Origin of the sequence: Thalassobacillus pellis, assembly GCF_016908295.1 — a bacterium.
GTDB lineage: Bacteria > Bacillota > Bacilli > Bacillales > Halobacillaceae > Thalassobacillus > Thalassobacillus pellis.
In genome coordinates this window covers 918,947-963,153 of record NZ_JAFBDO010000002.1, presented here as the reverse complement: position 1 = coordinate 963,153, position 44,207 = coordinate 918,947, and the positions used below count along the sequence as shown (strand labels likewise).

The 44,207-nt window shown below is 40.4% G+C and carries 47 protein-coding genes and 4 riboswitches; of the genes, 38 read left to right on the top strand and 9 right to left on the bottom strand.

Annotated elements, in window-relative coordinates:
- Positions 1–195: 195 nt before the first annotated feature.
- The gene (gene metE / locus JOC33_RS10575) at positions 196–2,505 is read right to left on the bottom strand and encodes a 5-methyltetrahydropteroyltriglutamate--homocysteine S-methyltransferase (protein ID WP_205092434.1); all 2,310 of its coding nucleotides are present in this window, start codon (positions 2,503–2,505) and stop codon (positions 196–198) included.
- A 138-nt stretch (positions 2,506–2,643) separates the two neighbouring features.
- Positions 2,644–2,839: riboswitch (cobalamin riboswitch) on the bottom strand.
- 53 nt (positions 2,840–2,892) lie between these two features.
- Positions 2,893–3,001, bottom strand: a riboswitch (SAM riboswitch).
- 188 nt (positions 3,002–3,189) lie between these two features.
- Between metE and JOC33_RS10570 the strand changes: the two genes are divergently transcribed.
- The 3 genes from JOC33_RS10570 (at position 3,190) to JOC33_RS10560 (ending at position 6,124) form a co-directional block, all read left to right on the top strand.
- Positions 3,190–4,656 (top strand): protein adenylyltransferase SelO, encoded by a 1,467-nt coding sequence (locus JOC33_RS10570; protein WP_205092433.1) that lies wholly within the window; start codon positions 3,190–3,192, stop codon positions 4,654–4,656.
- Between the two features lie 360 nt (positions 4,657–5,016).
- Positions 5,017–5,805: a nuclease-related domain-containing protein gene (locus tag JOC33_RS10565; protein ID WP_205092432.1), complete on the top strand. Its 789-nt coding sequence runs from the start codon at positions 5,017–5,019 to the stop codon at positions 5,803–5,805.
- Positions 5,806–5,896: 91 nt separating this feature from the next.
- Positions 5,897–6,124, top strand: a complete 228-nt coding sequence (locus JOC33_RS10560) for a hypothetical protein (RefSeq protein ID WP_205092431.1) — start codon at positions 5,897–5,899, stop codon at positions 6,122–6,124.
- 643 nt (positions 6,125–6,767) lie between these two features.
- Here JOC33_RS10560 and JOC33_RS10555 read toward each other — a convergent pair.
- Both JOC33_RS10555 and JOC33_RS10550 read right to left on the bottom strand, forming a co-directional pair.
- Entirely contained in the window at positions 6,768–7,955 is a 1,188-nt protein-coding gene (locus JOC33_RS10555; RefSeq protein ID WP_205092430.1) for a polysaccharide deacetylase family protein, read from the bottom strand.
- A gap of 165 nt (positions 7,956–8,120) precedes the next feature.
- Positions 8,121–8,954: an SDR family oxidoreductase gene (locus JOC33_RS10550; RefSeq protein ID WP_205092429.1), complete on the bottom strand. Its 834-nt coding sequence runs from the start codon at positions 8,952–8,954 to the stop codon at positions 8,121–8,123.
- Positions 8,955–9,067: 113 nt separating this feature from the next.
- Here JOC33_RS10550 and JOC33_RS10545 point away from each other — a divergent pair, with 113 nt between their 5' ends.
- The 15 genes from JOC33_RS10545 (at position 9,068) to JOC33_RS10475 (ending at position 22,845) form a co-directional block, all read left to right on the top strand.
- Positions 9,068–10,036 (top strand): helix-turn-helix transcriptional regulator, encoded by a 969-nt coding sequence (locus JOC33_RS10545; RefSeq protein WP_205092428.1) that lies wholly within the window; start codon positions 9,068–9,070, stop codon positions 10,034–10,036.
- A gap of 75 nt (positions 10,037–10,111) precedes the next feature.
- Positions 10,112–10,672, top strand: a complete 561-nt coding sequence (locus JOC33_RS10540) for a DJ-1/PfpI family protein (protein ID WP_205092427.1) — start codon at positions 10,112–10,114, stop codon at positions 10,670–10,672.
- 257 nt (positions 10,673–10,929) lie between these two features.
- Positions 10,930–12,024 carry an NAD(P)-dependent alcohol dehydrogenase gene (locus JOC33_RS10535; RefSeq protein WP_239534088.1) on the top strand — a complete coding sequence of 365 codons (1,095 nt, stop codon included), beginning with the start codon at positions 10,930–10,932 and terminating at the stop codon, positions 12,022–12,024.
- A 267-nt stretch (positions 12,025–12,291) separates the two neighbouring features.
- Positions 12,292–12,711 (top strand): excalibur calcium-binding domain-containing protein, encoded by a 420-nt coding sequence (locus tag JOC33_RS10530; protein WP_205092426.1) that lies wholly within the window; start codon positions 12,292–12,294, stop codon positions 12,709–12,711.
- 45 nt (positions 12,712–12,756) lie between these two features.
- Positions 12,757–13,383, top strand: a complete 627-nt coding sequence (locus JOC33_RS10525; protein WP_205092425.1) for a class D sortase — start codon at positions 12,757–12,759, stop codon at positions 13,381–13,383.
- A 199-nt stretch (positions 13,384–13,582) separates the two neighbouring features.
- Complete coding sequence (locus JOC33_RS10520; RefSeq protein ID WP_205092424.1) at positions 13,583–14,353, top strand: thermonuclease family protein; 771 nt, start codon at positions 13,583–13,585, stop codon at positions 14,351–14,353.
- Positions 14,354–14,557: 204 nt separating this feature from the next.
- Positions 14,558–16,222, top strand: a complete 1,665-nt coding sequence (locus tag JOC33_RS10515; protein WP_205092423.1) for an AAA family ATPase — start codon at positions 14,558–14,560, stop codon at positions 16,220–16,222.
- A 17-nt stretch (positions 16,223–16,239) separates the two neighbouring features.
- Entirely contained in the window at positions 16,240–16,683 is a 444-nt protein-coding gene (locus JOC33_RS10510; protein ID WP_205092422.1) for a hypothetical protein, read from the top strand.
- Between the two features lie 11 nt (positions 16,684–16,694).
- Positions 16,695–16,910, top strand: a complete 216-nt coding sequence (locus JOC33_RS10505; protein WP_205092421.1) for a DUF2997 domain-containing protein — start codon at positions 16,695–16,697, stop codon at positions 16,908–16,910.
- Positions 16,910–17,626, top strand: a complete 717-nt coding sequence (locus JOC33_RS10500) for a ComEA family DNA-binding protein (RefSeq protein ID WP_205092420.1) — start codon at positions 16,910–16,912, stop codon at positions 17,624–17,626. Before JOC33_RS10505 ends, JOC33_RS10500 begins: the two co-directional genes overlap by 1 nt.
- Complete coding sequence (locus JOC33_RS10495; RefSeq protein ID WP_205092419.1) at positions 17,626–18,252, top strand: 4Fe-4S single cluster domain-containing protein; 627 nt, start codon at positions 17,626–17,628, stop codon at positions 18,250–18,252. The genes JOC33_RS10500 and JOC33_RS10495 overlap by 1 nt, the downstream gene beginning before the upstream one ends.
- Before the next feature lie 365 nt (positions 18,253–18,617).
- Complete coding sequence (locus JOC33_RS10490; RefSeq protein WP_205092418.1) at positions 18,618–19,529, top strand: ABC transporter ATP-binding protein; 912 nt, start codon at positions 18,618–18,620, stop codon at positions 19,527–19,529.
- A complete protein-coding gene (locus tag JOC33_RS10485) occupies positions 19,526–20,266 on the top strand; it encodes an ABC transporter permease (protein WP_205092417.1) in 741 nt (246 codons plus the stop codon). The genes JOC33_RS10490 and JOC33_RS10485 overlap by 4 nt, the downstream gene beginning before the upstream one ends.
- 98 nt (positions 20,267–20,364) lie before the next feature.
- Positions 20,365–20,925: a CotY/CotZ family spore coat protein gene (locus JOC33_RS10480; RefSeq protein WP_205092416.1), complete on the top strand. Its 561-nt coding sequence runs from the start codon at positions 20,365–20,367 to the stop codon at positions 20,923–20,925.
- Between the two features lie 246 nt (positions 20,926–21,171).
- Positions 21,172–22,845 (top strand): FMN-binding glutamate synthase family protein, encoded by a 1,674-nt coding sequence (locus tag JOC33_RS10475; protein ID WP_205092415.1) that lies wholly within the window; start codon positions 21,172–21,174, stop codon positions 22,843–22,845.
- Here JOC33_RS10475 and JOC33_RS10470 read toward each other — a convergent pair.
- A complete protein-coding gene (locus JOC33_RS10470; RefSeq protein ID WP_205092414.1) occupies positions 22,793–23,566 on the bottom strand; it encodes a helix-turn-helix domain-containing protein in 774 nt (257 codons plus the stop codon). The genes JOC33_RS10475 and JOC33_RS10470 overlap by 53 nt on opposite strands.
- Positions 23,567–23,788: 222 nt before the next feature.
- Between JOC33_RS10470 and JOC33_RS10465 the strand changes: the two genes are divergently transcribed.
- The 9 genes from JOC33_RS10465 (at position 23,789) to JOC33_RS10425 (ending at position 30,515) form a co-directional block, all read left to right on the top strand.
- A complete protein-coding gene (locus JOC33_RS10465; RefSeq protein WP_205092413.1) occupies positions 23,789–23,947 on the top strand; it encodes a hypothetical protein in 159 nt (52 codons plus the stop codon).
- Between the two features lie 225 nt (positions 23,948–24,172).
- Positions 24,173–24,655: a DUF2975 domain-containing protein gene (locus JOC33_RS10460; RefSeq protein ID WP_205092412.1), complete on the top strand. Its 483-nt coding sequence runs from the start codon at positions 24,173–24,175 to the stop codon at positions 24,653–24,655.
- Positions 24,656–24,661: 6 nt separating this feature from the next.
- On the top strand, positions 24,662–24,877 hold the full coding sequence (locus JOC33_RS10455) for a helix-turn-helix domain-containing protein (protein WP_205092513.1): 216 nt from the start codon (positions 24,662–24,664) through the stop codon (positions 24,875–24,877).
- Positions 24,878–24,904: 27 nt separating this feature from the next.
- Complete coding sequence (locus tag JOC33_RS10450) at positions 24,905–26,152, top strand: DUF4153 domain-containing protein (protein WP_205092411.1); 1,248 nt, start codon at positions 24,905–24,907, stop codon at positions 26,150–26,152.
- A 151-nt stretch (positions 26,153–26,303) separates the two neighbouring features.
- Positions 26,304–26,861, top strand: coding sequence for a PadR family transcriptional regulator (locus tag JOC33_RS10445; RefSeq protein ID WP_205092410.1), 558 nt, complete (start codon positions 26,304–26,306; stop codon positions 26,859–26,861).
- Between the two features lie 2 nt (positions 26,862–26,863).
- Entirely contained in the window at positions 26,864–27,346 is a 483-nt protein-coding gene (locus tag JOC33_RS10440) for a DUF4188 domain-containing protein (protein WP_205092512.1), read from the top strand.
- Between the two features lie 164 nt (positions 27,347–27,510).
- Positions 27,511–28,599, top strand: coding sequence for an NAD(P)-binding protein (locus JOC33_RS10435; protein WP_205092409.1), 1,089 nt, complete (start codon positions 27,511–27,513; stop codon positions 28,597–28,599).
- Between the two features lie 655 nt (positions 28,600–29,254).
- Positions 29,255–29,728, top strand: coding sequence for a GNAT family N-acetyltransferase (locus JOC33_RS10430; RefSeq protein ID WP_205092408.1), 474 nt, complete (start codon positions 29,255–29,257; stop codon positions 29,726–29,728).
- A gap of 478 nt (positions 29,729–30,206) precedes the next feature.
- A complete protein-coding gene (locus JOC33_RS10425; protein WP_205092407.1) occupies positions 30,207–30,515 on the top strand; it encodes a hypothetical protein in 309 nt (102 codons plus the stop codon).
- A gap of 3 nt (positions 30,516–30,518) precedes the next feature.
- On the opposite strand, the gene JOC33_RS10420 is transcribed toward JOC33_RS10425, so the two are convergent.
- Entirely contained in the window at positions 30,519–30,761 is a 243-nt protein-coding gene (locus tag JOC33_RS10420; protein WP_205092406.1) for a methyltransferase domain-containing protein, read from the bottom strand.
- A 165-nt stretch (positions 30,762–30,926) separates the two neighbouring features.
- Here JOC33_RS10420 and JOC33_RS10415 point away from each other — a divergent pair, with 165 nt between their 5' ends.
- From JOC33_RS10415 to JOC33_RS10375, 9 genes are all read left to right on the top strand, one after another.
- On the top strand, positions 30,927–31,544 hold the full coding sequence (locus JOC33_RS10415; RefSeq protein ID WP_205092405.1) for a chloramphenicol phosphotransferase CPT family protein: 618 nt from the start codon (positions 30,927–30,929) through the stop codon (positions 31,542–31,544).
- 96 nt (positions 31,545–31,640) lie between these two features.
- Positions 31,641–32,105 (top strand): VanZ family protein, encoded by a 465-nt coding sequence (locus JOC33_RS10410; protein WP_205092404.1) that lies wholly within the window; start codon positions 31,641–31,643, stop codon positions 32,103–32,105.
- A gap of 166 nt (positions 32,106–32,271) precedes the next feature.
- Positions 32,272–33,201 carry a nucleoside hydrolase gene (locus tag JOC33_RS10405; protein WP_205092403.1) on the top strand — a complete coding sequence of 310 codons (930 nt, stop codon included), beginning with the start codon at positions 32,272–32,274 and terminating at the stop codon, positions 33,199–33,201.
- A gap of 42 nt (positions 33,202–33,243) precedes the next feature.
- Complete coding sequence (locus tag JOC33_RS10400) at positions 33,244–34,158, top strand: DoxX-like family protein (RefSeq protein ID WP_205092402.1); 915 nt, start codon at positions 33,244–33,246, stop codon at positions 34,156–34,158.
- Positions 34,155–34,766, top strand: a complete 612-nt coding sequence (locus tag JOC33_RS10395; protein ID WP_205092401.1) for a DUF4166 domain-containing protein — start codon at positions 34,155–34,157, stop codon at positions 34,764–34,766. The genes JOC33_RS10400 and JOC33_RS10395 overlap by 4 nt, the downstream gene beginning before the upstream one ends.
- A gap of 402 nt (positions 34,767–35,168) precedes the next feature.
- A complete protein-coding gene (locus JOC33_RS10390) occupies positions 35,169–35,336 on the top strand; it encodes a hypothetical protein (protein ID WP_205092400.1) in 168 nt (55 codons plus the stop codon).
- Between the two features lie 535 nt (positions 35,337–35,871).
- A complete protein-coding gene (locus tag JOC33_RS10385) occupies positions 35,872–36,426 on the top strand; it encodes a GNAT family N-acetyltransferase (RefSeq protein WP_205092511.1) in 555 nt (184 codons plus the stop codon).
- A 198-nt stretch (positions 36,427–36,624) separates the two neighbouring features.
- Positions 36,625–37,176 (top strand): GNAT family N-acetyltransferase, encoded by a 552-nt coding sequence (locus JOC33_RS10380; protein ID WP_205092399.1) that lies wholly within the window; start codon positions 36,625–36,627, stop codon positions 37,174–37,176.
- A gap of 134 nt (positions 37,177–37,310) precedes the next feature.
- Positions 37,311–37,784 carry a DUF3995 domain-containing protein gene (locus tag JOC33_RS10375; RefSeq protein WP_205092398.1) on the top strand — a complete coding sequence of 158 codons (474 nt, stop codon included), beginning with the start codon at positions 37,311–37,313 and terminating at the stop codon, positions 37,782–37,784.
- A 75-nt stretch (positions 37,785–37,859) separates the two neighbouring features.
- Here the strand turns inward: JOC33_RS10375 and JOC33_RS10370 are convergent, their stop codons facing one another.
- The 3 genes from JOC33_RS10370 to JOC33_RS10360 all read right to left on the bottom strand — a co-directional run bounded on the left by JOC33_RS10370 (position 37,860) and on the right by JOC33_RS10360 (position 39,738).
- Positions 37,860–38,771: a VOC family protein gene (locus JOC33_RS10370; protein WP_205092510.1), complete on the bottom strand. Its 912-nt coding sequence runs from the start codon at positions 38,769–38,771 to the stop codon at positions 37,860–37,862.
- Between the two features lie 36 nt (positions 38,772–38,807).
- Entirely contained in the window at positions 38,808–39,326 is a 519-nt protein-coding gene (locus tag JOC33_RS10365; protein ID WP_205092397.1) for an SRPBCC domain-containing protein, read from the bottom strand.
- Between the two features lie 94 nt (positions 39,327–39,420).
- Complete coding sequence (locus JOC33_RS10360) at positions 39,421–39,738, bottom strand: ArsR/SmtB family transcription factor (protein ID WP_205092396.1); 318 nt, start codon at positions 39,736–39,738, stop codon at positions 39,421–39,423.
- Between the two features lie 473 nt (positions 39,739–40,211).
- A riboswitch (purine riboswitch) is annotated at positions 40,212–40,313 on the top strand.
- A gap of 182 nt (positions 40,314–40,495) precedes the next feature.
- On the opposite strand from JOC33_RS10360, the gene JOC33_RS10355 reads away from it, so the two are divergent.
- Complete coding sequence (locus tag JOC33_RS10355) at positions 40,496–41,365, top strand: 5'-methylthioadenosine/S-adenosylhomocysteine nucleosidase (RefSeq protein WP_205092509.1); 870 nt, start codon at positions 40,496–40,498, stop codon at positions 41,363–41,365.
- Between the two features lie 138 nt (positions 41,366–41,503).
- Complete coding sequence (locus JOC33_RS10350) at positions 41,504–42,361, top strand: endonuclease/exonuclease/phosphatase family protein (RefSeq protein ID WP_205092395.1); 858 nt, start codon at positions 41,504–41,506, stop codon at positions 42,359–42,361.
- Between the two features lie 277 nt (positions 42,362–42,638).
- Here the strand turns inward: JOC33_RS10350 and JOC33_RS10345 are convergent, their stop codons facing one another.
- Positions 42,639–43,553, bottom strand: a complete 915-nt coding sequence (locus tag JOC33_RS10345) for a thermonuclease family protein (RefSeq protein ID WP_205092394.1) — start codon at positions 43,551–43,553, stop codon at positions 42,639–42,641.
- Between the two features lie 351 nt (positions 43,554–43,904).
- Positions 43,905–44,037: riboswitch (TPP riboswitch) on the top strand.
- Positions 44,038–44,207 lie beyond the last annotated feature (170 nt).

The window sequence follows — 44,207 nt, the reverse complement described above, 5'->3', positions numbered from 1 at the left end:
TCTCTGTGGCAAAGACCGCCACGGCGAGGTTCGTCTTAAGCTTGTCGGGGGTGAGCAAGGCGCTTCCGCTTTTGTTTCATCCAGCTCCAGCGCCTACCCCCTCGAGGTCTTAAGCCAACCCTCTCTGTGGCAAAGACCGCCACGGCGAGGTTCGTCTTAAGCTTGTCGGGGGTGAGCAACGCGCTTCCGCTTTTGTTATTTCTGAAATTGGTTCACTTCTTTTTTGATCTGTTCCCGTATATGTTGGGTTGCTGTTACCATATTTGCAAGTGATTCTGTTGTCTCGCTTATCCCTCTTGTTTTTAGGCCGCAATCAGGGTTGACCCAGAACTGGCGCGGATCAAGCACTTTTAATGCGCGTTCGATATTCCGCTCCATCTCTTCTACTGGAGGTATCCGCGGACTATGGATATCATAGACACCGAGACCGATTCCTTTCTCGTAGGAATTCTTCTCGAAATCAGCAATTATTTCTCCATGACTCCTGGCAGCTTCAATGGAGATGACATCGGCATCCAGCTGATCAATAGCCTCCATGATTTCCCCGAATTCGGAATAACACATATGGGTGTGGATTTGCGTTTCCTTTTTCACCTGGGAAGTAGCCAGTCTAAACGCGTAGACCGCTTCCGTCAAATACGCTATTTGCCTTTTAACTTTTAACGGCAGCCCTTCACGTAATGCCGGTTCATCCACCTGAATCATGGAAATGCCGCTTTCTTCAAGGAAGCTGATTTCTTTTTGCAGGGCTAAGGCGATTTGTGTGGTAACATCAAATTTACTGATGTCTTCCCGGACAAACGACCAATTCAGTATGGTGATCGGCCCGGTCAGCATTCCTTTTACCGGCTTTTCTGTCAACGACTGGGCATAGGTGATTTCCTCTACTGTCATGGGCTGATGCAAATCGACATCTCCATAAATGATTGGCGGCTTAACACACCGGGAGCCATAAGATTGCACCCAGGCATATCTGGTAAAAGTGAAACCGGCCAGTTTTTCACCAAAAAATTCGACCATATCGTTCCGTTCAAACTCTCCGTGGACGAGGACGTCAAGGCCGATATCCTCCTGGCGGTCGATCCATTCCCGGATATTATCTTTCACAAAAGCCTGATAATCCTGGTCCGACCATTCTCCTCGCCGCCATTTCAGCCTTGTCTGGCGGACTTCCTTCGTTTGGGGGAGACTCCCAATGGTTGTTGTCGGCAGCACCGGCAATTGGAAAAAGTCTTTTTGAATTTCCTGGCGAATGGAGTATGGTGATTCACGCTTTGGCTCGATTCCTCTCCAGGATTCCACTTCTTTTTGGACATTGCCATTATTCCGGGAATTAGAATGAAGGAGCTTATCCCGATAAGTTTGGAAGGCTTCCACTTGATCCTTGACGGAATTTCTCCCATGATTCAAGCCCTTGGTTAGAATGTTTATTTCTTCAAGCTTTTGATCGGCAAAAGAAAGGGCGTTTTTAATCAATGGATCCAGGTCGCTTTCCGTTTCAACGGTGACTGGCACATGTAACAAGCTGCATGATGGCTGGATGATCAAGCGATTATTCTCGACCTTTGAAATTATTGTTTCCAGCTGGTCAAAAGCAGCATCCAAATCCTCTCGCCAAATGTTACGCCCATTGATAACGCCTGCAGCAAGCACTTTATCTTCCGGGAAGCCGTATGTCTGCAGAGATTTCAGGTTCTCACCATTATCATGGACAAAATCAAGCCCGATTCCGTCCACAGGAAGGGAGACGACTTCCTCATAGTGATCGACAGCTTCGAAATACGTCTGCAGCAGAATGTTCAAGTCGGGAAGCTGTTCTTTGATGGCATGATAGACCCATCTAAATGAGCGAATATCTTCCTCCGTAATAGTAGTACTCAAAATCGGCTCATCGATTTGGACCCACTCGGCACCAGCGCTCTCAAGTTCCCGCAGCACCTGGATGTACTGAGGGACAAGCTTTTCCAGGAGTTGATTGAAATCCTCACTTTTATAGCCTTTGGATAATTTCAAAAAGGTGATCGGTCCAAGAAGAACAGGCTTCCCGCTAATACCGAGCTCTTCTTTTGCTTCCAGGAAAAGCTGCAGTAAATGATTTTCCTTCAGCTTTGGTTCAGCATCAGCCGTAATTTCTGGGACAATATAGTGATAATTGGTGTTAAACCATTTCGTCATCTCGGCAGCAACGGCGTCTTTATTGCCTCGCGCGACATCAAAGTACGTCTGCAGGCTGTCCTGATTTTGCTGTTGGAATCGTTCAGGGATGAGTCCGAATAGATTAGCCGTGTCGAGGACATGATCGTACAGACTGAAATCGCCAATTGGAATCAAGTCAATTCCGCTGTCTTTTTGTTTTATAAGGTTTTGAAGTCTGATTTTTCCAACCTCAGTCCGCAGCTCATGTTCAGACAGTTCCCCTTTCCAGTATTTCTCGAGCGCTTTTTTCCACTCCCGTTTTTCTCCGATTCTTGGATAACCGATGATCGAACTCTTAGTCATTGCCATACCTCCCAGTAAATTTTTTTAGCATTAAAAAAATCTCTCTTGGTGAAAAGAGAGATTGTCAAGACTGTTTGAACAATGAGACAAATTAGATAGACTTGTCCTGTTCTGCGCTTCACACCTCCCTATTCCGCGTAGGTCGTCGTGTATGATTAACAGGCAGGTCTCCTGACTTAAGATCACCACAGACAAGCGTCTTCCCATCTATAAGTGACAGTGACAAACTTGCTTGCTGCTTCCTATTACAGTGGCGGGACCGTGCCGGATTCGCACCGGACTTCCCTTTTAAGCCGATTAAGTTTTACCTTAACCAGCACCTGATTAATCCAAGTATTCAGTTTCACACATAAAAAAACCTCTCTGTGTAAGAGAGGCTTTTCGTCAATACCTCTCTTATTTTTCAAAGCATATGCTTTGCTGGAATTAGCACCACCATCAGCTAAGGCTGACAGGTTGCCGGGTTTCATCGGGCCAGTCCCTCCACCACTCTGAATAAGAGATATATGTAATTGAATACATGCATACTAGCATGATGAAAATCAGCTGTCAATCTGTTCCGGGGGAAAATATAGAGTGTTTTTGACATTTGCTTTTCACTTGCATATCAATCGTTTAAAATGATTTTCAGTTTTTTGTACAATAATAGTAAGAGATGAAAAATATGACACACCAAATTGAGGGGATATAATGACACAACATAACGAGTTTGGCTGGAATTTTGATAACAGTTATGCCAGACTGCCGGAAATGCTTTATGAAATAACAGACCCTGTGCAGGTTCGCGCACCCGAATCGGTCTTTTTCAACAAAACACTTGCAGCATCTTTAGGACTGAATGCCGAGAACCTTGAGAATGCGGAAGGCATGGAGGTTTTTGGGGGAAACAGGATTCCAGAAGGTGCATTGCCGATTGCCCAGGCTTATGCCGGCCACCAGTTCGGAAACTTTACGATGCTTGGGGATGGCAGGGCCGTCCTCCTCGGCGAGCAGGTGACACCTTCCGGGGAGCGGTTTGATATCCAGCTGAAGGGTTCCGGCCGGACGCCGTTTTCCCGGGGCGGGGATGGTCGTGCGCCGTTTGGACCGATGCTGCGCGAATATATTATCAGTGAAGCCATGCATGGACTCGGAATACCAACCAGCCGCAGCCTTGCTGTCGTGAAAACAGGAGAACCCGTCTATAGGGAAACAGCGCTTCCTGGGGCTGTATTGACCCGTGTCGCTGCCAGTCATTTGCGGGTCGGGACATTTGAGTATGTAGCCAATTGGGGTACGAAAGAAGACTTGAAAGCTCTAGCTGATTATGCGATTCAGCGTCACTTTCCGGAAATGGAGCAACAAGAAAATCGTTATCTGGCATTTTATGAAAAAGTGGTCGAGCGTCAGGCTAGCTTAATTGCCAAGTGGCAGCTTGTCGGCTTTATTCATGGCGTAATGAACACCGATAATATGACGATCAGCGGGGAGACCATCGATTATGGTCCGTGCGCGTTCATGGATGAGTATGACCCGGCGACCGTCTTCAGCTCGATTGATGTCCAGGGCCGCTACGCTTACCAGAACCAGCCGGCGATTGGCCAGTGGAACCTTGCCCGGTTTGCGGAAGCACTATTGTCTTTATTCCATACCGATCAGGATCAGGCTGTCGAACTCGCCCAGGAGGTAAACGGCAAATTTGCGAAAATGTATCGTAGCTACTGGCTTGCTGGAATGAGAGAAAAACTCGGCATCCACAACGAAGAGGCAGATGACGAAACATTAATCGAAGAGCTGCTTACTATCATGAAAGAGCATGAAGCTGACTTTACGAATACGTTCCGTGCATTGACTTTGGATAAGCCGGAAGAAACGACGATGGATAAGGATGAAGGTTTCTCTGGATGGTATAAGAGATGGCAGGCAAGGCTTGATAGACAGAATAAGTCCAAAACTGATGTCTATGAGTTGATGAAAAAATCGAATCCATCCGTGATTCCGCGGAACCACAGGGTAGAAGAGGCGATTGAAGCAGCTGTCAGTAAAGAAGATTATAGTGTGATGGAGCGGCTGCTTAAAGTATTATCTGATCCTTATGCCTATACAGCCGATCAGGAAGCATACACCACGCTTCCTGAAAAGTGTGACCGCCCTTATCAAACTTTTTGCGGCACCTGATATGTAAAAATTTTCATAGGACTCGCTGCGATCCATGCTGACAAGAAGATAATCAAAATACAAACGGGGCAACCCATCTGGAGAAAACAAAATAGATTACTACAACGATTAGGAAACTAACTGCCTGGAGCCAATCATCAAAAAACTTCATTTATTTCACCTCTCATACGAGTGTAGGAAATTAAATGGGAATATATACCATTAAATGGAAAATCATTATAAAATAAGAACAAGCCTGCTCTGATTATGTTACTGGAGCAGGCTTGTTTCATCATTTGAGGGTATTAGAAGTATTTCTAAAGGGGATGAGCATATGTACCGATTATAAATAATGGAAGTCTAAAATAGAGGAGATTATTAATGAAATTATTAATGAATTTTTTTAGGAAAAAGGAAAAATCACCAGCAGCAACGAGGCAGGTACCAAAGAAAAAGAAGAGGGAGATAACCCCCGAACGTATAGGAGAGTTAGGGGAGTACAAAATCAATCTTCAATTAGAACAATTTCCACCCAATCATAAACATATCAGTGACTTGATGTTAAAGAACCCAAAAGCTAAATCAGGCTATTCTCAAATAGATCACATTTTCATTTGTCCTTACGGGATTTTTGTTATCGAAACAAAAAATTATGCAGGAAAGATCTATGGAGGTAAAGAAAATAAACAATGGACTGTAAACGGTAAATTCAAAATGATGAATCCTTTTCGCCAAAATTATGGACATATCGAATCGATTAAAGCTTGTTTAGAAAACTGTGACGATAATTCTTTCATTTCGATGATATCCTTTACCAAAAGAGCGGTATTTAACATCAGTCCCGAATTAAGAAAAATTCAATCGGATGATTTATGTGTATATGATACCGAGCTCACAGAATACATAAACCGTAAGATTCATGTCATAAAGCTGCAAAACTCTAAACCAAGATTTTCGGATGAGGAAATCATTACGATGTATAACACGTTAACGGAGTTAAATGTGGATGATCCTGTACAACGAGAGAAGCACAAGCGGGCATTTAAAGGTGAGGCTGCATGTGTGATTTGCAAAGATACAGTAAGTGATAAAGTTCGAAAATATTGTTTATCTCATAAAAAGTTCGAGGGGAAGATCTACTGTTATACCCACCAGAAATCCATTAAATAACAGCATAAGGTTAAATGCTGACCTAGTGGAAATAAATGGGTAACGTTCTAAAGTTCTGACGGAGCAAAAAAAATAAATGCGGAGGAATCAGATGAGTAATATTGATAAAAGAAATCGGTTAGATGAAACTCCTTTCAGTTACCGCGTCAACAAAAAGAATACTGTTTTTCTGGACTATCACGGTAAACAAGTGAAAATTTTAAAAGGAAAAGAAGCAGATAAGTTTTTGCAGAAAATGGACACTGCCAAAGATGAAAAAGCAAGACAGCTGGTGATGGCGAAAATAACAGGTAACTTCAAGAGAGGGAACGAACGCTGACTAACTCAAACAATATAAACGTAAGGTTCTTGCTTCAGGCTGTTGAGAAAAATCTCGGCAGCTTTCTTCTAATAAAAACACCTCAATGATTTCAGGGTGATATAAAGGGGGAGACTATGTTTGCTCCGTAAAAGAGACTATCTTTATTCTGAATAAGGTCGGATCCGCCGTACTCCGCTGATTCCAGTTGACACTCCGCTGATTTTCTTGCCCCGTCCGCTGATTCTAAGCCGCAAACGCCTGATACCGGTCCCGTTCCGCTGATTTCTAGGCAGTCTTCCGCTGATATCAACTCATACTCCGCTGATTTATCACAAAATACAACCTGTAACGTAAACTGAAGAATTCCTTTGTTATCTAAAGGAGCTGTTTGTTGATTTTCCCATACCGCTGCAGGCAAATGCTCGCTATCCAGAATATGCTCGCCCAGCAGGAAAATTATGCTCGTTCGTTGTCAAATACACTCGCCCAGCAGGAAATATGCTTGTTCATTGTCAGAATATGCTCGTAAGAACGCTTGCCCGTTTCCATAAACAAAAAAACGGTCTGCATGAGCATAAAACTTCATACAGACCGTTTTTCCGGATATTCTAAACCTATCATTTTTCAGTGACCTCTAGTGGTGTCTGTTACTTGCATTCTGTTATGGCCGGACTTTTTCTTGCAATACGTAGTCGGCATCCATAAGCGGGGATAAGCGATCCTGTTGGGTCTGCAGGGATATGCCGTCGATATGTCTGCGATCCATCATAATGGCGTTGTGGTTGTAACCTTTCAGATAAGGAGAAGGACCGACGGATGCGAGTAATGTAAAGCCTGAGTCAACCAGCATTTTAAATTTTTTACTTCCTGTGACCACTCTGCTTCCATAGGGATACACATAAACAGCAGTAGGGCCGATCAATGACTCTACTTCTTTTTTCCAGCGTTTCGTGTCTTTCACGAGACGATCATAACTCACTTTCCTGGCATCCAAATGTCCATAACCGTGAGAGGCAAATGTCCAGCCGGTTTCTTTAAGACGCTCAATTACTTTGAGGGCATTTCTTTTTTTCTGGTTAAAATCTTCGCTGTTTCGTTGATTTGTGCGATACCCGAGTACACCTTGATATCCAGTGAGGGCAATCAGTCCTTTTGCTCCCTGGAAGGAAAAGTCAGGGTGTTCTTTTACGAACTGATCTAAAATAGGAACGATGGCGTTATCCTGTGAAATAACTTCCTTGCCATCTGGCGCTATTGTATAGGAGCAGACTTCGCCTTCGTCATTAAGTATGAGTTTGTACACATTGCCGTTTTTTCTCATGTAATCATAGTAATTCATATCATCAATGGATAGGACGAGGGGCTTTTTCCCTTCCGGCAGCATTAATGTTCGGTTGGCAGTAACCTTACTGCCCGCTTTGTTAATTAACAGGTTTATATCTATTAATATATAGTCATTTTTATAGAGTTCTTCTAACGTTCTCTTAAACTCTTTCACGGTCACAAAGTAATCGTTATACCCTTTGGAGATTGGATCCTGATCAAATGCCAGTTCCGGATAGGCAATCACAGGGTGAAAGAAAATGTGCTCGACCGGACCTGTGTACTCAACCAGTTGTGCTTCTTTTTCGGGCTGGTTTCCTTCTTCTTTTTGTGACTTATCTGGGGCAACTTTATCCTGTTCATCTTCTGTACTTTCGTCGTGGGAAGCTTCCACTTGCTTTTGGTTATCCTGTTGCATGGCTGCCTGGTCCGAACATCCGATCAGGAAAAACAGGAACAAGCCAATAAGTATTATAATTAATGATTTTATCCCGACCTTACGCCTCAGTAAATTCGTTTCCTCCATCTATCACAGTCCTTTCCTTCATGCTCTTATAAAATATGTCGAAAGAAAGCGGAAGAAAGTTACAGAAAATTAGAAAAGAAAAAATAAGAAGCTGGGCGACGTCTTATTTTAATGGCTGGCAAATAGTTGCCCTTGGTTTATTAATAAATAGTGCGATGATGAATTCTATAATGTAAAGGGAGGAACCAATCGGCCATCAATATCCGTAAACTGATATTCTTTGGCTAAATCGCCTGTTTTAAGCACCTGTCCACTTTTCTTCATCACATCAGGATCACTTGCCAAAGCCTTTATCGCACGTCCCACATAATAAGGGGTCTCCGTTCTGATTAACTCATCAGATTCCTGCCAATTTTCCTCAGCTGCATTATGGTGCTTTAACACAAGTTCGGTTCTCATAAATCCGGGTGATACGGCAAGAACAGCAATATTGTCGTGTGTTAATTCTTTGGACAGTCCATAAGCCATGCGTATTAAAGCATGTTTGGCTAAATCATAATAAAAGTGGCCGGTGTATTTGCCGTCATCCCAAAAAGTGGTGTGAACAAGAATTGCTTGTTTGTTTTCGCGAAGCAATGGAATGGCAAAGTGATTAGTGGCCAATTGGGCACGTACCCCAGCCGTGAACATGGTATCCCAATGATTCAATGGCAATTCCCAAAAAGGCTTGGCTTCCATACCAAGATCGTGTGCTCCCCAGACATTATTGACCAGTATATCTAGTTTTCCTTGTTCCTTGCGAATTTGAGTAATTACTGCTTCCGTTTCTGAATCAATGGTATGATCACATTTGATCGCTATTCCTGTTCCCCCGGAGGCTTCCACTTCGGAAGCGGTATCGTCGATTGTGCCTGGCCAATCATTAGTGGAATTCCCTTTCGTACTCCGCCCCGTGACATAGACCGTAGCTCCAGCTTTACCCAATTCGATTGCAATACCTTTTCCTGCTCCTCTGCTTGCCCCTGTTACGAGGGCTACTTTTCCATGTAACGAATTCATTCCTCTCATTCCTTTCATGAGTAAGCTATTTTCTATCATACAGGGTAATACTTGACAACTTGTGTCATCTTTTATTGACTAGATATAATTAGTCAATTTAAGGAGTGAATGGGATGAGAGGGGATCGTCTGATATCTATTTTGTTACAGTTGCAAGCACATGGGCAGATGACGGCCAAAGAATTAGCGGAAAGGCTGGAGGTATCCGAGCGAACGATTTATCGAGATATGGAAGCGTTAAGCGGATCCGGTATTCCTGTTGTTGCAGAACGTGGAAAAAACGGCGGTTGGTCCTTATTAGAGGGATATCGGACGAATTTAACTGGTTTGAAGGAATCTGAAATTCGTTCTTTGTTCATTTCTCCTTCCTCTCAATTGCTTGATGATTTAGGATTAGCCCGACCCTCTGAGGAAGCCAGGAATAAACTTATGGCAGCCATTCCATCTGAATATCACAAAAATGTTAAAGATATCTGGAACCGGATTCATATTGATACAAGTGCATGGAAAAAACGTAACGAAAAAATAGAAGCTTTTGAAGTTCTTAAAAACGCTATATGGATGGAAAATAAATTAGCAATCGTTTATCAACGTGCAGACGGGTCGAGAACTGATAGGGTGGTAAAACCGCTGGGGCTCGTTGCTAAGGGGAGCCGCTGGTATTTCATCGCAGCCAAAGATAATCATGAAATTCGAAGCTACAGGGCCTCACGAATTAAATCTGCAGAACCAATCGATGAAACGTTTGAAAGACCCCATGACTTTGATTTGGCCGAATACTGGAAATCGTCGACAGAAGCGTTTATAAATAATTTGCCACGTTATGAGGTGTCGGTAAAGGCGGCGCCATCCATTATGCCGAGGTTACTGTTTACCGACAGGTTTGTAAAAAATGTCGAGGCCGAAGAGATGAATCGGGATGGCTGGACACCTGTAAAGCTGTCCTTTGATACGGAAGAAGAAGCAAAAGGATTCATATTAGGATTTGCTGATCAGATCAGGGTAATAGAGCCAACCGAGCTGCACGATAAGATTCTGGCGATGGCTGAAGCCACTGTTGGCTTTTATAAACAGGAGAAATAAAAGAAATTAAAGTCAGAATATTGTGTTACAATTAATACGATGTTCCTCAAAACTAAATGTAAAGGGGCTGACCAGTTGAAAGCATTATTTTTTCTTTACGATGGATATGTAGATTGGGAAATCAGTCCGCTTACCTACATGCTGAATGTTTCAGACATCGAAGTTCACACAATTGGAATTAGCGAGGTAGTTACTCACGCAGGAAACTTTAAAGTAAAGGTGGATAGGAATATCGAGGCAGTCGACCCTGCTGATTATGAGATGATCATCATCCCGGGAGGAGAACCTTCCCCGTTTGACAAGGATGAACGTTTATTGAATCTGCTTAAAGGATTTGATGAACAAGGTAAAGGGATAGCGGCCATATGTGGGGGACCTACATTTCTTGCAGCGGCAGACGTCCTGAGGGAAAGAAAGTATTCTACTTCCATTGATGATAATCCTGAATATGCTCACTACTTTAATGAAAAGTATATGAGTGAAGCTGATGTAACGGTATGCGAAAATCTAATTACCGCAGAAGGAAATGCATACATTGAATTTGCTATCGCTGTTGGAAAAGAGTTGAATATATTTGAGGACAGGGAAGATGAACTAGAAACAGTACTTTTCTTTAAGAATCAATTAAGAGGATAAAATTACTCTAATACAGTCAGTATAGTCTTAGAAAGCAGACATTTTGAAAAAGGTCTGCTTTCTATTTTTTTCAGTGAAAAAACCGGCATTAAATCATTACTCAGGTGTTGTGAAGTTCTTGGAGACAGGTATTCACAAGACATCATCGATGAAATAACATGATTTCCTCCCTCAATCATGCTAAAATGACACTTAATCAGAAAATTCTTAATTCGGTAATGGGATTTAGAAGAGTTGATTTAATTGGAGGGAAAAGGATGGTTGAAAAAGAGCAAGTGTTACAGGAAGTTATACCGAAAACGATGAAAGCGGCTGTGATGAACGATACGTTTGATATAGAGGTCAAAGAGCTTGCTGTTCCGGAATTAAATCCGGACGAAGTGTTGATCAAAGTGATGGCAGTGGGTATATGCGGTTCGGATATCCATTATTATGAGCACGGCAAAATAGGGCCGTATGTGGTGGAAAGCCCCATTATTCTGGGACACGAATGTGCAGGAGTTGTCGTTAAGATCGGGGAAGAGGTAACGAGGCATAAAGTCGGGGACCGGGTGGCAGTAGAACCTGGCATCACCTGCGGAACGTGTGAGTATTGTAAAGCTGGCCGATACAATTTGTGTCCGGAGGTAGAATTCTTAGCCACTCCACCGGTGGATGGCGCATTTGTGCAATATTTTAAACATCGCGATGACTTTGTCCATCCAATTCCGGATGACTTATCTTTTGAGGAAGGTGCTTTTATCGAGCCATTTTCCGTCGGGATTCATGCGGCGAAGCGCACGCAATTACAGCCGGGTTCTACGGTGGCCATCATGGGCATGGGGCCAGTGGGATTAACGGCGGTCGCTGCTGTCAAAGCGTTCGGTGCCAAGAAAGTGATCGTGACAGATTTGTCGCCGGTCCGTTTAGAAGCAGCTAAAAAAATGGGGGCAGACCATATCATCCATGCAACAGAGGAAAACGTAGATGAAAAAATACAGGAAATAACCGGAGGTAAAGGAGTAGATACGGCTTTTGAAACAGCCGGGAATCCTAAAGCCTTACAATCAGCCCTTGCAGCTGTAAAGCGCGGCGGAAAGTTGGCAATTGTAGGTTTGCCACCGATTAACGAGATAGCTGTGAACGTTCCCCTTATTGCAGATAATGAAATTGATATTTGTGGAATCTTCCGCTATGTCAATACATATCCGCAGGGAATTGAATTTTTGTCCTCGAAGCTGGTCGATATGCATGAACTCATCACAGATCGTTTTCCACTGGAAAGAACCTGGGAAGCCATGGAAAAAGCAAGAACGGATAAACAAGGCAGTATCAAAGTGATGGTTTATCCAAATGGCCTTCCGGAATATTAAACAAAGATAAGGCAGGAAGATCTTACAGAAGAAGGTACTAACGAAAGTTTTCCTATACGAATAGACATTAATTGAGTGAATATTATCTAAATATTTGCAAAAATGTAATAAAATGGTATTATTTGTAATATAAGCTTCCTAGAGACTACTACTCTAAGAAGCTTATATTTTTTGAGAAAGAGGGGCAGGAGCTGGAGTTTCATGGTTAGTCAGTTTTTTTACAGGGGGTACGACACCACTAAAAATAATTTTTGGAGGCGATGTACCATGAAAAAACTGAAAAAAATGTTCTTAAGCGCGGTACTACTAACACCTTTAACATTATTAGGAGCACAAACAGGTTTTGCAAGCCATGGAGAGAATTTAAATTGTGAAGATTTTTCAACCCAAGCTGAGGCTCAGGCACACTTAAAAGAACATCCGAATGATCCAGATGGATTAGATCGAGAAAATGATGGCAAACCTTGCGAGAGTTTACCAGTTGGTGATACTAATAGCAGTGATGACTCTAATAATTCATCCTCGGAAAACAGCGATCAATCTGCAACGGAAAACGAAACTACGGAAGATAGCGGAAATGAGCAAGGCGGACAAATGCCAGATACGGCAAGCCCGCTTCCACTTGGAATTCTTGGAGGACTGGGTGCCATGGCACTAGGTGCGCTTGGCATTCGTAAGCGCCAGTAATATTCCATTCAGAGAATAACGGCTAATCCTTTTGGAGTGTTGAGAATGATCAGGAAAATATCCATCATGATTTTTGCTATCGGATTTACCATTTTTGCTTACAGCGGATGGCAATATTACCAGGTGATGCAGTCGGTGGAGGCTATTCCAGTTCAAAAGCAAACCGACCCGCCCGAAAAGCTGTCTGCCACAACAAAAAATATACCCGCAAAGTCTAAGGAATCTTTACAAAAAAAAGAGAAAGTTTCCACATTAGACTTTCCTTTTTCCAAAGGGGACAAAGTTGCATTTCTGGATATCCCGGCTTTGGGGAAGCGCTATAAGATTTATTGGGGCACAGGTGAAGACACACTTAGCCAAGGTGTCGGTATGTATGTGAGCAAATGGACGACAGTCCCTAATTCTCATAGCGGCCATACGGTGCTTTCCGGTCACCGGGATACCGTATTTACAGGTCTCGGTAAGCTAGAAAAAAGCGACATACTCAAAGTTCATTTTGATGGGAAAACGTATAAATACGTGATTCAAAAAACGTGGGTTACAAAAGCGGAAGATCGTACAGTCATCGTCAAAAAAGAGAAACCTACACTGACACTGACTACGTGTTACCCGTTTGATTATATCGGTGACGCTCCTAAACGTTACATTATTCAGGCGAGCTTAGCAGATTAGTATCCCTGAATCGTGTGTTTCATGTTTAAGTACTAATCCCTCTTTCCAAAGACAATAACCATTAACGACCTGGCCCTATTTAGGCCGGGTTTTTAATTTCAAAAATTCCTTTTTACTATCAATGGGAGTGGAATCATGTGAAAATGGAAGAAATGATGCCCTCGTATTTACATATATTTCAGCGGCCGGGAGGAATTACATGATGAAATCGAAAATGCAGGTGGTTATCCTGCTGATACTACTGCTTACAAGTGGCTGCTCCATGGAAATGACTGATTCTGCTGGCGGGACAAATGAGGAAAATAATAACGATCCAAAGGCTGCCAGTGAAAATAAAACCACCAACGCGACAGTTACAAGAGTGGTGGATGGAGATACCCTGGAAGTTTCCATGAACGGAGAAAAAGAAGACGTTCGCCTGCTGTTGATTGATACACCAGAAACTGTCCATCCTGATAAACCGGTGGAGCCTTTTGGGAAGGAAGCATCACAGTTTGTGAAGGAAACGCTTGCGAATGAGGAAGTGCGAATAGATATCGGAAAAGAAAAACGGGATAAATATGGTCGCCTCCTTGCTTACGTATTTATAGACGGCGAAACGATTCAAGAGAAGCTGCTCCGAAAAGGGCTCGCCCGAACTGCTTATTTATATAACGATTTGACGATGCTTGATGAGTTTCATAAGGTTCAGGCGAAGGCGATCGAAAAAGGGATTGGAGTCTGGTCAATTCCGGGATATGCCCATAAGGACCATAACCATGGTTATCATTATAAAGAGGAAAGCGGATCAACTGATGAAGCGGATAACTCTTCTGATTCTGGAACAACCGATGATACTGGAACCAGTGATTCCGTTTATTATAAAAATTGTACTGCCGTCAGAGAAGCTGGTGCTGACCCGATCAAAAGGGGAGACCCTGGTTATGACAAGCATTTAGATCGAGACGGTGATGGGATAGGTTGTGAATAGTAAAGGGAAGTCTCTGATTATAACAGAGACTTTCTTTTTTATTGAAAAAATTATTTTAATAAAGATAATTACTTTTATTTGAGCTTTATTGTACGGAAGATTGACTCTTTAAATATCCTAATATTGTTAAAATTAGTAATTTATTAGAAGCATTTTTGATATAATATTCATAGATCAATATAGTATGGAAGGAAGTATATTTATATGGGTTATGATTCTAATTTCATTGTACAAATGGCAAATTTATTTAGAGCTAGATTTCCATTCGCTTATATATCAACCTGGGAAGAAGATAGAGTAATAGATCAGCTAAGTTACCTTAGTCAAGCTGTAGAAATAATTAAAACTCCTCGTAAATTAATTACATGGAGTCAGACTGAAGGCATTATTGAAAATGGCATACATAAAAGCAAGGACACTAAGTCTCCTCATAAAGCGCTAGATTTTATAGAAAATTATAAGGAGCCTGCTATTTTTATTATGAAAGACTTCCATATTTATTTTGGTGCGGAAAATCGTTCAGCAGATATGAGTGTAATAAGGAAACTAAGGGATCTTGTCCCCAATCTAGAAAAAAGTTTAAATCCAAAAAATGTTGTGTTTACTTCCCCGATTTTATGTATACCTACAGAGTTACAGAAAGAGATAACTATCGTTGATTTTGGCTTGCCAACTTTTCATGAAATTAAAGAAGTTCTAAATGATATTATTTATGCAAATAAAAATAATGAGAGAATAAATATTAATTTAAGTGAAGAAGAAGCAGAAAGATTGGCTAAAGCAGCGCTTGGTTTAACCTTACAAGAAGCAGAAAATGCTTTTGCTTTATCTATGGTAGGTCGTGGGAAATTAGATGTTGAAAGTGTTAAAGACATTTTGGCAGAAAAGAAACAGACGATCAAAAAGACGGGTATTTTAGAATTTATACAAGATCAGCCAAAACTGGAGGAAGTAGGGGGTCTTGAAAATATTAAACGCTGGCTTATGAAAAGAGACAAATCTTGGTTACAATCTGCTGAAAAATATGGATTACCTTCCCCTAAAGGAGTTTTAATTACTGGAGTACCTGGTTGCGGAAAAAGTTTAATAGCTAAAACTATAAGTTCAATGTGGCATCTACCTTTATTAAGACTGGATATGGGAAAAATCTTTAGCGGAATTGTAGGTAGTAGTGAAGAAAACATGAGAAAGGCAATTGAAACTGCTGAAACACTTTCTCCATCCATTCTATGGATAGATGAAATTGAGAAAGGTCTAGGAAACACTAATACTAGCGGAGATAGTGGAACTACCACAAGAATTTTCGGTACTTTCCTTACTTGGTTACAAGAGAAAACGAAACCAGTGTTTGTAATAGCAACAGCTAATAACATTGAAAACCTTCCCCCAGAGCTTTTACGCAAAGGGAGATTTGATGAAATATTTTTTGTTGATCTTCCTACAAGAAAAGAGAGGAAGATTATCTTCAAAATACATTTAAAAAAGAGGTTAATACATCCTGATGTTAAAGGTTCTTTTAATTTGAATGAGAGTACATTAGACCAATTAGCAGATCAAACGGAAGGATTTATAGGTGCAGAAATTGAACAAGTTGTTATTTCAGCCTTATTTGAAGCCTATTCAAATGATCGTAGTCTGGAATTAGATGACTTAATGAGAGTGATTAATAACACAGTAGCTTTATCTGTTACACAATCTGAACAAATTAGAGAAATTAGAGAATGGGCAAATATGCGTGCAGTAGCAGCTACTTTGCAAGAAGACCGTTCTGAATATACTGAAACCGTCTCCAAGTCTGCTTCGAATTTTAATGACAGCCCATTAGATGATATTAAGTCTACCAGGGGCGGAAGAACAATAGATTTCTAGAATAGGAGTGAACAGTAGTGAGTCTTGAAATGGTTTTAATTCCACTGGCAATTGGGGTTGTACAGGTAATTAGTGATAAATCTAATGAAACTTCAAGACATCTTAAGTCTTATTCAATTCCAACTCTAATAAAAGATGAATCTATACTAAAAAGAGCTTTAGATAATTATGGAACAGACTTGGAAAGTGAAAAAAACAATTTAAAAACTACAATTTCCGATATAGATATCATTTTTGAAAAAGGAGCCAACAGTCAATACATAGCTTTATTTGATGGAAAGATTAATGCAGATGATGCAGAAAGATTTATAAATAACATACAAAAGGAATATATTTCTATTGTACAAAGGGACACTTATGCAAAGCTGTTAAATCGGGCAGAGGAGTATGGCATGGAGTTGGAGCTTGAAGAAGAACTGGAAGATAGAGGTGTGGTATTAACTTTTAAAGTAAACCAATAAGGAGGACTTCAATGGATAAGCGAATAAGACTCGTTATTAATAAAGATGGCACAATTTCCGCTGATACAATAAATGTTTTTGGGAAAGAATGTCTCAAATACATGGAAATGCTTGAAGAATTATTAGAAGCAGAAATTATTGACTCCGATTATAAAGAGGAATTTTACCAAAAACAATCCGAAATAAATGTCTCGATCGAACATCTGAATTATAGGAGAGAAGATTAATGTATAAACAGATTACTAATAAAGGAAAAGTGTGGGAACTAAGAAACTCTATTTGGATGCTTTGGTCTTTGTTGACATTTGGATTTTTAAATTATATTTCTTTCTTCTATATTGCCTACAGAGTTAAACAAAAGAAATGGACCATCTCAGGGATTGTGTATAGTCTTATATTTATTTTGTTTATTGTAATCACTGAAGTTTTCCCATCGAACCATTGGGTTTACAATATTTTTGCTATTTTATTTATAGCGGGTTATGTTGCCTCAATAATACATGTTTTTAAAGTTCGACCTGAATATCTATTGAGATTAGAGGCAGTTAAGAAATTATCCGACTATAAATACGAAACTCTAAAAAAGGAAATACAACATGATTATCAAATGAATGAAACTATTCCTAAAGTTTCCAAACCAGTCCAAGAATATAACGTGGGCAACACTTTAAATAAATTTGAAAATAAAAATACTGTTACATGTATTGATATAAATAAAGCGACTGTGGAAGAGTTAGCAAAAATACCGTACTTAGATGGCATTTTTGCAAAAAAAATAGTGGAGTTGAGAAGCGTTAATGGCAATTTTACATCTAAAGAACAATTTATTGACCAAATGAAACTTAAACCGCATATAGCAAATAAAGTGTTACCCCACATATTAATATCTGAAAATAAGATAAACAAAAAGGAAAAGTCTACAGGAAGGATAGTCGACTATTAATGGATATAAGAATTCATCGCTATATACCTATTTCAAATGTCGAGGGTCCTGGGAAGCGAGCATGTATCTGGGTTCAAGGTTGTCCTATCCAATGTAAAGGATGTGGTGTTCCCTGGACTTGGTCTAAAGACGGGGGCACTTCTATTTCAATAGATGAATTATTTAATAAAATTAAAAGAAGTGTAGAAATAAATAATATAGAGGGTGTTACATATTTAGGAGGAGAGCCATTCGAACAAGCTGAAGGTCTAGCTAAATTAAGTGAAAAAATAAGATCATTAGGTTTATCCATTATGACATTTAGCGGGTACACGATAGAAAAAATCAAAAGTAATAATAGAAGTAGTTGGAGTAAATTATTAAATTTAACTGATTTACTTATTGACGGACCTTTTATCGAATCTAAATTAGATCTCAGTATGCCTTGGAAAGGTTCATCTAATCAAAAGTATCACTTTTTGACCGACAGGTATATTGAATTAGAAGGGAAATTAGACTGTATTCCCAATAGAATCGAAATACAATTCGATGATAAAGGTGAATTTGCAATTAATGGAATGGCAAAACATAATGACTTGGAAAGGTTGATAGAAGGTTTAGGGCATTTAAAAAAACAGCAAGATTAGACTGGTACTAATAAATGGAAATGCACCTTTCAAAAAATACTAAAACAAGGAAGCTGTCGAGATATTCTCGCCAGCTTTAATAATGTTGTAAAAGGAATAAGTAATTCGGTTACGGGAGGGCGAAAACCGTGAGGCTCCTGCGGAAAAACGGGCGATCCGAGACCCTGCAGTGAGGGTTTTCACGAGGAGGCTCGGGCGTTCGTCCGCGGAAAGCGAGTGGTTTCGCCCGCACGTGTACTTATTAAAGATGTTCCAGAGATTTACCGGTTTTTCTGCAAGCTGAACAAGTTTTTTGAAACTTTATCCTCCTTAGTACGTAAATAAGTAAAATAAACGACGGACTCATTTCCTGAGAGGAGAAAAGGATGAAAAACGTAATCAAAGTGGAAAACTTATCGAAGTCTTACGGAGATATCAAGGCTGTGAAGGATGTATCTTTTTCCGTTCACGAAGGGGAAATATTTGGAGTGATCGGCCCGAATGGAGCTGGTAAAACGACCACTCTCGAAATGCTTGAAGGTATCATCAAACCTGATAAAGGGAATGTCAATGTGCTTGGTCTCATTCCATGCCAGAGTTTAAGGGAGCTGAATAAAAGGATCGGGGTCCAGTTCCAGGCGACATCCATTCAAAAAAAGATGAAAGTCAAAGAAGCTCTGGCTCTGTTTTCTTCCTTTTACAAACAGGAGAACCAGAAGGATTACCTGGTTGAGCTGCTTGGGTTGGAGGATAAAATGGAGGTCAAATTTGATGACCTTTCCGGAGGCTGGAAGCAGCGATTGACCCTGGCCCTTGCGACGCTTCATAGACCGGAAATTCTATTCCTCGATGAGCCGAGTATGGGACTCGATCCACATGCCAGAAGGGAAATGTGGTCCCTGATCCGTCTGCTGCGGGAACAGGGATGCACCGTGGTCCTGACCACACATTATATGGAAGAGGCTGAAAAGCTTTGTGACCGTGTGGCGATGATTTACAGCGGGGAATTGAAAGCCCTGAACTCTCCCCGAGACTTACTGAATGAAGTCGCTGCTCACTACCTGACATTCGAAAGCGACGGTTTAGGATATGAGCAGCTGATTGGGCTGCCAGGCGTCATTCGGGTTGAAATCGAGGAGGGTGTTTATAAGGTTTATAGCGACAATCAGCAAAAGACTGCATATCACATCTTCAGCTCTTGTGAAAGTAAAGGGTTAAGCCTTTCCAATTTCCGGTTTGAAACAGGATCGCTTGATGATTTGTTTGTCCATTACTTAGAAAAGGAGAAAATTGTATGAATGCAGTCATTCAGCTGGCAGGGTTAGAGACGAAAATGTTTTTCAGGGACCGGCTCAGTACTTTTTGGACGTTTCTGTTTCCGGTTACCATGATTTGGCTGTTCGGCTCCATGTTTGTAGGCGAAACGATGAATGGGCAGACATTCGCAGAAATGTTTGTCCCATCGTGGATCGGCGTCAATATCGTGACGACTTCCTTTTTCACCTTAGGTACCGTATTGACAGGATACCGGGAAACAGGCGTATTGAGGCGCTATCAATCGACCCCGCTTCAACCATGGAAGATTCTCGCTGCCCACGCTTTTCAAGGGACGGTCATCTTTGGAATTTCCGCGGTGCTGCTCATGGTGTTTGGAATGATGATGTATGATCTGCGCCTGCCGGAATTCATTGGCAGTACGCTCCTTGTCCTGCTCATCAGTATTCTGGCGTTTTTCCCGTTTGCTTTATTTTTGACCTCCCTTGCCAAAAATACGCAGACGGCAGCAGCAATCAGCACGCTGTTCTTAAATCTGATGTTATTTTTGTCAGGAGCAACTTTCCCCCTCGAAATGATGCCGACGGTGCTTCAATATGTAGCAAAAGTGCTTCCGCTTTATTATGTGATTCAGCTAATGCGGGGAACATGGACAGAAGCTCCGATTACAGAATATGGCTTTGAAGCGGGTGTTCTGATTGGGATTGCTGTCGTTTCCACGATACTGGCCTCACGTTTTTTCCGCTGGAGTGATAAATAACATCTCTTTGTAAAAGCAGGACGAAGGTACACGCTTAAATCAACTATTTCCATACATTATTAATGAATAACTTTTCAAGAAGGAGAGATTTATTAATAATGAGTTGTGGTAATAGAAATGATTTTGATGCATGTGTATGTGAAACTGTTCGTAGAATTGTGAAGGCACAGGATGAAGTAGCTGGTACAGGTAATTGCTGTTCCACAGGGTGTGATCAATCCATCAGGGATTTGGTTTCCCCAGTTGCTAATGGGAATGGTCCCACTACTATTCCATTCGCCCTTTTCTGTAAGGGTGATTGTGATCCGTTTATCGGAAGCGGTATCTTCAGGTCTCCCGTTGGTGGATCAGGTATGACTGCTTTACGATGTGTAGAAACGCCAATCTTCCGTGCGAAGAAATTCGTCGATGAAGATGAATGCTGTGTACAATTGGAATTACTGCTTCCAATTACGATGGGTGGTTCAACTCCTGGCCCAAGCGGTAAAGGAAATAGAATTTGCGATTTCTTCCCGGGAAATAGCATCCGGAACCTGCAGGCAACTGGGATATGTATAACGGTGGATTTGGATTGTTTCTGCGGCATTGTTTGCCTGGATCCACTGACACCTCGCCCTGCATCTGAATTTGATGTAGATGATGAAGAAGACTGCTGCTGATAAAGATTACCATGTATTTGTGAGAAGATTACAGGAAGAGATCAGAGAATTATTCTCTGGTCTTTTTTCATTTTAAGAAAGCTCAACTTTGTTAAAGGTTTAAAGTATAAGTAAAATAACTAAGGTTTTCGCCATAAGGACTTGGCGATAAGTCAGGTTTTTCTAATGCGAATAAATTTAATTTCTGCGGATGACATTCACTTCTTCTGTCAATCCTAAAAGGGATTACATAAGGAGGGAACATGCATGAATTTAGCGGACATCATGATTGTCATCGGCTTTGTGACTTGTGCATTAATCATAATGATACTACTTGCAATTGGGATATATTTGTTCAAGGTAGACCGAACGCAAAAAAAATACCCGGTCTTACGAAATTATCCGGTAATCGGCCGGATGAGATACTTCCTGCAATCGATCGGACCGGAGCTCAGGTCCTATCTATTTAATAATGACCGGGAAGGGAAGCCTTTTTCGCGGAATGAATATGAGCATATCGAACACAAGGCTAAATATAAACGGGACGTGTTCGGATTTGGTTCGCAGCGTGATTTTGAAAAAGAAGGATATTATATCCGTAATTCCATGTTTCCGAAGCTGACAGAAGAGATGAAGATGGACCGCGACACGAAGGTAACGACCGATCGCTATCTACTGCTGAAGGAGCCATTATTTGGGGATAAAATAGAAAAACTGGAACAGGATGAGTCCCCTGTTTACCTGCTCGATGAGAATGACGCAATTGTAATTGGGGAAAGAGCGAGGAACCCATTTATCGTAAGGGGCCAAATCGGCATGTCTGCGATGAGTTATGGTTCCCTGGGAGACCATGCGATAACTGCTATATCAAAGGGGCTGGGCATCGCTAAAGGAACCTGGATGAACACCGGGGAAGGCGGGCTGTCTGATTATCATTTAAAGGGCGGCGTAGATATCATCATGCAAATTGGCCCTGGGCTTTTTGGTGTCCGCGATAAAGAAGGAAATTTCAGCTGGGAAGCCTTAAAGGAAAAAAGTGAAATCCCAGAAGTGAAAGCCTTTGAAATCAAACTGGCTCAGGGTGCAAAAACACGGGGCGGCCATATCGATGCGGAAAAGGTGACAGAGGAAATCGCGCGCATCCGCATGGTGGAGCCTTTCAAGTCAATTGATAGTCCGAACCGCTTCAAGGAGTTCAGTGATTTCCCATCTTTATTTGAATTTATGGATAAAATCCGTGAACATTCCGGTTTGCCAGTAGGAATGAAAGTCGTTATCGGCAGTAAGCAGGAAGCAGAAGAACTCGCAAAAAGCATCCGGGACACCGGGAGAAGTCCTGACTTCATCACAGTTGATGGGGGAGAAGGAGGCACAGGAGCTTCCTATCAGGAGCTCGCGGACAGTGTCGGCCTGCCGATCCGTTCTGCGCTGCCATTACTCGATAACGCATTAAAAAAATACGGTGTCAGGGAGCAGTTGAAAATTATCGCAGCAGGCAAGCTGATCTCTCCCGACAGAATTGCTATTGCGCTTGCGATGGGAGCTGACCTGATTAACATTGCCCGTGCTTTCATGATTACGGTCGGCTGTATTCAAGCCCTCCAGTGTTCTTCCAATGCCTGTCCGGTTGGTGTCGCAACAACGGATCCTGAAAAGCAACAAGGCCTTGTCATTGATGAAAAGAAATGGCGTACGGCGAATTACGTCATCACCATGCGCAAAGGTTTATTCCGCGTCGCTGCAGCAGCAGGCCTTGATTCTCCCGTCCATTTTAAACGGGAACATATTGTCTACAACGATGCCCGGGGCAAAGTATGGTCCCTCGATGAAATTTATGAATCCATAGTCGAAGAACGCCAGACACTTCTCGATCCATCCGAAGTCAGGCTCAAGAAGATGAATCCAGCCAGTCAAAATAAAGATTCGCTGGGTCACTCATAACCTCTTTACGCACCAGCTGCGTAAAGGTTGCCTTCATGCCGCCATAGAAATAACCGAGGAATGTCTTCTTGATCCAGCCGTTTTGCTTGGCGAAAACCGCCTGTTTGAAGGTTCGGATAATCGCTTGTAAATAATGCTCGACGGGGTAGTTCAAGTTGTATACTTCATAAACACGTCGGACGCTATTCCAGGCAGAAAGTATTTCGTTTACGTTCAGAAATGACTGGGTCAGAGCAATGAATGCGTCTGGAATGTAAGATGGCAGATAGTCGGCATCGATCACTTGCTTCGTTGACTTAATAGCTGAAGCTTTCTCTTGAGGAATTTTAATTGGAGAGGAAGCTTTTTCATTTGTCGTAGATACACCTGCGTCTTCTGATGGAAGCTGTTCTTCCGTACTGGCGTTGATCACCAAAATATTCACCCCGCGTTTCCCATTCGGGCGGGTATTCGGGATACGCGTCAATAATCCTTTTTCTTCAAGTGTATTGATGGCACGGATGACGGTACTTCTGCTCCGCAGGGTTTTCAGCATAATTGTTTCAATTTTAGCGAATGACACACCAGGATATTTTACGGAATGCCTCCATATGAAGCGGAGAACATCGAGTGTGCCCGAAGAAAGTTCGGCTTTGTGATGGTATAAGAAGGCACGGACCCGGAGATCCATTTCTTTTTTACTGGGAAAAGCTTGCAGGCTGCGAATTTCTGAAATATCCATTTGTTCCTCACCTTATATGTTCGTTTATTCTATAATCGAATGAAAAATAATTCAGGTGTCATGGGTGAAATATAATTTCAGTTTTTCCTACGTTATTTACATATGGTTTTTATATCAATTTAGTTTATGCTCTGTTTCCGACATGTTTAATATGGAATGGTGCTTACTCCCACATGGCATGTAGGGCTGTTGATAGGGTGTCATTTGCCATGTCAAGCAGGGGTGTCAAAACGAGCCTGGCTTCAGCTTGCGGGAAAAGCATTAGCCGGTAAACATACTGGCGAGCATATTACATCGCTGGGCGATCGTATTCAGGCAGCGGACGAGCATATTTCACCTTTGATCGAGCGTATTCTGTTCAACAAGCATTCCCTGCTGTGAGCATCAATAATTAACATCCTCTAATAATTCGGTCGCATTTTGTATATTTCCTTTAACAGGAGAGTGAGTGGGATAGAGTGTCATAAGTGCGAGCATTTCTTTGAAGGAGAAATGTTTTTTTAGGTTTTTCGACAAAGTAATTATCCCTTTTGAATAATTATTTATTGCAAAACGATAAATATTTATTTAAAATAAATGTGACGATAAAGAAGTGAGGTGCTTTTCATGAAAAAAGTAACAACATTGTTTTTAAAAATAGCTGTGGTTCTTCTCGGAGTTCCGGTTCTTGGTCTGTGCATTTTTTTGGTGCCTGAGTTAGCGGATCTTGCCGCAGAATTGCTTCCGGAGTTCGGTTTTATTAGTGTTCTCGTCTACATCGTTTTCGAAGGATCGGCGATACCTTTCTACTTTGCTTTGTATCAGGCCTTCATGCTCTTACGATACATTGACAAAAATAAAGCTTTCTCCGATTTATCTGTAAAAGCTTTGAAGAAGATCAAATACTGTGCGATCTCCATCAGTGTTTTGCATGTACTGGCCTTGCCGTTGTTCTATCTTTTTGCGGAAGCAGACGATGCACCAGGCGTTGTCTTTGTCGGTTTAGCTGTCCCTTTTGCTTCCCTGGTCATAGCAGTTTTTGCTGCTGTTCTCCAAAAACTTTTACAAGAAGCGATTGCTATCAAATCAGAAAATGATTTAACGGTCTGAGGTGAAATTATGATTATCATTAATATCGATGTGATGCTGGCTAAAAGGAAAATGAGTGTAACGGAACTTTCTGAGAAGGTTGGAATAACGATGGCGAACCTTTCGATATTGAAAAATGGGAAGGCAAAAGCGGTTCGGTTATCTACATTAGATGCCATATGTAAGGCTTTGGAGTGTCAGCCCGGAGATATTTTGGAATACCGAAGTGATGAGGAAAGTTAATTTCAATAAAAATGGGGAGGCATGACGATGGATAGTCACAATGTGGTTCTTGAAAATATAGGTAACCCACATGAACTGGAGAGAATGTATCGTAAAGACCCGAAAGCCTTTAAGAAGTCATTCTTACACGCATGGGAACAGCATCCTGATTCTCCAGTTCTTAATGTCTGGTATGAGAGATTGCATTTCAGGGAGACAGCAAATACAATTAGACCTTCCTTGTTTCAAAAAGGTTTCTTATTGATGGGCCTGTTAGCTATTCTGGCCGGGATAAGCACCAGGATCATTTTCCATTTTGTCGAACAGGAAGCGATTGCTCCGATTAACCTTGCTTTTGGAATAATTCCCTTTATAGCTGCCTACTTTGTTTACAATAATCGGCCAAAAAGAAACATCATTTATACCTTGGCAGCGTTGTTCATCATTTCAGGTGTTTATCTTAATATGCTGCCATTAAATGAAAAAGACAGTATTATCCTTGCCTATTTACACCTTCCTATTTTCTTATGGGTGCTGCTGGGGCTTGCCTTTACAGGAAACGATTATTCAAAAGGCAACAGAAGAATAGACTATATAAAATTTAATCTCGAATACGGCATCCTCTACGCCAGCATGGCAGTCAGCGGAATGGTGCTGGCAGCATTGACCATGCAGTTATTCAGTTTTGTCGGTCTCGATATAGAAGATTTCTATTTTAGTAATATTGTGTTATTTGGTGCTGCCGCTCTCGCTATTGTGGCAACATATCTGGTATCGATGAATCTTAATCTTGCCAAGAATATCACCCCTTATATAGCGAAGATTTTCAGCCCTCTTGTCCTGATCACATTGTTGGTCTATCTTGTAACGGTTATATGGCTCGGTAAAAATCCATTCCTGGACCGCAATTTCCTGATAGCCTTCAACGGAATCCTCCTTGGTGTATTGGCCGTCACCATATTTTCGATTACCGAACGCGACACAGACGAGAAAAAACACATTTCAGATTATATCAATGTCGCCTTGATTGCTCTTGCGCTCATCATCGACAGTGTGGCGTTGTCAGCCATCGTGTTCAGGCTTTCTTCATATGGAATTACACCAAATAGACTTGCTGTGTTAGGAGTAAACGTGCTTATCTGGGCAAATCTGATATGGATTATGCTCTCCTATATGCGTTTTCTGCAAAACAAATCCGAACTGACCGCTGTCCAGGATTCCGTTACTAAGTATTTGCCGGTCTACGGACTTTGGGCCGCTTTTGTTACATTCACTTTTCCTATTATTTTTAACTAGCAAGGCAGTTATCGCCGTTATGATTTTAAGCGTAACCCCTAAAGGTATTTCTTTAGGGGTTTTATCTTTTTTTGTTTACATTTGTGTGAATATTTGATAAATTGAATATATCAAAAAGATATATATCAAGAAGATACAAAGGAGTGCTGCAATGGCTCAGAAAAATTATACACAATACGCTTTGCTAGGTCTTCTGGTGACGGGATACCACACTGGTTATTCAATGAAGCAAATGATTGACGGCAGTTTAAATCACTTTTGGAAAATCAGCTACGGTCAAATTTACCCTGCTTTGAAGCAGCTAGTGGATAAAGGATATGCCGAAGTGAAGATTACATCTCAGCAAGGAAAGCCTGATAAGAAAGAATATTATATCACTTCATCTGGAAAAGATTTTCTCAAACAATGGTTACAACAACCTGTCCAGGAACTTCCTATAGAAAAGAACGAGCTCCTCCTAAAGCTGTTTTTTAGTCGTCAGCAAGATAAATCCACTACTATTGCACAAATTGAAAACTACTATGAAAAATTGGTTGAAAGATCTAACACTTATGAATGTATTAAGAAAATGATCCTCACAGAGTCTTCTGAACATAAGGATGCGCCTTTCTGGATTATTACTCTGGACTATGGACTTAGTACGACCCATGCTGCGATGGATTGGTGTATAAGAACAAAGGATACATTACTTAATCTTAAGGAGGAATAATGATGGGAGCAGAAATTTTCAATGGCAGGTTTACAGTTGAAAATAGGGAAGAAGACGAATTTGTGGTTTTCCTTATCGGTATGCGTATAAATAAGTGGTGGGCGCTGCACAAATGGGTTCCTGTATTTCTAGCCATGCCTCCTATGATCAAAGAGCTTTTCAGCAACAAAGGTTTAGGATTTCTTGCTATGGAAAATTTTTTCAATTTACGTTCCACTCTCATGGTCCAATATTGGGAATCTGAGGATGATTTAATGAAATATGCAAAAGGAGAGAAACATCTGAAAGCATGGCGAGAGTTTAATAAAAAAGCCAGTAACACTGATGCAGTGGGTATCTACCATGAAACATATTTAATTAAACCTAACCAATATGAGTCAATCTATGGGAATATGCCAAGATTCGGATTAGCAAAAGCTCTCGGCCATAAACCTGTTACCCAATCATCAAAAACCGCACGCCAACGTCTGGGGAAGATCAAATGATGGGTGTGTGCAATGAGTTACTTTTGATCTTGAATTTTCAACAAAAAGGGATGATTATTCAATCAAGGCTTGCAAAGAAGTAAGACTGAATTTAAAAGTACCATCAAGCCGGTTAGAATAAAACGGGCCTCCTTACGAACACTATGTAAAAAGGAGGGAACCTTGTGAAAACAGCGATCATCGGAGCAGGACTGGCCGGTCTTTCCTGCGCATTGACATTGGAAAAACACGGGCATACTGCTGATATATTTGAACAACGAAAGGAAATAGGTTTTCGCTATGACATTGCGGAATTGATGACGCCTATTCTTCATGCCCCCATCGATGACTCGGTAAAATTCTTTTCGGAAACCTATGATATCCACTTAAAACCTACCAGCAATGTACAGAAAATATTTGTCCATTCAGAAAACGAATCTGCCTATGTAGAAGGAAATATCGGTTTTATCAATATGCGGGGCCAATACAGGGAGTCCTACGAAAAGCAAATAGCCCAACAGCTGGTGCATAGCAAAATCCAATATGACAGCCACGCGAGTTATGAAGCCATCTCAAAAGAATATACCCATGTAGTATTAGCTACAGGCGATCCACAGGATACACAGCAGATCCAGCCATATGATATAGCTTTTCCTTCTACTTTCGCTGGTGCTATCGTTAAAGGGGATTTCGTCCGTAATGAGGTACATACCTGGTTCAACAGCCAGTTTGCTCCAAAAGGTATGGGCTACTTGCTGCCTCACTCCAAAACACAGGCCACCCTCGTAATCGTCTATCCGCAATATGAAGACGATTGGATACAAAATAGAAAGGGGTTCTGGGAAGCATTTGTGAAGCAAGCCTCCCATACACTGAACCAGGAAGTTGTGATTGAAAAAGAGTTTACGATTACCGATTACATGGTAGGAAAATGCAGATATCCACGGATCGGAAACACGTTCTTTGTTGGTAACTGCTTCGGTGCCATTACTCCATTCTTGGGTTTTGGACAGACGGGATCCATACTTAGCGGCATTTATGCAGCTCAGGATATTTGCGGTCTTGGGGATTATGAAGCACTGTGTAAACCACTCTTTAAGGATTATGATGATTCCCTGGTACTCCGCAGAGGGGTTGAAAAACTGAGCAATCATCAACTGGATTTAGTGACTAGATCACTTCACAATTCGATGGTAAAGAAAGTTGTCACCCAGCCGAACATGAGTGTGTTGAAAGGACTCAGCCATGTATTGAAGCCTTTTATATCGAAATAAAGTTTTTTTTACGAAAAAAATAGCCCCCTATTGACTGAATGGGCAGGGGCTATTTTTTCTGTAAGCATAGAAGATGTGATCTGAAATTAATTTAAACTAACGGTAGTAAGAAGGTGGAATCACTGGTTATATAGAAGAAAATATTATTGGAGTTAGATCCAGATAAACGAATTGAGCAATCCGTAAAATTCACTTCCACGGACCCTGCTTAGTATATAAACATAGACGTATTTCCAAGATGAAGTAAGTATGTGAAACTCTATAAACACTGGTTCGTATACAAGATATAGTACGTTAAATGAAGGGTAATATTGGGGGAGTTTCTGGATGTATTTTAAAATCGTTATGTATTAGATAGGATTTAAGTACGCTTAGCGGGAGGTGTATTATGCAAAAGGCTATTATAGTTAGTTATCAATCTGATAAAAAGAATAACGTAAGTGAGTTAAATCAACTTCTTCAAGAGGGATGGAAGGTTGTTTCTCAGAGTCCAGTTGGTTTCGTACCCCTCATATCTACACTTGTTATACTGGAGAAAAATTAGGGACTTTTCAAGAGTAAGAAGTGTTCGCTTTTCATTATAATGGCCACTTAATTTTATGGATAACGCGAAATAAGTTTACTAAAATTAGTAAACTACAAAGGGGAAATATTGGTGAGCATTATCATCCTTCGAAACGTAATTGAAGATGATCTTCCTGTGTTCTTCAAACACCAACAGGATCCGGATGCAAATCATATGGCGGCATTTACAAGTAAGGAACCGGGAGATTGGAACAGCTTCTTAACACACTGGAATAAAATTCTGGCGGATAAAAACATCATCAAGCAAACGATCACTGTTCAAAATAATGTTGCTGGAAATATTTTATGTTTCGAGCAGTTAGGCGTACCAGGAGTTAGCTACTGGATAGGAAAAGAATATTGGGGCAAAGGAATCGCTACCAATGCTTTAAGGGAATTTTTAAAATACGTTACAGTTCGTCCACTGTATGCTCGTGCTGCCAAGGACAACATTAGATCACTCAAAGTACTGGAGAACTGTGGTTTTACAATATCTGGTGAAGACAGAGTGTTTTCTAACGCTCGTGGTGAAGAAGTGGAGGAATTTGTTCTAATACTTGACTAAAGATTATTTGCATTACAGAGTGTCTGTTATTTATACGAGTCTTGTTCTTTTTTAAATGTTAATTTTTTCTGTTATAGGGTGTAATTCTTTTATTTTCAGATTGCGCTTATTATTCTATTATAGGGGCGATTCTTTAATAAGCGTAATCCTCTCTTTATTCAAGAATTGGACGCAAGGGTTGTTAACCCAGTTTTAGATAAAAAGTGTAATGGATTTAACGCTAAATTATTTTTGAGTTTCAGTAATTATATTGAAGGTTATCCCGAACTTGTCCATTACATAGCCTTGAGCAGGGTTGAAGGAGGTTTCCTCCAATGGACCGATTACCTTCCCACTTAGCATACGAACAAAGTGTTGTGTTGTTTTTTTCTCGATTGTTAATTTGAACCACGCTCAAGAAGAAAAACAGTTGTTTCTAAAAGTTTCAAAATATGTATGTTACGCTTAAAGTAACAATTTTACATTTGGGGGCGGTGATTTGAAATTCTTTAGAATAATGACTGTGATTTTTATTGGTTATTTATCCTACATGGCCTATGAAAAAGGAGTTGAGTTAAGAGCGATGGGTACAAATGCTGATGGAGACGGAATAGGAATTAGTTTCTTAGGAATTCAAACAGCTGAAAGAGTTCCAGAAGCTAATATTCCAAAACACGCTCAAGGATTCTTTGTTTCCAGTATAATTTTGGGGATTTCCGGCTTGCTTCTTTTATTTCTACCTATGATACTAAAAATAGTACCATTGCCTTTGAAAAATTGGATCCGTAAACAGTTTGAAACTGAATAATCTTTAGAGAGTCAACATATCATGTTGGCTTTTTTTGAGGATACGGATATCCATCTTTATTTGGAAACATTGGTTTTCACGCTTATTTCTAAAGGTAGAAGATCGTAATAATGTTTTAGATGTATCTAGGCCTGTTACTTTTCTAACTGGCGACTTTTTTGCTATACATTTTAAAGCATATCCTGCACCACAGCCTACTTCCAATAAGTCCTCATTTTCTTGTAAATCTAATAGCTCAATCTCCATGTTAGGCTGTGTCCGTCAGATTTTCCTGAGCTATTCAGATGGATAGCATTAGTTAGCCTGGAAGGGTGACCAGCCTTATTACATTACCAGGGGTATTTGGGATCTTAATTGTATAACTGACGGATCAGGTTAATTCAATAACGAATATTCAGGAGGAAACTAATATTGTTAAGTGTAGATAAGCCTGGAAAGATAATTATTTTAAACGGTACCCCCAGATCTGGAAAGTCCAGTATTGCTTCAATAATCCAGAAAACATTTGAAGGTGTGTGGATGAACTTAGGAGTTGATCAGGTCATGCAGATGACTCCTGAACAGTTCCAGCCTGGGATTGGTTTAAGACCTGGAGGTGAACATCCCGAGCTAGAACCGACTATAAAAATCATGTATCGAGCTATGTATGAGGCAATCGCACAATTCAGTCGCCAAGGACTGAACGTCGTTGTGGATGTGGGGCATCATGACGGTTATTCAGTACCGTTAAGAATTCTACCTGAGTGTGCCAGAATATTGGAGGGGTTTCCAGTTTTGTTCGTAGGAGTTCGTTGTCCAATTGAAGTTATCATGGAACGACGAATCAAGACATGGAATGTTGGCTACAACGATGATCATGAAATACCAAAGCCAGTTTCTTTATGGCAGAAACTTGTTCATATACCTGGGATTTACGATTTGGAAGTTGATACATCTGTTCTAAGTCCTGAAGAGTGTGCTGAATTAATTTACAAGAGACAAGAAGATGATCCATCCCCGACAGCTTTCAAGCTCATTAAGAACATATAAAATGAACAAACCTTGCACCTGGTGTTATGAAGTTAATAGGTGCAATTGTTGAAGAAAGACTATATTTAAGAAACATAGCAAGTAATGGAGGATAAAATGAAGAAAGGATATAAAGTAGTTCTTAGTATTAGTTTCGTGTTTTATTTATTCGCATTGATGGCGCTATTATTCTTAGGTTCAAGAGGGAATGTATGGTCAGACCTATCTTTAATAGAATATATCAAGCGCTCGTCTAATTTTGTTCCATTTAAGACTATAAGTACATATATTTCAGCAATAGTTGATGGAAGTATGAATTTGGATATACCTGTAAAAAACCTTATTGGTAACTTCGTTATGTTTTTCCCAATGGGTGTTTACCTGCCTTTTGTTATGAAAAAAATAAACACAGTAGGTTTATTTGCTATTTCTATGATTATATTATTGTTTGTTATCGAAGTAATACAAGTAATAACAAGAAGAGGAAGTTTTGATATTGATGATTTCATTCTTAATATGATTGGAGCTTTGTTAGGTTTTACTATTTGGAAAACAAAAATTGTTCAGAAATTATTAAATTAAGTATTTTTATCTCTTCCACTAACGTATTTGAAGCATTGGAAAGGCAAGGGCTGTTAACCCAGGATGTGGAGTCTTAAGTGTTTACTTCTATTAAATCCTCCCAAAATTAATCAATCATGATTAGTTTAACCTTGGAATATATAGTTATAAAAGGAGGGGGGACCCTATGACGAAAAAAATTCTTTTCTTTTGTGACCCTGGAATCGATGATTCTTTAGCAATTATGTATGCTTTAATGGATCCTGACATTGAAGTCGTAGGTATCGTCACGAGTTATGGTAATGTTACTAAACAACAAGCTACAGCAAATGCTGCTTATTTGGTACAATTGGCGGGTCGAAAGGATATTCCGATTATCCCCGGAGCTTCCAAACCAGTTCAACAGGAGGAAGTTACCTTTTATCCGGAAATTCACGGTGAAGAGGGGATTGGCCCAATACAGCCCCCTGGTTATATGCAATATCAGACTTACCCTTTTGACACGATTCGTCTCCTGATAGAGAGGTTTAAGAATGAACTTATTATTGTAGACACTGGCCGTTCGACGACCCTTGCAACTGCCTTTATCTTATTTCCGGATTATATAAAAATGGTTAATTCTTTTTACGTAATGGGTGGTGCTTTCTTCGTTCCAGGAAACGTAACAGCACTAGCGGAAGCAAATTTTTATGGAGATCCGACTTCCTCTAATTTTGTTCTGAAATTTGCTCATAATCTAACGATAACTCCATTGAATGTAACTCAATTCGCTATCATAACCCCCAATGTTGTAGAGAAGATTTCCAGAAACAAGAAAAACTTCTATGCTTTCATGATGGCTCCTATTTTTGAGTATTATTACAAATTTTATAAGGAAAAAATACCTGGGATTAGCGGTGCGCCTATTCATGATTTACTGACAATAATCGTTATTAAAAATCCGGAAGTAGTGGATTACATATATTATGATGCCAACGTAGTTGAGGGAATTGAGGCAAGAGGCCAGTCCTATATTGACCTTCGTCCAACCAGCAAAAAGGGGAGTACAGGGATTGCTATGAATCTTCATTATGAAGCTTTCTTAGAAGAGTTTACTAAAGTGATGTTACCTGAGTGATTTAAAATAGAAAGGTTATTTAATAATAGAGGGGACATTCTTATGAAATCCAAACCAATTTACGTAGAATTACCTATCCAGGCCCCTGTAGAAAAAGTGTGGGAAATGTCACAGAATCCTAAGCTGCATGAGCAGTGGGATTTGCGGTTTTCTTCTATAAATTATCTGCCTAAAGAGTCAGAGGATGATCCACAATCGTTTTTATATGAAACTAAGTTCGGAGTTATAAAAGTTGCCGGCTGGGGGAAAAGTGTCGGCACACACAATAACAAACATGGCTCAAAGACCTCCTCCCTTCATTTTGGTACCGATCAAAAGATCTCTCCTATCCATGAGGGGAGAGGGTACTGGAAATACATACCTACAAATGGCGGAACGACTTTTCTGACTCAATATGATTATTCTGTCCGCTTTGGATTAATTGGGAGACTTATAGACCTATGGTTCCGTCCGTTGATGGGATGGGCGACTGCTCTTAGCTTCGACGTGCTGAAACAATGGATAGAAACGGGAGAATCTCCCAAAAGTCAGTATTTACGTCTTTCTACTAGTTATTTCATTACGCTTCTCTTTTTCTTCGTCTGGCTTTATCAGGGGTTAGTTCCCAAGATAATTGCCAAACATTCTGAAGAAATATATATGCTTTCCATGTTATCTTCCTTGAAGGGGGAAGCTGCTGTAACCGGGGTGGGAATCGTAGGTGTGCTTGAAGTTTTATTTGGGTTAATGTGGCTACTTTATCGTGAGAAAAGACATTTGCATGCTTTACAAATCGTTGTATTTCCGGTACTAACAATCAGTTCCTTAATAGCTGTACCTTCCATTTCCCTTCATCCATTTAATCCTGTTACTTTCAACGCTAGCCTATGGGTCCTTACCATTATTGGGTTCATCGTTACGAAAGGTTTGCCCAAGGCTGCTAGATGCAAGCGTACTAGGAAGGTTGATTCTAAGTGACCATTTTCCAAGATCTCTTAAAAGAAGATTTTCAAAAACTTCATCCGAAGCTTCAAGAGCGTTATGCGTTGCCAATCGGGCAGCCGTTTTATGGGAGGGGGACGATGTCGAAAATAGAAACAGGCTCTTCCTGGCAAACCCCCTTCTTAAGGTTAGCCACACGGTGGCAATTACTATTTCCGGAAAATGGAAAAGATGTCCCGTTTACAATAAAAAATACAAGCAGAATACTACCAGGGGGAGGTGTAGAAATCTATTGGGAGCGGTCTTTCTATTTTAATAAGGTTACCCGTCATTTCAATGCTTTTATGACCATTGATGAAAAATATGAATTCGTTAAGGATTACCTTGGTGAGCCTAACTTATTCTATTCCGATTTAAAATTTGAAGTAACACGTGAAGGGCGTATGTGCATTCGATCTGATTCTCAACGCATCATTTTTGGAAAGGTGGAAATTCCAATTCCTTCTTTTTTACAAGCAGATGTTACCGTTGAGGAAGGATATGATGATGCCAAAGATACTTTTACTATAAATGTTGATATACAAAATAAACTAGTAGGAAGATTGATGGCTTACGAAGGGGAATTTAAGGAGCAGCCTATTTAAATATAACAACTTAACGGGCGACCCATCTCTGGTTTCAAATGGTGCACAGATCATACAAATAAATAAAACATTTATTTTGTTTTGATCTCTGTCTTTTGCCATAGATGAAATCAGTTTTAGCAAAAAAGGATATAATCATGAAAAAGTTTTTCCCTTCTTTTTTTCTGCAAAATACATATACTCCATTATTGGATTGTAATGCAAACCTCTAACCATAGTGAAAGGAAAGTATTATTGGAAATATCACACCCCCATCCTAACGTGTTTTATTTGCCAAGTAACAATTTTTCTAACTCCTTCATTTTCAAAGAAATGGTCAACGAAAGAAAAACGTATACTTCATAAAAGGCGATGGTTGCTGTTACGACTTTTTATAAGGTTATGCGAGAGGAGGAACAAATCATGATGCTATGGCTGTTTTTGGGTGGGGCTTTGGCTCTTATTATTGGCATTGCCATTTTCTATGACTTGAAACAAAAACGAAAGACGAACAAACATAGCCACACACTTTCCGATAGCGGATTTTCCGATAGTGAACGCTATAATAAGAGAAACCATCTTAACGATTAAAACAGGTGGTATGGAAAATATTAAAAATTTAAAAAGCCCACACAATGCGGGCTTTTAATATATCCCGAAAGAAATCTCCCTCTCCAAGCGCACCTAAAGGCGGAACTCTCCTCAAAGAGTTGCTCGTCTTTTCATACATAGAACACAAGTAATATTAGGGGTTAGTTATCTCATTTGCAGTCTATTATTCCCAACAATTAGACCGGGGCAGAAACGATACTTACAGAATAAAAAACCTCCTTTTTCTGGTGAGAGGGTGTTAATTAAAGGATTAACCTGTGTTATGACGAGTTCAATTCTTTAAAGTTAATGAATTTGATCGCCGCCTTACCTCTTAAGTTATGAAGGGAAAAATTGATTTCATAGACTTGGATGGTTTCTGAAAGATTCAAGTTTATTTTTTTTGCTTATGTTATTATATTTTTAATACATATTGGAAGGTGTGATGTCTTATGGCAAATATACTAGATGAATCTAGTCAAGCAGCTTATGCATTACAGGAATATATTAATTAAGAGGAGATATCACATTGAAAATGAACGAACTGAAACTGCAATCAGAAACAGAAAGATTAGTTTTAAGACCGTTACAGAAAGAGGACTATGAACGTTGGCTAGAGGGATTTAGGGACAGGCTTCCTTCCCAGTACAAATATGACGGAGACGGCATAGATTTGAATGGATGGACGAAGGAGGAGTTCCATGATGTAGTTGCAAAATATCAGGGATTAGCTGACCATGATGAGGCATATGTTTTCGGGGTTTTTAGAAAATCGGATCAGAAACATATCGGCAAGGTGGAGTTTTGTACGATAATGAGAGAAGAATTCCAATGGGGGCTATTGGGATATCGTATGCACAACCAATTTTGGAATAATGGTTATGGTAAAGAGGCAGTCAAGGAAGGGCTAAGCATTGCCTTTAAAAATCTTGGCTACCACCGTATAGAAGCTCATATTAATTTAGATAATACTCCTTCGATTCGTTTAGCGGAGGCGGCAGGAATGAATTATGAATGTACAAGGAAGGGTTTTATTTACGAATTTAATGAATGGACCGATAACCTCGTGTATTACATAAATTCATTATAACCAGTCATCAGAGCTATCGGGCGCAATTCTTAGTTAGGGAATCGCGCCCATTATTATATGAGAAGAGACGAGAGTTTAAGATCGCCTTAAAAGAATTGTTCATCCACTTTTAAGAAATCATAGTGTAATTTTTCGAGAAGCTGAGATAATGAGAAACAGTGGGATATTTTGAACCATTTAATAACCTGGAGGGAAACTATGTTTACTGCAGATCGTATTCATTTAAGAAAGGTAACAGAAAGTGACGCAGTTATCTATCATGACTGGAGAAATAATATGGAGGTCATGGAAAACACAAATCCAGAGCTGGACGTTCATACCTTTAAAGAAACAGAGACCTTCATACAAAGTATTTGCCAATCGAGTTCATCTAAAAGTTACATCATTGAATTAAACGAAAACAATATGCCGATAGGAATTGTATCTCTTGTCCATATCGATTACAAGAATCGGAATGCTGAATGTATCATTGATATTGGTAATAAGGATTACTGGGGTAAAGGCTATGGGACACAGGCCATGACACTGCTATTGAATTATAGTTTTTATGAATTAAACTTACATAAGGTTTATTTAAGGGTATTTTCCTTTAACCAAAGGGCGATTCATTTATATGAGCGTTTGGGATTTGAAAAAGAAGGAGAATTGAAAGACCAAATATTCAGAAACGGTAATTGGCATGGGATTACTTACTTAGCGATTTTTCAGGAAAAATATTTGCAAAATAAAAACAATTCAGCTAAATCATAAGATACTCTAAGGGAATTCTCAAGTTCGTATTTTCTAAACAGGGGGGCAATTGTCCAAGATGGACGATCGTTTTTTTACTAAGTGCAGCACCTGGAAGACTTCAATTCACGAAAATTTAATACCTGAAAAGGGAGATGAAAGTAATCCAAAACAAAACGTTTTATATTTATAGCGGGTTCATTTGGTGTCTTCTATTTGCATTAATGAGTTTTTATTGGGCAAGTGGAGGGATGATAGGAGTAAAATCCTTGGGAGGACTAATCTATCAAAAAGCTGTGGAAAGAGATCCCTCTTTTATTACTATTGTTTGGTTAACTGGGGTTGCTAAGGTGTGTGGAGGTATTTTGTTATTGTTAAATCTTAGAGAATGGTCAAAAATAACAAAGCGTATAGTAGTCCTTTTAACTTTAATCAGCGGTGTCTTTTTATTTTTTTACGGCTTTGCAAACATGCTTACCTTAGCATTATCAAGTATAGGTCTGCTTTCTTTACAAATAGACAGCCTTGCTCTTAAATGGAGGCTTATTTTTTGGGAGCCATTTTTTATGATTGGGGGAGTTTTATTTATACTATCCGCGCTTAGGAGTAAAAAACGGACCTTCAAATGAACGTTTGGGATGACATTGTGACATAAAAAAAGCTGGCGCTAACCAGCTTTTTATCAATGGAAAGCAAGATAATTATTACTTGCCTTGATAGGCTTCTATTAATTTCTCTATGTTGAATTTTTTCATTTGGAGAAATGCTTTTGTTAATCGGTCCAATTGCTCTGACGTTCCATTTGCCATCATTTCTCCCATTACTTCAGGCCAGATTTGCCAGGAGGCGCCATACTTATCTTTTAACCAGCCACATTGTTCGGCTTTTGGTTCTGAGGATAGCTTTTCCCAATAGTAATCAATCTCTTCTTGATTTTTGCATCGAACTAATAGTGAAATGGCTTCATTAAATTTGAAATCATGTGACTGAGCACTATCCATCGCAGCAAACCATTGCTTTTCAAGCATAAAATCCGTAAACATCAAGGTTCCTTCTTCATCTGGTTCCATGCCTGCGGGGTAACGGGCGATTTCCTCTCTTTTGGAATCACTGAATACAGAAATATAAAAGTCACTGGCTTCTTCTGCCTTCCCTGACAAGTCCTGAACATACATCAAGGAAGGTACAATAAATGGTCGGTCTTCACCATCTGGATTCGTGAGTATCAACTGCCATGTCAGCCCATACTTATCCTGTATCCATCCGTAGCGTTTACTGAATGGATATTCTTGAAGTGGCATAAGTGGTGTACCACCATCGGACAGTTTATCCCAGAGCTGATCTAAATTGTTCCTCGCGTTGGCATCTTTTGAAGGGTCAAAATTGATAAAAAAAGAAATAGAAGGATTAAACTGGAAATGCGGCCCTCCATTAATGGCCATGAATGAATACCCCGCAATATGAAAAGATACAAAGTCACTGTCTCCAGATGGCGTGTTATGAATCGTTGTATTACTGGTGACTTTTGAATCGGGGAAAATAGATGTGTAAAATTGTGCTGCTTCATTGGCTTCCTGATCAAACCACAAATGAGGGACAATCTTTTGATTAGTGATTTAAATTCCTCCTTTTCATCATGAATGTTACCTTGTTTATTTAATATTAACTTTGTTCAAATGCTCTTCGAGGCGGTTCCAAGTTTCTGTGATGCCCTGCAGCATTCCCATGTCCATGACTTTATGGAGAGCTTCCACAGACTCATATTCTGTACGGTTAACTAGCTTCGTCTTTCCATTCATATCGATGAATTCCAAACTGTTCTCGGAAGAAGGCATCGTTTCGTCAATATTTCCGTCAGCATCAGAAAAATAATCGGTGTAAGCAATCATCTCTGGTTCAATGATCTCCCTGTAAATAACTTTCCCCCAGGACTCCATCCCATAATATTCTCCTTGATTCTGATCCATACACTTCATGCAGTAATGCCATGTGCCGCCTGGTCGGAAATCAACGTGGCAAACTGGAAGTTCCCAGCCGTTAGGACCCCACCAATGCTTAAGATGATCAGGTTCTTTAAACATTTTAAACACGAGATCGCGTGGGGCATTAAAGTTGCGCTCCAGTATTAGCACGTGACCGTCTACTCTGGATTTTAATTCATTAGTTGACATATGAATAACTCCCTTCAAATGTTTACTTTACTTTTATACGGGAAAGTCATTATCTTCCTCATCGTCAAACTTAAATGTGTTCGCTTGCTTCTAATCAGTTTTTTTTCTGTAAATCATTAAGATAATCTTCAAGCCGATCCATCCGCATTTCCCACATTCTACGGTAGGAGTCCAGCCACATATCCATCTCTTGAAGCGGTTCTGGTCTTAGCTTATAGATCCGACGATTAGCAAGCGGATGAACCTCGACAAGACCAGCTTCGTTCAAAATACGAAGGTGTTTGGAAGCTTGGGGCTGGTTTAGATTTAACTTCTCTGCAATCTCGCCTACTGGAAGGGGTTCGTCAAGTAGAAGTTCGACTATAGCAAGACGATGTGGTTCTGCCAGTGCACTAAATGTCTGTACGTTCATGGTGAATTTTCTCCTGTCATACGTATTTTTTACAAGTACCTTAGGGTATCACATTACGGATCACCTCCAAGATTTTCAACTTTAATCCAGTTCGATACTTGGTGTTACATCAATTATTCCTCATTAGGAATATTCCAGTCAAGGAATATTTTGCGTTTTTATCAGAATGGTAAGAAATACCTATTTGTATTTCGCAGGAAAAAATAATCGTAAAGAGGGTTGCGGAGAGGGCCGGAAGTTGTTCAAGCATATTGGAATAGTTGCTCAGGAACATATGAATACAAATGTTAGAACAGTTAAAGTTTAAAAATGGAATTCGAACGCTAAATGAAGGATGAATGTAACGGAAGCCTTTTTGAGGTTGCCGGATGGATGGGTGGCTAAAATTCTCTAAAACCGAACGATAAAACGTTTACATGCATTATTGTTCTGATTTAGGGTTGATGCCTGCGCAGCTTTTTGATAGACTTGCACAGTAACTAAATAGAATAACTCGTATATCCTCGGTAATATGGTCTGAGTGTCTCTACCCGGTTCCCTTAAAGAACTGGACTACGAGTTGAAGTAGCATTGCTGGTCTGTCGTAAACCAGCTTTTTAGATAGTGGATGTATAATGCCTTTCGTCTATTATCTGTACTTTGACTTCGTATGTCTGGCAGGTAGAACTTTCTATCCGGCCAGGCATTTTTTGTGTACATAGACTATGAAAGAGTATGCGAGTTGACATCACAGAAGGGGAGAGAGAAGATGCAACAAATGAGGAAGAAATTCGCACCGATCGCACTTATCACTGTTTTATTATTATCTGTTCTTGCCGGGTGCAATTCCAGCAGTCAGACAGAAGCTGCCAAAGAGGAAGAACCGCGCCCGATCCTTGTACAGGGTCCAATGCCGATTGAAGCGGAAAATTTCGCAGATAAGCTTGAAGATGTGTCTAAAGAAAAATCAGGTACGTTTGATTTTTATATCGGTACAGTGAACGACTACCCTGTCATCGTTTCTCAGACAGGAAAAGGGATGGAAAATACTGCAGCGGCAACTGCTGTTGCGATCGAAAAATACGACCCAATCGCCATCATCAACCAGGGAACTTCCGGTGGCCATGATCCAGATCTGCATGTGTTTGATATCGTCATCGGGAAAAGATCAACCAACATAGGTTCATTGAAAACCCCGCATAAAAAAGACGGCGAGGGTATTCACCCGAAGGAATGGATTCCGATGGATCTGATGGCGTCTGAAGGAAGTGCCGGCGAAGATCCGGATGCGGAGAATATCCGTTATTACAAAGGGGATGAACAACTCCTTAAAGCTGCCAATGCTGTAAAAGACACACATGAAAAAGGGAAGGTCGTCGAGGGTACAATCGGCTCTGCGGATGTATGGAATAATGAAGTCGACCGCATTCAATGGTTCCATGAAAAATACGGAACTTCTGTAGAGGAAATGGAAACGGCTGCCGGAGCGCAGATTGCCAAAGCTTATGACGTGCCTTTCCTAGGTATTCGTATCCTGTCCAACAACAAAACGAACGGCGGCGAATACAACCCCGATACGGCTGCTGCCAACCAGGCATATGTATATGAAGTCGTAAAACAATACATTTCGATGATAGAAGATAAATAAGAGAAATCTGAAAAGAGCTTGGAAGTCCAAGCTCTTTTTTCGTGGGAAAATATTTACATAAAAGTAAAACTCCCTCCACTTGAGATTTATAATCTGCGATTACACTGAAATCGAATCGAAAAGAGGAGGAGTGGTGAAATGAAAAAGTATGTGAGTATCTTGGTTACCATGTTGGTGTTATTTGTTACTTTGCCGGGCATAGGAAGCAGTGCTTTAGAAAAAAACAAAAATCTCTCCAGTGGAGAACCGGTAAATATTAAGGTGATGTCCTACAATATCCATCATGCTGTTGGGGAAGATGGGGAATTGAACTTAGATAGAATAGCCGAGGTGATCAAAAACACTGACTCTGATATTATCGGTTTGCAGGAGGTAGATAACCACTGGTCCTCACGCAGTGATTTTCAAGATCAGGCAAAATTGTTGGCAGAACGCCTCGACATGTTTTATATTTACGCAGCAAATCTGAACTATGAATCATCTGAAGAAGGCGTTCCCAACAGACAATATGGGACAGCAATTTTAAGTGAATATCCCTTTCTCGATGGCTTTAATCATCTTCTTCCAAAGATCGGCGATACCGAACAAAGAGGGCTCTTTGAGGCTGTCATTAATGTAAAAGGTACACAACTTCACCTCTATAATACTCATCTTGCACTGACTCCTGAAGAACGGAAGATACAAATTCGCGAAATAGTTGATATAGCTGGCGGTGCACAAGGACCGCAAATTATTATGGGTGACTTAAATGCACTGCCTTCGAGTGAGGCAATGAAGCCTTTATACAGTCATTATAGCGATGCTTTCGAAGGTCATGAAGATGCTTACACCTATTCAGCCACGAATCCGACTAAACGAATCAATTACATTTTTACCTCCAACGATTTAGAAACTAAACAGGCGCAGGTAATTAATACTCTGGCATCCGATCATCTCCCGATAACCACTGAAATTACTCTCTATCGATCTCAACCTTATCAAAACGGAAATAAGTAAATGATTAAGGAGGATCCCTTTATGCAATAAATTACGCCAAAATGATTGCCGAGGAGCGAGGCACCTTCCTCTCCTGCGGAAGAACGAGTGAGCTGAGATCGCCGAGCGTGGGTGTCGCAAGGAAGCTCGGGCGCTCGTCCGCGGAAAGAGAGGGGGCTTTCGCTCCTGGCGACAAGACAAAACTTTAGTAACCGTTAGTTTTCCCACAAACAGAGGACAGACGATTCGTTCGTCTGTCCTTTTGTTCGTCTATATATTATTCCTGTTGAACTTTCCCTCATTCTTCGTTTTGTGGTGAATAACCAGCTTTCTTCGCATCGCTTTCTTCAAAGAAGAATACGCGCTCTTCAATCGGGACACTTTCCCATTTTTCCGGCTCTACGTATTCTTTCGTTTCATGGTTTCCAACATACTTATCGGGACCGCCGCGTTTGTTAAAACGGAATTCGTAAGGCAGTTCATCAATGGGACGTTCCGGATTCCATAAACCACGGCCAGCTTCCTTCGCTGTGACGACAGCTTTTCCGTATTCTTCAAAATTATATAAATTCGGATAGATGAAGTAAGGGACAGCCATTCCCTTTAAAATGAGTTCTTTGTTCATGTTTGTATCTTCCTGCCATACGATAGCCAGCAATCGGTCATAGGCATCAAAAGGCTCTTCCCCGACACGGACGGTCACCTTTTCACCCTGTTGCAGCAGTTCCTGCAGCTGGCGTTTGGCTTCTTCTGCATAATAACCTTGGGAATCACCCTGGTAGTTCGTCTCCGGGGTGTCAATGGAAACCAACCTGATTTTAGTTGTACCAAGCACAGGCTTTTGTAAGTGAATCGTATCTCCATCCACCACATCCTTTACCGTTGACTCGAATTCGCGGATATCTTTCGGCGCTTCTGGCTGCTTGTCACTTTCTTTTACAGCAGCTTTCGAATCTACATTCATTTCCTGTAGCTTACTGGCATCAAGCCTACCTTCCACATCATACCATTTACCTGCTTCAAGACCTTCCAGTTTGTTCTTCGATTTGACGAGCATGCTATTCAGGTTATGATCGATCAGTGGATAGTTATAGCCATCCTCGAGCGGTTCTTCAGGTGTAGCAGCGAGATAGCCGTTTATGGTAACATCCCTGTCTCCCCAAGCGTTTTCTCCCTGTTTAGCCAATTCTTCGATTTTTACATTTGTAGTCAATTCATCCACCTCTTTCCTGAAGTTAGTTATTAGTTTACTAGATAAGCAGTCTTAATAAAGCTATATTACAGAATCTGAATCGTTTTCCCCTTTCTCTGTAGCATGTTTTTAACATTTTTTCACGTTATCTTGTTTCCAGCAAGTTCCTGCATGAAGGTGCCGGCTATGCGCCAACCAAAGTCGAAGTACTCTATGAAAATGACCAAAAGTACTGCTCGTCCACAGAATAGAGGTAGAAACCAAAGATTACAGCATACGAGCAAGTGCAGCAGTTTTATATTCCAGGAGGCTTACGATTCTATTTGACAAATAGAAATAAATTGATAGTATGAAATGAAAATACTATACTGTTTTTTCCGCTAGGGGGACCTTTCCTCGGACGGTGTGCCATCGTTGAGTCAAAGGTTGAGATTAAAGTGATACTTTAAGACCCTTGGAACCTGATCTGGTTTAGACCAGCGTAGGGAAGTGGATTGGGAAACCTTGGATGGAAGTATCTTTTTTTCTATTTAAAATTCCAATTTGACCACTTTTCTTACGCTGGTAAGGAAAGTGGTTTTTTTATTGTCTAGGAAATTACAAAAATGGATGGTTGTGGATAACCCTTTTACGGAGGGCTTCATCCAGCTCCAGCGCCTACCCCCTCGAGGTCTT

What these genes read in the sequence shown, in the direction of transcription:
- metE (WP_205092434.1), bottom strand. Translation starts at nt 2,505, where the DNA reads ATGGCAATGACTAAGAGTTCGATCATCGGTTATCCAAGAATCGGAGAA.
- JOC33_RS10570 (WP_205092433.1), top strand. Translation starts at nt 3,190, where the DNA reads ATGACACAACATAACGAGTTTGGCTGGAATTTTGATAACAGTTATGCC.
- JOC33_RS10565 (WP_205092432.1), top strand. Translation starts at nt 5,017, where the DNA reads ATGAAATTATTAATGAATTTTTTTAGGAAAAAGGAAAAATCACCAGCA.
- JOC33_RS10560 (WP_205092431.1), top strand. Translation starts at nt 5,897, where the DNA reads ATGAGTAATATTGATAAAAGAAATCGGTTAGATGAAACTCCTTTCAGT.
- JOC33_RS10555 (WP_205092430.1), bottom strand. Translation starts at nt 7,955, where the DNA reads ATGGAGGAAACGAATTTACTGAGGCGTAAGGTCGGGATAAAATCATTA.
- JOC33_RS10550 (WP_205092429.1), bottom strand. Translation starts at nt 8,954, where the DNA reads ATGAATTCGTTACATGGAAAAGTAGCCCTCGTAACAGGGGCAAGCAGA.
- JOC33_RS10545 (WP_205092428.1), top strand. Translation starts at nt 9,068, where the DNA reads ATGAGAGGGGATCGTCTGATATCTATTTTGTTACAGTTGCAAGCACAT.
- JOC33_RS10535 (WP_239534088.1), top strand. Translation starts at nt 10,930, where the DNA reads ATGGTTGAAAAAGAGCAAGTGTTACAGGAAGTTATACCGAAAACGATG.
- JOC33_RS10530 (WP_205092426.1), top strand. Translation starts at nt 12,292, where the DNA reads ATGAAAAAACTGAAAAAAATGTTCTTAAGCGCGGTACTACTAACACCT.
- JOC33_RS10525 (WP_205092425.1), top strand. Translation starts at nt 12,757, where the DNA reads ATGATCAGGAAAATATCCATCATGATTTTTGCTATCGGATTTACCATT.
- JOC33_RS10520 (WP_205092424.1), top strand. Translation starts at nt 13,583, where the DNA reads ATGATGAAATCGAAAATGCAGGTGGTTATCCTGCTGATACTACTGCTT.
- JOC33_RS10515 (WP_205092423.1), top strand. Translation starts at nt 14,558, where the DNA reads ATGGGTTATGATTCTAATTTCATTGTACAAATGGCAAATTTATTTAGA.
- JOC33_RS10505 (WP_205092421.1), top strand. Translation starts at nt 16,695, where the DNA reads ATGGATAAGCGAATAAGACTCGTTATTAATAAAGATGGCACAATTTCC.
- JOC33_RS10500 (WP_205092420.1), top strand. Translation starts at nt 16,910, where the DNA reads ATGTATAAACAGATTACTAATAAAGGAAAAGTGTGGGAACTAAGAAAC.
- JOC33_RS10495 (WP_205092419.1), top strand. Translation starts at nt 17,626, where the DNA reads ATGGATATAAGAATTCATCGCTATATACCTATTTCAAATGTCGAGGGT.
- JOC33_RS10490 (WP_205092418.1), top strand. Translation starts at nt 18,618, where the DNA reads ATGAAAAACGTAATCAAAGTGGAAAACTTATCGAAGTCTTACGGAGAT.
- JOC33_RS10485 (WP_205092417.1), top strand. Translation starts at nt 19,526, where the DNA reads ATGAATGCAGTCATTCAGCTGGCAGGGTTAGAGACGAAAATGTTTTTC.
- JOC33_RS10480 (WP_205092416.1), top strand. Translation starts at nt 20,365, where the DNA reads ATGAGTTGTGGTAATAGAAATGATTTTGATGCATGTGTATGTGAAACT.
- JOC33_RS10475 (WP_205092415.1), top strand. Translation starts at nt 21,172, where the DNA reads ATGAATTTAGCGGACATCATGATTGTCATCGGCTTTGTGACTTGTGCA.
- JOC33_RS10470 (WP_205092414.1), bottom strand. Translation starts at nt 23,566, where the DNA reads ATGGATATTTCAGAAATTCGCAGCCTGCAAGCTTTTCCCAGTAAAAAA.
- JOC33_RS10460 (WP_205092412.1), top strand. Translation starts at nt 24,173, where the DNA reads ATGAAAAAAGTAACAACATTGTTTTTAAAAATAGCTGTGGTTCTTCTC.
- JOC33_RS10450 (WP_205092411.1), top strand. Translation starts at nt 24,905, where the DNA reads ATGGATAGTCACAATGTGGTTCTTGAAAATATAGGTAACCCACATGAA.
- JOC33_RS10445 (WP_205092410.1), top strand. Translation starts at nt 26,304, where the DNA reads ATGGCTCAGAAAAATTATACACAATACGCTTTGCTAGGTCTTCTGGTG.
- JOC33_RS10440 (WP_205092512.1), top strand. Translation starts at nt 26,864, where the DNA reads ATGGGAGCAGAAATTTTCAATGGCAGGTTTACAGTTGAAAATAGGGAA.
- JOC33_RS10420 (WP_205092406.1), bottom strand. Translation starts at nt 30,761, where the DNA reads ATGGAGATTGAGCTATTAGATTTACAAGAAAATGAGGACTTATTGGAA.
- JOC33_RS10410 (WP_205092404.1), top strand. Translation starts at nt 31,641, where the DNA reads ATGAAGAAAGGATATAAAGTAGTTCTTAGTATTAGTTTCGTGTTTTAT.
- JOC33_RS10405 (WP_205092403.1), top strand. Translation starts at nt 32,272, where the DNA reads ATGACGAAAAAAATTCTTTTCTTTTGTGACCCTGGAATCGATGATTCT.
- JOC33_RS10400 (WP_205092402.1), top strand. Translation starts at nt 33,244, where the DNA reads ATGAAATCCAAACCAATTTACGTAGAATTACCTATCCAGGCCCCTGTA.
- JOC33_RS10390 (WP_205092400.1), top strand. Translation starts at nt 35,169, where the DNA reads ATGATGCTATGGCTGTTTTTGGGTGGGGCTTTGGCTCTTATTATTGGC.
- JOC33_RS10385 (WP_205092511.1), top strand. Translation starts at nt 35,872, where the DNA reads ATGAACGAACTGAAACTGCAATCAGAAACAGAAAGATTAGTTTTAAGA.
- JOC33_RS10380 (WP_205092399.1), top strand. Translation starts at nt 36,625, where the DNA reads ATGTTTACTGCAGATCGTATTCATTTAAGAAAGGTAACAGAAAGTGAC.
- JOC33_RS10375 (WP_205092398.1), top strand. Translation starts at nt 37,311, where the DNA reads ATGAAAGTAATCCAAAACAAAACGTTTTATATTTATAGCGGGTTCATT.
- JOC33_RS10365 (WP_205092397.1), bottom strand. Translation starts at nt 39,326, where the DNA reads ATGTCAACTAATGAATTAAAATCCAGAGTAGACGGTCACGTGCTAATA.
- JOC33_RS10360 (WP_205092396.1), bottom strand. Translation starts at nt 39,738, where the DNA reads ATGAACGTACAGACATTTAGTGCACTGGCAGAACCACATCGTCTTGCT.
- JOC33_RS10355 (WP_205092509.1), top strand. Translation starts at nt 40,496, where the DNA reads ATGAGGAAGAAATTCGCACCGATCGCACTTATCACTGTTTTATTATTA.
- JOC33_RS10350 (WP_205092395.1), top strand. Translation starts at nt 41,504, where the DNA reads ATGAAAAAGTATGTGAGTATCTTGGTTACCATGTTGGTGTTATTTGTT.